We start from the raw sequence: 57671 nt of genomic DNA on the forward strand, positions 1-57671 counted from the left end.
GGAAGAGTAAGACCCCTCAGAGATGATGAGGTAGATAGGTTGGAAGTGGAAGTGCAGTGATGCATGGAGCGGACCAATACTAATCGGTCGAGGACTTAACCACAAAGTGGTGTCCGGTTAAGAAAAAAGATGATACTGTTTAGTTTTGAGAGCGCAAGTTCTCAGCGTACTATCTATGATAGAATAGTGCTAGTGCGATTGGAACTCACGGTTTTCGTGGTAGTTCCATCGACAACGAAGCACAGAGTGCGTAGTGTGGCGGCGATGGCGAGAAGGATACACCTGTTCCCATGCCGAACACAGAAGTTAAGCTTCTGAGCGCCGAGAGTAGTTGGGGGATCGCTCCCTGCGAGGGTAGGACGTTGCCATGCAATTGGAGCGTATGACTTAAGTTATGTGAACGTAACATAGATTCATGCGATTCTAAAAATACAAATCGTTTGCGCGATTTGTATTTTTTTTACACTCAAATCTACATTTGTGGATGAAAAATTGCATTTACTGATTACGTCATTTATACTAATACATACAGTACTTTTTGCCGTCTTAGCTCAGCCAGGTAGAGCGTTTCCATGGTAAGGAAGAGGTCGTCGGTTCAAGCCCGATAGACGGCTTATAAAATTTTACAAGAATAAAAAGGACAAGAAAGCTGAACAAAACTAATGCAAACGTTGATTACAACATTACTGCAAAAGAAGACAGATTTATTTCAGGCCCTTCTTCAACATTTAGGGATTTCGATTACTTCATTACTGATTGCAATGATCATTGCAATTCCACTAGCAATTTGGGCCCAAAAACATACTAAAATTGCCGCTTTTTTATTACAAGTTGCCGGGGTATTACAGACAATTCCATCACTTGCATTACTGGGATTACTAATCCCACTCGTAGGAATTGGTACTGTTCCTGCAATTATCGCATTAGTAGTATATGCGCTACTTCCAATTTATCAAAATACCTATATCGGAATTAATGAAATTGATAGTTCTATTGAAGAGGCAGCGGAAGCATTTGGGATGTCCCGAATGCGAAAGTTAATTAAGGTTGAACTACCAATTGCCATGCCCGTTATTATTTCGGGAATTAATACCGCGTTAGTTTTGATTATTGGAACAGCTACCCTTGCAGCATTAATTGGTGCAGGTGGTCTGGGCTCATTTATTTTGCTTGGCATTAATCGCGATAATAACGCATTAGTGCTGATTGGAGCGATTGCGTCTGCCATCTTAGCGATTGCATTAAGCTCATTCATTAAGTTTCTGCAACACGTTAAAATCCGATATTCATTAATGACTTTGGCAGTGGTTTTACTATCAATGGGTGGTTATGGCGTGCATGCGACAATGAACCAGAAAAACGAACAAATTGTGATTGCCGGTAAACTAGGATCCGAACCCGACGTTTTAATCAATATGTATGAGGAACTGATTGAACAAGATGATCCCAAAGCACAGGTCACATTGAAAACAGATTTTGGTCAAACCAGTTTTCTATTTAACGCACTGAGAAATAATGAAGTTGATATTTACCCTGAATTTACAGGAACTGTATTAGAAACTTTGGTTAAAACGCCAGCAGAACAGAGAAAAAATCTTTCGAGTTCAGCAACTTATCAACTTGCTAAACAAAAATTAGCTCAACAGTATCATCTGAAATACTTGAAACCAATGAAATATAATAATACCTACGCGTTGGCAACAACCAAACAGTTTGCTGATGAAAATCATCTGCACACAATCAGTGATTTATTAACGGCTCAAAATAAAGTACGTGCCGGGATGACTCTTGAATTTATTGATCGTGATGACGGACTTAAAGGAATGAAAAAGTTATACGGTCTAACATTTAGCGCCAAGTCAATGCAGCCGGATTTGCGCTATGAGGCGTTAAAAAAAGGTAATGTTAATTTGGTTGATGCTTATTCAACCGACAGTCAGATTCGTCAATACCATCTTGTATTATTAAAAGATGACAAACAGATGTTTCCTGCCTACCAAGGTGCCCCGCTAATGAGTGAAAAATTTGCGCGTGCTCATCCTCAAGTCGTTAAGTCATTGAATAAATTGAGCGGCAAAATTACCAATAGTGAAATGCAAGAAATGAACTATGAAGTTAATGTTTTGAAAAAGTCACCTAAAACAGTGGCACATCATTACCTAGAAACACACCATTTATTAACAAAGGAGGGTCATTAATGGCAGAGACGTTACTTAAATTTGATCATGTTGAAAAAAACTTTGATGATAAAACGGTTATTAATGACTTTAATTTACAAATTAAAGCAGGTGAGCTTTTAGTTTTGGTGGGCGTTTCCGGTTCAGGTAAAACGACAACACTTAAAATGATAAACCGATTGGAGCAACCAACTGGGGGTCAGATTTATTATCATGATCAACCAATTGAAGATTATAATTTAAAACAAATTCGATGGAATATGGGCTATGTATTACAAGAAATTGCCTTGTTTCCAACTATGACGGTTGCTCAAAATATAGCGGTTATTCCGGAAATGAAAAAAATGCCGAAAGAAAAAATAGACCATGTGATTGACGCGTTGTTAGAGGAAGTTGGCCTCAATCCTAAAGAATATAAAAAGGCGATGCCAAACGAACTATCTGGTGGTGAACAGCAACGCGTGGGAATTTTACGCGCTATAGCTTCAAGCCCTGAGATTGTACTCATGGATGAACCATTTAGTGCGTTAGATCCGATTTCGCGAACGGCGCTGCAGGATTTAGTGTTAAAACTGCATGAAAAACTTAAAACAACCATTGTATTTGTGACTCACGATATGGGTGAGGCACTGAAAATGGGTGATCGAATTGCCGTTATGAAAGAAGGTAAGTTACTTCAGGTTGATACGCCGACCGAAATTGCCCAGCATCCGAAAAATCAATTTGTAGCTGATTTTTTTGATGCTGCGCGAGCTAAGAATATTTATGATGTGTATCTCGGTAGAATTGGTGTTGCAGGGTATTATCATGAAACAGCCCAAACAACTGATGCGGTTAAGCTAGACGTTGAAGCCACTCTGCGAGACGGGTTATATCAACTGAAAACACATTCCGAATTACAAATTGTGACCGCTGATGATCAAACTAAAGGATTTTTAGACCAAGCGGCAATTATTAATTATTTAAGTGATCACGAAAAAGCTTAAATGGTTAGTTATTATTAATTTTAATGGTAAGCTATGAGTAACATATTTCTTAAGGGGGCACATTCATGGCAACACAAAAGTTTGACGTCGTAATTATTGGTGCTGGCCCTGGGGGCATTGCAGCAGCCTATGGATTAAAACAGCAGGGTAAAAGTGTCGCAATTGTTGAAGAAAACTTATGGGGTGGAACTTGTCCCAATCGTGGATGCGATCCAAAAAAGATTTTATATGCAGCTGTTGAGGCTAAAGAAAGAGTCGATTTCTTAAAAAATGATGGTATCAATGGCCAAATGACGGTTGATTGGCATCAATTAATGGATCATAAACGCCAATATACGCAAAAAATCCCAACTGGAACTCAAAGCGGTTTAGAAAATGCTGATATTGCAACCTTTTATGGCCATGCGCATTTTCAAGCAGATGAAACATTACTAGTGGATGATGAAGTAGTGGCCGGTACTGATTACATTATTGCAACTGGTCAACGACCAACCATTCCAGCTATTAGTGGCAGTCAATATTTACAAACGAGTACGCAGTTCTTAGATATGGACGACATGCCAAAATCAGTAACCTTTATTGGTGGTGGGTATGTGGCCTTTGAATTGGCCACGATTGCCAATGCCGCGGGAGCCGATGTTCACATCATTCATCATAATCAACGTCCTTTAAAAGAATTTGATCAAGATCTAGTTCGTGATTTGATGGATCAAATGAAGAAAAATGGGATTAAGTTTGATTTAGATATTGATGTTACGACGATTTTAAAACACGATCAACAATTAGAAGTCGCTAACGACGGGGACTTTTCAATTATGACCGATGCTGTTTTTGCCACCACTGGACGAGTTCCCAATGTTGATACGTTGGGATTGGAACAAGTCGGCGTCATTGCCCTTAAAAAGGGAATTCGCGTTAATCAGTTTTTGAAAACTGATAATCCACACATTTACGCCCTGGGGGATGTTTTAACTCGCGTTGGTAAAGAACCTAAGTTGACACCAGTTGCGACCTTTGAGGGACGCTATTTAGCGGCTTATCTCAGTGATGAAACACATCGGCCAATTAGTTATCCAACTGTGCCAACAGTTGTTTATTCAACACCGAAATTAGCTAAAATTGGTTTGGACCCTGATATTATCACTGGTGATGATGGTAAGGTAGTTGATTTAAATGTTAGCCAGTGGTTTACGTATTTCCGTCTCGGTGAACCAGTTGCCAAAGTCAAAGTTGTCATCGATAAACAAAGTAAAACCATGGCTGGCGCTCAAATACTCAGCAGTAGTGCCGATGAATTAATTAATTACCTGACACAAGCAATCAATCAACGGCAAACGCTCGACGATATTAAACAAACTATTTTTGCTTATCCAAGTGTGGCTAGTGACATTCAGTATATGTATTAGACAAAAAATTTATTGAGAAAATTTCAAGTTAATTTAAAAATACTGTCATATCAATGATTTCAAGAGTTTGTTTAATTCTTGAAATCATTTTTTTGTTTTTCACATGATAAGTTAAAACAAAATTAGGATCCATTTTGTTTGATGCAAGTGACCGTAAACATCTAAATAATGGCCTTTTTAGAAGCTTAATTCTGATAAGCAAAACGTTAACAAAAATATCATAAGAATAATAGAATATTAATCATAATAAGACGTATAAAATAATTGTTTTAAATTATACTTTTACGTTTTGAATTATGTAATTAGTATCATTTAAAATACAAATAAAGAAAAAATGTATATGATATAGCATAACACCTTAATTTGCCAAGTAAAGTAATTTGCGATAATATAATTAATATAAACGATAAGAAGAAAGAAAGGCCGTGATCGAAAATGAAACAAATAATGAAAAACACTCCCAAATTATGGATAGGATTTTTGATTCTGTTTTCATTTTTGATTGGCATGACAATGATTGATAAAAGTTCGCAATCTAGTGTGGAAATGAACCACGCAAAGACGATTCGCGTGGTTGACAAGCACAAAAGTAACGCTCAAGACGTTGCCAAAATGGAGAAAACAGATACAACGGGTGAAAGCCAATCCATCAAAACAATTAATCACAGTCCACAGCAAGTTATTGAAGTAAATTAATGACACATTGAAACCATGATATAAAGCGATTTTGACAACCTAACAAAATCGTTTTTTTTTATTTAATTAAAATTAAATGAGAAAAAAGTGTTGACAATCTGAATGGTTGGTTGTATCTTATTTACAACATTAAAAATACATTAGAAACGTTGAAGAGAAGAGTACAATCATTGGTGACTTAAGAGACCTCTAGTTTGGTGGGAATGAGGAGCATGAATGGTTCGAAAGTAGTCTCTGAGAATCGAGTACGAACAAGAGTATTCGATGGGTGCACCCATTATAGTGCCAGGGTATCGCAAGATAATTGCCGTACCTGGTGAGGTATATTTCGTGAGAGATATACAAAATGAGGTGGTAACACGTGCAAACGTCCTTATTAGACAATCGTCTAATAGGGGCGTTTTTATTTTTAATGAAAATGACGTAGAAAGAAGGGACATCAATGAATATGAGAAATGCGTGTAGTAACGGTGGGCTTGTATACGTCAGTGCTTTCGAGTAGTCAGTAACTTTGGATTACGGAAGGAAGTCACACTTATGGACAAAACAAACTTAACTTTTAAACACTATATCTTTATTGCATCAATGTTATTTGGAATGTTTTTTGGCGCTGGAAACTTAATTTTTCCGATTCACTTAGGTCAGTTGGCTGGTAGTCACTGGTTTAGTGCCGGAATCGGATTCTTAATTACAGGAACCATTTTGCCACTCTTAGCAATTATTTCGATTAGTATTACACGATCAAACGGCATTTATGATTTGGCTAAACCAATCGGTGAAAAATATGCTACGTTCTTCATGATCCTTACTTGCTTCACACTTGGACCATTATTTGCAACACCAAGAACGGCAACCACACCATTTCAAATTGCCTTTGGATCACACTTAACCAGCGCACAGATGCCAATTGCTTTGTTTATTTACTCATTAATTTTCTTTGGCATTACCTTTTGGGGTTCAAGAAAACCTACAGGTATTATCGACTCAATCGGTAAGTTATTAAATCCAGCGTTCTTGATTTTATTGGCCATCATTTTCGGCTTTGCGTTTACCCGCCCAATGGGTGCTGCAACGAGTCAACCAGCAACCACGATCTATCAACATGGTGCTTTTCTAAACGGCTTTTTGCAAGGCTACAACACGATGGACGCAATTGCCGGTTTGCTCTTTGGAATTGCGGTTGTTACCACAATTCGTAGTTTAGGGGCTAAAAAGCCTGGTGATATTGCTAAGATTGCCGCTAAATCAAGTTTAATGAGTATTTCCCTAGAAGCTTTGATTTATATGATTCTGATTTGGATCGGGGCAACCAGCCTTGAATTCTTCAAAATCTCAGCTGATGGCGGTATTGGTTTTAGTCAAATTGCTTCACACTTTATGGGACTTCCTGGTCAAATCATTTTAGCCATCATGGCAACATTGACCTGCTTAACGACTTCCATTGGACTTTCAACTTCATTTTCAGAAGCAATGCACACTAAATTCCCTAAGATTAAATATTCCACATGGAATGCAATGACATGTCTCTTTTCATTCTTGTTCGCAAACATTGGCTTAGATCAAATTATTGCATGGTCAACGCCAATGCTCATGTTCTTATATCCACTTGCAATTACTTTAATTGCTTTATCAATCTTGTCACCATTATTTAAACGCGCTAGAATTGTTTACATTATGACAACGATTTTCACAATTATTCCAGCGATTATTGACGCGATTGCTTCAGCACCAAAAATTATTTCAGCCAGTGGCTGGGCCAAATCGATTTTAAGCTTTGACAAGATTTTACCATTTGCAGGCTTTGGAATGGATTGGGTTATTCCAGCAACGATTGGCTTAATTCTTGGTTTGGCAATTTATGGAATTGAAACAATGACTTCAAAAAATTCAATTGCTCAAGAAAGCTAACATTACACACATAGATTAGAGCACACATAGTAATTCACACATAAACACATAGATGAAGTACAATTCAAAGATTTAACACATAAAAAAACATAGATTAGGTTTACCGTATTTATTAAAGTAGAAAGGAGTTGTTTCCATGACGTTTATTGCTATTTTAGCTGGTCTCTTGCTAGCCACCCAAATGGTCGCACATTTGTGCCACCGCATTGGAATTCCTGGCGTGATTGGTGAAATTATGGTTGGTATTTTAGTGGGCCCAGCAATTTTAAATTGGATTCATTTAACGCAAATGATGAATGAATTTCAAAACATCGGTGTCATTTTATTAATGTTCATTGGTGGCTTGGAAAGTGATTTAGGCTTGTTGAGAAAATACCTGAAACCGGCAATTATCGTGGCCATTATCGGCGTTATATTTCCAGTGGTCATCATGGGAGCAACCAGCTATTTGTTTCATTTTACGATGATGGAATCCCTATTTATTGGTGTTATCTTTTCGGCCACCTCAGTTAGTATTTCAGTGGCCGTGTTAAAAGAATTTCACTTTTTAAACACTAAAGAAGGTGCCACGATTCTTGGCGCCGCAGTAGCAGATGACATTATTGGTGTTATTTTACTCAGTATCATGATTAGTGTGATGAGAAATGCCGGCATCAGCACCGGCACGACAACTTCCACTAATTTACTGCTGATTTTTATTGAACAAATCCTCTTTTTTGGTGGGGTGTATGCCTTTGTTAAATGGCTGGCACCTTACTTAATGAAACTCAGTCAAAAACTACTGACAGTGGCGGCACCCACGGTTATGTCAATGGTAATCTGCATGAGCATGGCAGCAGCTGCAGATTTTGTTGGTCTGAGTGGCGCTGTTGGCGCATTCTTTGCTGGCATTGCCATTGCACATACCAATCAACGAGAAATTGTTGACCAAAGTGTTGAACCATTAGGATATGCGATCTTTATTCCTTTGTTTTTCGTCAGTGTTGGCTTGAATATGACGTTTGCTCATTTAGGCCAATCGTTATTATTTGTAACTGTCATGACGATTTTGGCTTGTGTGACTAAGCTGATTGGTTGTGGCCTTGGCGCTGCGATTAATGGCTTTAGTCTTAATAGTGACTATATTGTTGGGGCGGGGATGATTTCTAGAGGTGAAATGGCGTTAATTACAGCTCAAATTGGGTTTAATGCCCATTTACTTTCAGGGACATACTATTCTGATATCATTCTAGTCATTATTTTAGCCACTATGATTGCACCGTTCTTGCTGAAACATTCAATCAAACATTATCAAACTCAGCGGGCCACTAGAACCAAGGCCCGCAAACAAACCCAAATGGCATAAATTCACTCCTCCAAGATTTATTCCATGTAAAAAAGCGATGACTATGAAATGTATTCATAGTCATCGTTTTTTATAGTTGATGATTAATTTCAATAAGTGGTTCTTCATTTTGAATTAACAGGGGACTAGCTGGGCCCATACTGAGTAAAGTTAATTCATGCATGGCCCGCGAAGCAATGGTATACAAGATGCCAGCTGCAGTATCCCGGTGATAGTTGTCTTCTGAGACATCATAAGCAATCACAGAATCAAATTCTAATCCTTTCGCCAAATAGATAGGTAAGATAATCACACCTGCCGGTAAAACACGGTCAGCGTCTTTTAAAAGTGTCACCGGTTCATTTTTAAAATGACGCAAGCGATGTTTCGCTGAAAATGCTTGCTTGGCATTTTTTGTCAGAATGGCAACCGTTTTATATTTTTTAGTCTGTTCTTCAACAATGCCTTGGAATGTATCCTGAAATTCTTCAGGTGTATAACGAATTACCAGATTAGGTCGTTCACCATGACGATTGAATGCTGAAATTTCATCACCATCTGGTAATAATGATTTAGCAAAGTTAGTAATTTCAGCAGTTGATCGATAACTTCTGTTTAGCGAAATTAAAGTTGATTTTTTAAAATTCAAATTTTCTTTCAGGGATGCCATCAATACTTGCGGTAGTTGCATTGGATTAAACAATGACTGTTCACTATCACCTAAAATAGTAAATTTAGCTTTGACAAAAACGTGTTTCAAATAAATTAAGGTAGCCATTGAATAATCTTGCATTTCATCGATAAAGACATATTCTAAAGCGCGATTTTGACCAGAACCAGTAATTAGATCACGCATGTACAGTAATGGCGCACAATGCATTAGATCAATTTGGTGAAATTCAATCTGATGATTAAAACCATCGCGCGTGGCTTGCCAATCAGACTCAGACACATTTTCGGGCACAAAAGATGATAAAAAGGCATCATATTGTCGATAGAAATCAATAAAGTAGTTATTATAAATGGCATCGTAAACGACGCGCAGCCGACTTTTAGCAATTTGTTGGGCAACGAAAGCAAACATTTCGTCTTCTGTTTGAAAAGAATCCGCAGCATGATCCATCAATAAATCATTGAATTGTTCATTACTGAGTTGATCAACTTCATCAGCCACCCATTTTTCTTTGGTCTGTTCGTCAATTTGGTGCTTTAACAGTTTAATTAAAGCATTTTTAGTGGCGAGAATTTTGTCGGCAATATGCATTTTCAGTGGTAAGTTATCAAAAATTTGTTGAATCAATTGAGCACTGAAGATGACTGATCCATTAAATAGGATATTATTAAACTTAATTTCATCAGCACCAAGCGTGCGGACGTAACGATCAACCTCGGTCATCGCTAGTTGGCTTTCCAAAAAGTTTTGTACAGCAAGATTGTTGTCCTTATTTTGCTGCTGGTCTTCGTAGCGTTCAAATAAGGTTTGAACCGTTAACCCTTCAAAGCGGCGTTCGAGAAATTCAGCCAAAGTGACCTGCCGCATATTACGTTCACCTAAACTAGGGAGCACTTCTGAAATATAGTGGCTAAATAACCGATTGGGTGAAAATAACACAATTTGATCAGCATTGAGTGATGCCCGACTATGATAGAGTAAATAAGCAATTCGTTGTAAAATGGCGGATGTTTTACCACTACCAGCCACCCCTTGTACTAACAATAAATCACTTGAAGTATTGCGAATAATATCATTTTGTTCTTTTTGGATCGTGGTGACGATGTTTTGCATATACTGGTCATTTTGTTGACCTAATGCAGTTTGCAACATTTCATCACCGACAGTTTCGTTGGTGTCAAAAACGTTTACGATTTGACCATCTTCAATGGTGAATTGCCGTTTTTTAACCAGGTTGGTTGTTTGCTTGCCAGCAGGACTGTCATATGACACTTGTCCCAAAGTACCATTGTAATAGATACCAGACACTGGTGCGCGCCAATCATAGACGAGAAAGTCATCTTTAGTCTTATTCATTAATGAAGCAATGCCAATGTACAGCGGTTCACTCGGCTCGCTTTGATTGTCTTGAATATCAATACGACCAAAATAAGGTGCTTGTTTTTGAGCTTTTAACGTTTCCAATTGGCGCTTTAAAATGGTTTCACTTTCAACAGCTCGAGCCACCAACTGCCGTTGTTGTTCAATCATGGCATTGGTTTCCATGGCGTCATCAACTTCATATAAGTTAACGGAAGCATTATCCGCGTAATTTTTTTCAACAGCGCGTGTTTCATGATGGGCCTTGTCTGCAACTTGACTTGCAGTTTCAATTTGGTCATCAATTTGTGCAATAACATCTGTCACACGTTGTTGTTCTTGTTGTTCTTCTTGTGGATCTATCAAGAGAAGACCTCCTAGCGAAAAATACTAACTTCGAAAAATATCATACCATTGTAAAACGTTCTCATGCTAATAACAAGTAAATTGATGCTACGTCTTTACTTTTTGGCGAATGCTCGGTAAACTATTAGTGTTTGAAGTAGTACGAGTACAGCGAGAAATCGATTGGTGAAAGGATTTCCAAAATACGAAATGGTTTAATGGAGTCACCCGCCGTAAGGGTAAAGTGGTGACAAATTGTCACAAGCTAGGTGGTACCGCGCAAAGTCGTCCTATTGCATTATTTGCAATGGGGCTTTTTATTTTTTGGAGGAGATAATATGACAAAAAAAGTAATTTTAACAGGAGATCGGCCAACCGGAAAACTACATATTGGCCATTATGTTGGGTCATTAAAAAATCGCGTTGACTTACAAAACTCGGGTAACTATGATACGTATATTATGATTGCGGATCAACAAGCGCTCACCGATAATGCACGTGATCCACAAAAAATTCGGGATAGTCTATTACAAGTTGCACTTGATTATTTGGCAGTCGGTATTGATCCCAAAAAATCAACGATTTTAGTACAATCACAAATTCCAGCTTTAAGTGAATTAACTATGCATTACTTAAATCTGGTTTCTGTTTCACGGCTGAATCGCAATCCAACCGTCAAGTCTGAAATTAAGCAAAAGAAATTCGGTGAAAGTGTACCGGCCGGTTTCTTTATATATCCCGTTAGTCAGGCTGCTGATATTACTGCATTTAAAGCAGATACTGTGCCCGTTGGGGATGATCAAGAACCAATGCTTGAACAAACCAGAGAAATCGTACGTTCATTTAATGGCATTTATCAACAAGATATTTTGGTTGAACCAGAAGGCTATTTTCCACCAAAAGGAGAAGGTCGAATTCCTGGATTAGACGGGAATGCCAAAATGAGTAAGTCACTAAATAACGCTATTTATTTATCCGATGACGCTGACACAGTGACTAAGAAAGTCATGTCAATGTATACGGATCCTGAACATATCAAAGTGAGTGATCCGGGACATGTTGAAGGTAACACCGTCTTTACTTATCTTGACATTTTTGATGAAGATACCTCTAAGGTAGATGAATTAAAACAACAGTATCAAGCTGGTGGTTTAGGCGACGTTAAAATTAAACGCTATCTCAATGAAGTATTGGAAAACGTATTAGGACCAATTAGAAATCGACGTGCAGAATACGAAAAGAATATTGATTACGTCTACCAGATCTTAAAGGATGGGTCAAATAAGGCAAATGAAGTGGCTGAACAAACGCTCAGTGAAGTAACTCATGCCATGGGTCTTAACTATTTTGATTAACAAGATGAAACAAGGATTGTGTTCAAATCGCAATCCTTTTTTTATGCAAAAAATTGACTAAAAAATGTTATGATATAAAAGAGTATTTTTACAATTAAAATAAAAATAAAATTAAACGTAACGGAGGTGAAGTAATGGAGAACTTGGCAATTGTTGATTTGGGTTCCAACTCCGTAAGAATGGCGATTACACAAATCAAAGATGACGGTAGTTATCAAGAAGTCAAACGCGTCAAAGAAGATTCACGCATCTCGGAAGGGATGGGTAAAGAAAAGATTTTACAAGAAGTGGCGATGGCGCGCACAATTGCTGCCTTAAAAAAATTCAAGAAACTATACGTGGGGCTACCCAACCTAAAAATTAAGGCGATTACAACAGCTGCCGTGCGCCAAGCACGCAATCAGAGTGAATTTCTGCAACGGGTTAAACAGGAAGTGGGAATTGATTTAAATGTCTTGTCAGGTGTGAAAGAAGCTTATTATGATTATTTAGGCGTGATGCAGACACTGAAACTCGACCACTGTCTCATTTTAGATACTGGTGGCGCGAGTTGTGAATTAATTTTGGTGCAACATAAAAAAGCGCGCAACTTAATTAGTATCCCTGTGGGAGCAGTTACTATTTCAGAACAGTATCATTTGGGTGGCTTTGTCAAATCGGTTGATTTGTTTAAGGCCCAATTGGCAATGAATGAGCGATTGACAAAAATTCCATGGATGAAATACACCACCCATATGCCTGTTGTCTTGCTTGGCGGAGCAAATCGAACCCTCGCCCGAATGAGCCGCAATTTTCGCCATCAAAAACGCGGAAGCATTCACGGCTACCATTTATCATCACGTGCCGTGTATGCGACGTTTAGAGAGCTACTCAGCCGTAATTTAAACCAGCGCAAAAAAATGTCTGGTTTGGAACCAGAACGGGCAGACATTATTATTGGTGGTATGTTGCCGCTAGTATCGATTTTGCAACGGACTACAGATGGACGGGTGATTTTTTCTGAAAGTGGCGTTCGTGAAGGTATTATTGCCGAATATATTCAACGACGGAATCAATCTAAATAAAGGAGGCAATTGAATGACTGATTGGCAAGCTGGATTTTATCGTTTAAATCAAGCAGATCGGCAAAAGCAAATTGCTTCTTTTTTTAAGTTGTCCGATCAACAACAAGATTTTATTACCCAACACAATGAACCAACGCAAACCAATATGATCGAAAATTACCTGACTAGTTATCCGTTAGCACAAGGCCTAAGCGTTAATTTAACCGTTAACCATCAGCAATACGTGGTGCCAATGGCGATTGAAGAGCCATCCGTGATTGCAGCGGCAAGTAACGGCGCCAAAATTGTGGCCCAAAGTGGTGGTTTTACTGCATCAAAACAACCACGATTAGCCACTGGACAAGTGATTTTAGACGATCAAAGCCATTTAGACCAGATTAAAACTTGGCTCCAAAGGCAAACAGCGACGATTACTGCTGTTGCTAATCAGGCTCGACCATCATTAGTGAAGCGCGGTGGTGGTGTCAAACAGGTTAACATCCGGTTGATTGATGACCAATTTATCTCGCTTGATTTGCTGATTGATGTTGGTGAATCAATGGGTGCTAACAGTGTGAACACGATGTGTGAAGCTGTTAAACAGTGGTTAGAAGAGCAAGGACAGAGCGTGTTAACAGCCATTTTATCCAATTTAGATGATCAACGGTTGCAAACTAGTTCTTGTCAGATTACAGTCAAGCAATTGGCAACCAAGCAAATGACTGGAGAACAGGTAGCCGCTAAAATTGCGGAACTAAGTCAATTGGCGCAACTCGATGCGTACCGTGCTGCAACCCATAATAAGGGGATTATGAATGGTATTGATGCGGCAGTGCTTGCTTTAGGAAATGATTGGCGGGCTGTGGAAGCAGCCGTACACAGTTACGCAGCCACCGATGGACATTACCGCGGAGTCAGTCGTTGGTGGGTTGAAGCGGATCAATTGAAAGGCCAGATTACTGTCCCCATGCCAATTGGCGTGGTGGGTGGTAGTATGGATGTATTACCCATGGTAAAAATCAATCGGCAAATTAGTAATGTGGCAGATGCTGCCGAACTTGCCCAAGTCATTACTAGTTTAGGATTAGCGCAAAACCTAGCAGCTCTCAAAGCCCTCGCAACAAAAGGTATTCAAGCAGGGCACATGAAACTACAATATAAATCATGGGCCCTTGCATTGGGAGCGACAACCGCTGAATTACCACAAATTATGTGCAAGTTAGTATCGGCTAACAAAGTTGATCGTCAGCTGGTCGCAAAGGTGATTACACAAATTAGAGGAGAACAACATGACAGAAGTTAAATTAAATTCAACAACCCAAAATCTATTAGATCAGGTTCAAAAATTATATCCGGGTCCAGTGATTGTGCGTTTTGGTGATCAAAAAGCCGGGTTTATTCGCCATGATCAAGCCCAGCAAGAAGCACTTGCTGATGGCTTGCAGATTACGATTACAGATATCACAGCACCAGATTACACAGCATCACATGAATTACTTCATTTACTAATGCTCTTACAAGGTTTTCCTCAGATATTTTTTCAAGTGTCATTTGCAAATGATCCTCAATTAGATGAACAGTTGATGATTATGTCAACCGATCTTTACGATATCGCAATGCACTTAGTAGTCGTTAAAGAACAACGTTCGCATGAGCTAATTGATGATCAAATTGAGCAACTTTATTTAAAGGGTATTCTAGAAACGCTTACTAGAGAAACTGGGCAAAAAGATAATGAACGAACGTTGCGGCTAATTACATTGCTAGATGCCTTGGTATTTTATGGCGATCATATTGATCAATATGAATCGGATTTGATCGATAATTATCCAGTGGCCTATGAAGCTGCTAAAGATTTATATCAACAGTTAACTGCCAAGGAAATTGATTCACCATTTGCGATGCGTAGAGCGATTGTTAAGTTATACAAACAATTTGATACGCAACTTGCAAAATGGGGCCTCCCAGCATTACATAATAACGAATTTGTGACGTTATCAAGTGTGTTAAGCGAACGTCAATTACGCTTGGAAGTTCGTCAACTTTTTGAAATTTTCCATTCAGACATGATTGATAAGCAAAACAAAAAACAAGCATATATAGGCTTAAATAAAACCGATCAACAAAATAGTTTTGTGATTGCCCCAGAAACTGACGACACCGCAGCATTTTTCAAGAAATATTATACTAAAACAGTGCAAGAATTATTTGAAGACTTGGAAATGCCATACATCATTAGGAAGTGATTAACTTGAATCCTGAAATTCAAACGCAATTTGATCAAGCAAAACATATCGTGTTTTTAACTGGTGCTGGTGTATCTACAGCCTCTGGCATTCCAGATTTTCGCTCAGCTAACGGGTTGTACACCAAAAATAAAAATGCGGAATACTATTTGAGTCATGCTTATTTTGCCTCTGATCCAGATGGCTTCTATTCATTTTGTAAAGAGAACCTCTATTTTCCAGATGCCAAACCCAACGTTATTCACGAGCGCCAAGCAGCATTAACGCAACAAAATCGTGCGGCTGTCATTACCCAAAACATTGATAATTTGTATGAATTTGCGGGGACGCAGCATTTAGTTGATTTTCATGGTAATCTGTTCAATGTCTACTGTACGAAGTGCCATCAAAATGTTGATTGGCATGATTATTTGAAGAGTCGCATTCACGAAAATTGTGGTGGTGCTTTGCGACCTGACGTCGTATTGTATGACGAGGGTATTGCCCAAGATTCAATTTCACGGTCCATTGACTATATGCAACATGCTGATTTGGTGGTTATCGTCGGCACATCCATGCGTGTCTACCCATTTGCAGGGTTATTGAATTATCGTAACTCACAAGCCCCAGTGTTAGCAGTCAATGAGCAGCGATTGGATCTACCAGTCAAATTTGAAATGATTCAAGAAGATGCGAGCCAATTTTTCACAGAATTAACGGTCTAAAATAGTACCATTTAAGCTCTAAATCAACTATAATTGAGCTAAGAGGTGGTAGCCATGACCCGTGAAGAAATAGTTAATGAATTGATGCAAACAGTTCGAACAATGCAACGCCTCCGGTTTGTGCAAATTTTCTCTGATTTCGCGATGATTTATGGTGTGATTCGAATCCTATCCAGTGGTACCACAGTCGAATTATTTAATGTTACGTTTACACAAGACAATGCGATGATTGTTGTCTTCTTGATTAGTTTGGTTGATCTTAGTTTTGCTTTTATCCGCAGGAATTATCGTCGAGAAGGATTACGATTAACTGCGGCGTTAACTGGTCAATTAAGTGATCAAGAGTTACGACTCGTGCAAATTTTAAAAAGATTTTAGGGGCAAGCAAGTTTGATTACGATTGGATTAACAACTTGGAAGGAACATCCCAGTTTAATTAAAGAAAAGCGGCCGGTTCAGTTAACTGAATACGCCGCTTTTTTTCCGTTGGTTGAAATTGACAACACTTTTTATGGTATTCCAACCAAAAAGACTGTTCGTAGTTGGCTGAGTCAGGTACCATCTGAGTTTCAATTTATTTTAAAAGCTAATCGAGATATGACTAAGCATCCACGGGAACCTGAACAAGCCCCGATTACCGAAACACAACGCGATGCAGTATTTAACGACTTTCAGCAGGCGGTTCGACCAATGATTGCTAGGCAGCAGTTAAAAACCGTTTTGTTTCAATTCCCCCCATTTTTTAATGCCATTCTAGAAAATATTGAGTATTTGCGGCACGTGCGGCAATTACTACCCACACTGCCAATTGCTGTCGAATTTCGCAATCAGACCTGGTATGATCCGGCCATTTATTCGCAGGTCATCGCTTTTTTACAGGAATTAAACATGACTTTGGTTGCGGCAGACGAACCTGATCAAACCAGCACCTCGGTACCATTTGATATTCAAGTGACGAACCCCAAACTAGTCATGTTACGGTTACACGGCCAAAATACGGTTGCCTGGGCACATCCAGGTCGAAACTGGCGGACGACCAGAACCAAGTACCGTTATAATCCGTCCGAATTAAATCAGTTTAAAAACGCGATTGAACAAATTAGTAGTAAGGTTGATGAAGTCGTTGTTGTTTTTAACAATAATGCCGGTAAAGACGCGGCTGATAATGCTTTGCAATTCAAAGATTTATTGGGACTAACCTTTACGGGGTTAAATGATTTGCCGCCAGAACAGTTAGATCTATTTTAAAAATAATGATGAGCAAAAACACGTTGAGTTAGGTTCGCACGAATTGTGTTTTTTTGCTATACTGTCAGGTAATGTTTCGACAATTTTAAGTTAGAAGGGAAGGCCTCATATGGCTGATCAAAAACCAACATTTTATATTACAACACCCATTTACTATCCATCAGGAAAATTACATATTGGTAATTCATATACCACAATTGCATGTGATGCAATGGCACGCTTCAAGCGGCTGACGGGTTATGATGTATTTTACCTAACTGGAACCGATGAACACGGTTTAAAAATTGAAGAAAAAGCTGAAAAATTAAATATGCAACCAAAAGAATACGTTGACCAAATGGCTGACGGTATCAAAAAATTGTGGCAAACTTTGGACATTTCTAACAACAAGTTCATTCGTACTACGGATGATTATCACGTTAAAGCGGTCCAACAAATCTTCCAACAATTACTAGATCAAGGCGATATTTACCTTGGTGAATATGAAGGTTGGTACTCAGTTTCTGATGAAGAATACTTTACAGAAACACAACTGGCTGAAGTTTATCGTGATGACAATGGTAAAGTGATTGGTGGTAAGGCGCCTTCTGGTCACGATGTAGAACTTGTTAAAGAACAATCGTATTTCTTTAAGATGAGTAAATATGCTGACTGGTTGCTTGATTACTACAAGAATCACCCAGAATTTATTCAACCAGCGAGTCGCATGAACGAAATGATTAATAACTTTATTAAACCAGGCCTTGAAGATCTAGCGGTCACTCGAACAACCTTTAATTGGGGTGTGCCAGTGAAAAGCGATCCAAAACACGTGGTTTATGTGTGGATTGACGCATTATCCAACTATATTACAGCTTTGGGTTACGATGGCGCTGATCCAAGTAATTTTGAAAAATATTGGCCTGCTAATGTGCAAATGGTCGGAAAAGAAATTGTGCGTTTCCATACCATTTATTGGCCAATCATGTTACATGCTTTGGGTCTCCCATTGCCAAAACAAGTTTTTGGTCACGGCTGGTTATTGATGAAAGACGGTAAAATGTCGAAATCAAAAGGCAACGTTATTTATCCAGAAACACTCGTTGAGCGTTATGGACTAGATGCATTGCGGTATTATTTAGTGCGCGCAATGCCATATGGCAATGACGGTATTTTTACACCCGAAGACTTTGTTGATAAAGTTAACTTTGATTTAGCTAACGATTTAGGGAATCTCTTAAACCGAACCATTGCGATGATTAATAAGTATCAGGGCGGAAAAATCGAACTGACAACAGCAACCACCACGTTCGATGTAGATTTGAAACAAACAGCTACTGATGTGATCGCTGAATACACTGATTTAATGAATCAGATGCACTTTAGCGATGCGCTCAAGGCAATTTGGAAACTGGTTGCCCGTGCGAACAAGTATATTGACGAAACAGAACCATGGGTTCTGGCAAAAGACGACGCGCAAAAAGAAGCCTTAGCTGATGTCATGTTGAATCTCGCTAAGAGTTTAAAGGTCATTGCAACATTACTACAGCCAGTTATGACCCGCGCACCAAAACAAATTTTTGCTCAATTAGGGTTAGGCGAAGAAGAACGTGCGATTGATAGCCTAACGTTTGATGACTTTCCTGAAAATATTCAAGTTGTTGAAAAAGGGACGCCTATTTTCCCACGTCTAGATGTGGAACAAGAAGTTAACTTTATTCAAGATAAAATGACCAAAGACGAAAAGAAAAAGGGCCGAGCAGCTATGGAAGAAGCTAAAAAGCAAGCACAAGAAGAACCAACTGATGGCAAGAAGCCAATCAGGATTGAAGTATTTGACAAGGTAGAACTTAAAGTGGCGCAAATTAAAGCAGCCGACCATGTCGAAGGTGCAGATAAACTACTCAAATTCCAATTAGATGATGGTAGTGAAACTGGTCGTCAAATTTTATCAGGAATTGCTCAGTGGTACCCAGAACCAAGTGAATTAGTTGGCAAAAAAGTATTAATTGTGGCTAATTTGAAGCCACGAAAAATGCGCGGTGAAATGAGTGAAGGCATGCTTTTATCAGCAGAACATGATGGCAAGGTGCAACTTGTAATTGTACCTGATGAACTTGTCAACGGCTCAGGTGTCGAATAGTTAGATCGGAGAAAAAAAGTGGCAATTTATACACACGAAGAACAGTTAAATATCTATGATTCACACACGCACCTAAATGATGATGCATTTTTCACGGAAGTGCCCGCGTATATGGCGCGTGCCAAACATTTTGGTGTGAATCAGATGAATATTGTCGGCTCAAACACAATTTTAAACGATCGTGCTATTCAGTTAGCACATGACTACGACAATTTGCATGCAATTGTGGGTTGGCACCCAGAAGATGCTAAAGATTACACACCAGCCATTGAAAAACAATTGATCGAGCAACTTGCTGATGATCAGGTGGTAGCCATGGGTGAAGTGGGCCTTGACTACCACTGGGATAGTTCAACGCCGGAAGATCAAAAAAAGGTTTTTGCACGCCAAGTAGCGATTGCTAAAGACCTTCATTTACCAATTTCTATTCATGATCGGGATGCTTTTGAGGATACGTATCAAATCTTAAAAGATGGCGATGTGCGTGATATTGGTGGTGTGATGCACAGTTTTAATGGCGATGTCGAATGGTTAAAGAAATTTCTTGATTTGGGGATGCATATTTCATACAGCGGTGTGGCTAGCTTTAAAAATGCTAAGGATGTTCATGAGTCTGTTAAACAAACACCAATGGATATGTTGTTAGTAGAAACTGATGCACCTTATCTGACGCCAGCGCCATACCGCGGCCAACAAAACGAGCCAGGGTTCACTAAATTTGTGGTCGACGCGGTGGCAGATTTGAAAGAAGTTAATCCGAAAGTTATTGCCGACCAAACATTTGAGAATGCAACCAAGTTATTTGGAATTCAAGATGCAAAAAATTAAAGAAATCATTGTTGTGGAAGGTAAAGATGATACCTATCGCATCAAAAAAGCAGTGGATGCAGACACATTTGAAACTAATGGGTCTGCTTTGTCATCTCAAGATATTGACTATTTGAAAAAGCTACAGAAGACGCGAGGCTTAATCGTTTTTACTGATCCAGATTTTAACGGTGAACGAATTCGTAAAATGATTCAAGCCCAGATTCCAGAAGCAAAACACGCCTTCATTAAACGTGAACAAGGTGTGCCAAAGAATGCGGGTGGTAGCTTAGGAGTTGAACATGCCAGTGTAGAAGATATTAAACAAGCACTAACGCATTTATCAACACCACGACAAGAATCAGATTCGCAAGATATTACGGTGAACATTTTACGAGCGGCGCAGCTGATCAATGGTCCCAGAGCTGCCAAACGGCGGCAACGGTTAGGTGAAATTTTAAATATTGGCTACAGTAACGGTAAACAGCTAATCAAACGACTGCAGCTGTTTCAAATCGATGAAGCCACGTTTGCAGCAGCAATCAAGCAAATTAATCAGGAGGAAAATGATGAGTAACAACCCAGAAATTGGTAGTTTAGTGCGCACCAAAGCCATTATGGAACGGTACGGACTACATGCCAAAAAAAGTTTAGGACAAAATTTTCTGACTGATTTGAATGTGCTTCAAAATATTGTCACAGCGGCTGACATTTCTGCGACTGATAATGTTATTGAAATTGGACCAGGAATTGGGTCGCTCACGCAACAGCTAGCCAAAAAGGCCAAACAGGTTGTAGCACTTGAAATTGATGATGCCTTAATTGGTGTGTTGGATGAAGTTTTGTTTGATTATGACAACGTGCGCGTCTTGAATCGTGATGTCTTGCAGACTAACTTAGAAGAATTAGTGCAAACAGAGTTTGATGATCCACAAAGCCCGATCAAAGTTGTGGCTAATTTGCCATATTACATTACGACCCCAATCTTATTGCAGTTATTACAATCAAACGTGAATTGGACTAATATCGTGGTCATGATGCAAAAAGAAGTGGCGCAACGACTTGCTGCTAAACCAGGCATTAAAGCATATGGTTCGCTATCGTTAGGCATTCAGTACAAAATGGACGTTGCGGTGGCATTTGAGGTACCAAGAACAGTCTTTGTACCGGCACCAAACGTTGACTCAACGATTGTTAAACTGACACCGCGTAAAGCACCGTTAAGTGTGCAACCTTTTGACGAGAAAGCATTGTTTCGGTTAATCAAGGGGTGCTTTAGTCATCGCCGTAAGAATTTGTGGAATAATATGCAATCTGTTTTTGGTAAAACACCTGAAATTAAAGCAGAAATTCAATCAGTCCTGACTGAAAATAACATTGATCCGCAAGATCGACCAGAAAAATTATCACTAGAACAGTTTATAATTTTGTTAAATAGCTGCCATGAACACGGCCTAATCTAAGATAAGACTTGTCTTTTGGATAACATTGTGGTAAAATTTGAAATTTTTGTGAAACAAGCGTATAATAGTTTCACAGTGAGGTGAATTAGATGCCAGTAACATTAGCTAGCATCAAGGCGAAACTTGATCAAAGAATCGGCGAGAGCCTATTAGTCATTGCGCAGGCAGGGCGCAAGAAAATCACAAAACGCCACGGCGTATTAAGTGAAACCTACCCAGCCGTCTTCGTGGTTGAGCTCAACCAAGACGAAAATTCTTTTGAACGCGTTTCGTATAGTTATACCGACGTACTCACAAAGAATATCGAAATTGATTTCGAAGACGAACAATAATAATACTAAAAAAGCTGATGACTAAAGTGCCATGAGCTTTTTTAGTATAAAGAATTGATTGCCGTTAGCGCGCTAAATTAGTATAATTACATTAATAAAATTTAAAAAAGAGGGGGATTTAATTGCAAGTTGTCAAAAAAGCACCGGCTAAAATAAACTTAGGATTAGATACCCCCAAAAGATATCCAGATGGGTCGCCTCAATGGGATATGGTGATGACATCCATTGATTTAGCTGACTACGTTAAAATTACGACGCATCAGCATACAAATGATATCAAGGTCTACACTGACAGTGGCTTTTTACCCAACGATCAGCGTAATTTGGCTTATCAAGCTGTACATATATTAAAAAATCGGTTCCATCAAACTGATGGTGTAACCGTTGAAATCAAAAAACAAATTCCGGTTGCTGCTGGCTTAGGTGGTGGCTCAGCTGACGCGGCTGCTGTTTTGCGTGCTTTAAATGAAATTTGGTCACTAGATTTATCTAATGCGGAGTTAGCTAAACTATCGTTAACCATTGATTCAGATGTTCCGTATTGCATTTATAATCAAACAGCTCGCGTGACAGGACATGGCGAGCAAATAGAAATATTACCGGACTTTTATCATTTTCCAATTGTGATTGCAAAACCAAAAATCAGTGTTTCCACACCTGTGATATTACGCCAAATTAACTACGATCAGTTGGATCATCTAGACATTGACGAACTTGTTGCGGGCATTAAAGCCCGAGACCAAGAACAAGTTTTTCAAAATATGGGTAATGTTTTGGAATCCGTGACAGGTCATGTCTATCCGGAAATCAGTCAGTTGAAGCAAAAAATGATTGAACTGGGGGCTGATGTGGCTCAGATGAGTGGCACTGGTCCAACTGTTTTTGCGATTTGTAAAAAAATGTCACGTGCTAAGCGACTACAAAACAGTTTGAAGGGTTTTTGTCACGAAGTTTATCTAGTTCGGTCACTCTAATTCTTAAATTTAGTTTGACAATCCTTTGGTAACTGATGTATTCTATGTTCAATCAAATGGAGGTAACTAAATGTTTTTAAATCACCTAACAACATTACAAAGCGTTTGTTGTTGTGGATCGCGTCTGATGCGACCCACTAATTGGTGTGCCTAAAAATAGTTACCAGCCACCATTTTAATAGTCGGGATAAGTGTTAGACGCAGATTCAATTCATTTTGAACCTGTGTCTTTTTTTATCCATTTTTACTGAAAGGAAGTTGTCCATCGTGCGAGTTAATAGTGTTTATGAGTTAATCGGCCATACGCCGTTACTGCAATTAGATATTCCCGTTCCGCATCAAAGTCAAATTTTTGCCAAACTAGAGATGTTTAATCCGGGCGGCAGTGTTAAAGATCGGTTGGGAGTTGCTTTAATTGAGGATGGGATCAATAAAGGATTGATTCATTCTGGGACCACCATTATTGAACCAACCGCTGGTAATACGGGAATTGGCGTTGCCTTAGCCACGCAAAAACATCATCTACCCGCAATTCTAGTGGTACCGGAAAAATTTAGTTTTGAAAAACAAACCCTAATGAAAGCTTTAGGTGCGCAATTGGTCAATACGCCAGCGGCAGATGGTATTTTGGGCGCTATTGATAAAGCTAAGACAATGGCAACTCAGATGGACGATGCATACGTCCCATTGCAGTTTGAAAACAAGGCCAATCCTAGTATTTATGAAACAACACTAGCGCCAGAAATTTTAGCAGATTTGGACAATCAAAAAATTGATGCTTTTGTGGCTGGGGCTGGTAGCGGCGGTACGTTTGCGGGGACAGCAAAAACATTGAAAGCTGTTTATCCAGATATTCAAACAGTGGTAGTCGAACCTGAAGGCTCCATTTTAAATGGTGGTCAGCCACATCCGCACCGAACAGAGGGCATTGGCGTCGAATTTCGGCCTCCATTTTTTGCAGATGCACCGATTTCAGACATTAAAACAATTAGCGATCAAGATGCGTTTGCAAATGTTGCATTACTGGCCCAAAAACAAGGTCTATTTGCAGGCAGTTCGAGTGGTGCTGCATTAGCTGCCGCGCTCCAAGTTGCCGAACAGTTACCTGAAAAATCGACAATTGTCACTATTTTTCCAGATTCAAGTGAACGCTATTTAAGCGAAAATATTTACGATTAAAAAAATTGGAGGAATCAAAAAATGAAATTTAATACGAAACTCATTCACGGTGGTATCAGCGAAGATCCAACAACAGGAGCCGTTTCAATTCCTATTTATCGCGCATCAACTTTTCATCAAAAAACATTGGGTGGGGATCCTGATTGGGAATACTCTCGTACAGGTAATCCAACTAGATTAGCACTGGAAAAATTAATTGCAGATTTGGAACAGGGAAGTGCAGGATTCGCATTTGCTTCAGGATCTGCTGCTATTCATACTGTCTTATCGCTATTTTCTGCCGGTGATCACATTGTCGTCGGTAATGATGTTTACGGTGGGACTTTCCGGCTCATGAATAAAGTCATGAAACGGTTTGGTTTAACATTCACAGCTGTTGACACCACGGATTTAACGGCGGTCGAAGATGCAATTTCAACTAATACGAAAGCCATCTATTTTGAAACACCGACCAATCCGTTGATGAAAATTACAGATATCAGTGCTTTGGTCAAAATTGCTAAAAATCATGACATAAAAACGATTGTCGATAATACATTTGCCACACCATATAATCAAAATCCACTGACACTCGGCGTCGATATTGTTGTCCATTCTGCAACTAAGTACTTAGGTGGCCATAGTGATTTAGTTGCTGGCTTGGCCGTGACCAACGATGACCAAATTGCTGAACAATTAGCGTTTCTTCAAAATTCAATTGGTGGTGTTTTAGCACCAGATGATAGTTGGCTTTTACAACGCGGTATTAAAACTTTAGGTGCGCGGATGCGTGTCCATGAAGAAAATGCGCAGGCCATTGTTCAGGTTTTAAAAGATGATTCACGAGTCAGCAAGATTTACTATCCTGGCGATCCAGATTTTGCCGGTTACGATATTGCCAAGCAACAAATGAAACATTTCGGTGCCATGATTTCGTTTGAATTACAACCAGGACTGAATCCTAAGACGTTTGTAGAAGGACTGCACTTGATTGATTTGGCAGAAAGTTTAGGTGGCGTTGAAAGTTTAATTGAAGTGCCAGCCGTCATGACACACGGTTCCATTCCACGCGAAATTCGTCTGCAAAATGGTATTTCAGATGAATTGATTCGTTTCTCGGTTGGCATTGAAGATGAAGCAGATTTAGTTGCTGACATTAAGCAGGGACTAGATCAACTAGGATAAGACAAAGGAGGGGCAAAAAAATGTTTGCAGCTGCTAAATACATTAAAAAAATTGATCCTGCTGCACACAGCATCTGGGAAGTTATTTTAACTTATTCCGGGTTTCATGCCCTGATGTTTCATCGATTGAGTCATCGTCTCTATTTAAAACGTCATTATTTATTGGCCAGTTTGATTGCTCATATCAGTAAACAACTCACTCATGTCGAAATTCACCCAGGCGCCGAAATTGGGCGCCATGTCTTTATCGATCATGGCACTGGAGTTGTGATTGGTGAAACTGCGATTGTTGGTGATTACGTGACGATTTTGCACGGTGCGACACTTGGTTCACGTCATATTGAGAAAGGGCGTCGTCATCCAATTATTCACGACCATGTTTTGATTGGAGCCAATGCATTATTGCTCGGCGCGATTACAATTGGTCAACATGCAAAAATTGGTGCAGGAACAGTAGTTTTAACTGATGTAGCAGCAAATAAAACCATTGTGGGTAATCCAGGACATATTGTGGCTAGTCATAAAATCGAAGTGACATTTAATCAAGAAAAAATATGAAATATTACTTAACAGAAGCCTGAGTGGGCTTCTTTTTTTTGAAAATTGTTGCAGTTCAATTTAATATTTAGTAAACTAAATAGTAATCATTACAATTTAAACGTGTGTCAGGGGATGTAAGTATTACAACTATTTTAGAAGCCAAACACTTAAACTTGGCCTATGGACAAAAAGAAGTTATTCAAGACCTCAGTTTTCAAGTTGAGCAGGGTTCTTTTTTTTGTGTTCTCGGTGAAAATGGTGTTGGTAAAACAACGCTCGTCCGCGCCATTTTAGGGCAACTAAAACCCAAGAGCGGTGAAATCATTGTCGGGTCGACTCAAACCAAAATTAAGATTGGCTATGTGCCACAATTTCGTAATTTAGATGAAGAATATCCATTATCAATCGAAGAATTTGTAGGGCTCAACGTCAAAAAAAACGGACTACCATGGTTAACCAAAGAAGAAAAAGAAAAAGTACAACGTGTGATTGAACAAACCAATCTGACACAAATTGCGAATCGCCCATTGGGACAAGCCTCTGGCGGTGAAAAACAACGAGCTTATTTAGCGCAGGCTTTATTACAGGATCCATCCTTACTAATTTTAGACGAATCGACGGCCAGTCTCGATGTCGATAAAAAATATGAACTATTGAATTTGGTTGCGCAACTAAAAGTGAGTGTTGTGTTTATTACACATGATTTGGCACTAGCGCAACAGTTTGCAGATCATTTTTTATTAATCAAACACGATGGATTTCAAACAGGGCCCATTACGCAATTAAAAGATGATATCGAGGTCGGCACAAATGTTTAGCTATGAATTTATGCAGCATGCTTTTTTGGCCTCAACGTTGATTGCGATTATTTCGGGTATTGTGGGGGTCTTTGTGATTGCACGGAGCATGTCATTTTTGACCCATACGTTATCAGAAATTGGTTTTGCGGGAGCAGCCTTTGGCGTGTTTGCTGGTTGGTCGGCCTTGAATGGCATGCTCGTGTTTACAATTGTCAGCTCCATGATAGTGGGACAAATGAGTGTTAAACCAGCTCGTCGTGAGTCGGCCATTACCGCTGTATCTGCACTTTTTATTGGCCTGGGTATTTTATTTTTGGCATTATCCAATCAAAATTCAACATCAGCCACCAGTATTTTATTTGGAAGTGTCATTGGAATAGACAGTCAAGAAGTGCTGCAAATGGCACTGTTATGCTTAATTGTGCTGATTGTCGTATTTTTCAGTTATCGTCAATTAAAGTTTGATTCTTTTGATGAGGTGGGTGCCCGGGTTAATGGGGTGAACAGCACTTTAATATCGATTATTTTTCTTGTCTTACTGGCATTGAGTGTCAGTGTGGCTGCGCAAATTGTTGGCGCCCTTTTGATTTTTATTTTGCTCACCTTACCAGCAGCGAGTGCAAAATATTTTGTGCATAGCGTCTTTCAAATGATGTTATTAGCAATTGGATTCGCATTGGTCGGAACTTGGCTCGGCTTATATCTAGGCTATGTGACGAATTGGCCGGTTAGTTTCTTTATTGCCTTTATTGAAGTGGCCATCTATTGTGGTAGCTTAATCAAAGCACGATTAACAAATAATTAAATGATCAATCACCTGAGACGAAAGTGCTCAGGTTTTTTTGTGGGAAAAACATCATTTTTTAAGCCGGTTTTAATAAATTAATTCAATTATAATGGTGTCAAACACGCAAAATCCGAACAATATGTGGTATTATTTTTAGGGATAACTTTAAATAAATAGATGAAGAGGGAAATGCAATGAAGATCAGACGTAGTGATCGCTTAGTTGATATGACGCGATTTTTACTGGAAAGGCCACGGACGTTAGTATCACTCAAGTTTTTTGCACAACGTTATGATTCCGCAAAATCATCAATCAGTGAGGATTTAGGAATCTTAAAGCGAACATTTCAAGATCGCGGTACCGGTATTTTAGAAACTTTACCTGGTGCGACAGGTGGTGCGCGTTTTATTCCGTATATTTTAAGAGAAGAAGCGCAAACCTTTATCGAAGAAACGATTAAAGAAATTAGTGATCCAACGCGACTACTTCCGGGTGGTTATGTTTATTTGTCTGATTTGTTAAGCCGACCAGATATTTTGCGTCAAGTCGGTCGCTTGATTGCAACGCAATATTTAAATCAACATATTGATGTCGTCATGACTGTGGCCACTAAAGGCATTCCAATTGCGCAAAGTGTGGCGACCTATTTAAATGTACCATTTGTGATTGTGAGAAATGATTCGCATATCACAGAAGGTTCCACGGTGAGCGTTAACTACGTTTCTGGTTCATCAAAACGAATTCAAAAGATGGAACTATCACGCCGGAGTCTAAAAAAAGATGCCAATGTGTTAGTTGTCGATGATTTTATGAAGGGTGGCGGAACACTCAATGGGATGAAGTCACTGATTGCTGAATTTGAAGCCAACCTGGTTGGCATGACTGTTTTTGCCCAAGGCGTTTTTGAAGGCCATCGTCTCATTAACGATTTCACTTCGCTCATTAGTGTGGCAACCAAGGACGAAGCAGATGCAACCATTGAGGTGCAACCCGGTAATTATTTATCAACAGTTTTTGGAACAGAAATGGAGAATCAATAATCATGAAAACAAAAAACACCATTATTTTAGCTGCCGGTAAAGGAACTAGAATGAAATCTAAACTATATAAAGTACTACATGAAGTGTGTGGTAAAGCGATGGTGGATCATGTGTTGACCCAGATCGAAAAAAATAAAATGGACAATATCGTGACAGTTGTTGGTTTTGGTGCGCAGGATGTTGAAAAAACTTTGGGTGACCGCACTAAATATGTACTTCAAAAACAACAACTTGGTACCGGTCATGCCGTCATGCAAACCGAAGATTTATTGGGCAATTTAGATGGTCAGACCCTAATCGTCAGTGGAGATACACCGTTATTTCGAGCAGAAACCTTCAAGAAATTATTTGAATATCATGAAGCTAAACATGCTGCGGCCACTGTCTTGACATCAGTTGCACCAGATCCAACCGGTTATGGTCGAATTGTTAGAAATGATATTGGCATTGTTGAAAAAATTGTAGAGCAAAAAGATGCCAGTCGTGATGAACAAGACATTCACGAAATCAATACGGGTGTGTATTGCTTCGATAACAAGCAACTATTTGATTCTTTAAAACTCTTGACCAATGACAATGCGCAGGGTGAATACTATTTGACAGATGTCATTAGTATTTTGAAAAAGCGTGGTGAAATTGTTGCGGCCTACCAAATGGCTGATTTTGATGAATCGATGGGTGTTAACGACCGGATTGCATTGGCGCGTGCTAATCAAGTGATGAGAGATCGCATCAACACTTATCACATGCAAAACGGTGTAACGTTGTTAAATCCGGCCACGACATATATTGATGCAGATGTTCAAATTGGCCCTGACACAGTTATCGAAGGCGGAGTTTCTTTAAAAGGTACCACAAAAATTGGATCAGATTGTTTAATTGGTGGTGGGTCAACAATTATTGATTCAACGCTCCATGATGAAGTAAAAGTCACCTCCTCCACAATTGAAGAATCACAAATGCATACGGGTAGTGATATTGGCCCAAATAGTCACTTACGCCCAGAATCTGAAATTGGTGAAAATGCCCATATTGGTAACTTTGTGGAAGTTAAAAAAACCACCATTGGTAAAGGGACGAAGGTTGGTCATTTAACTTATATTGGGGATGCCACGTTGGGCGATAATATCAATGTTGGTTGTGGGGTGGTCTTTGTCAATTACGACGGGACGTCAAAACATCACACTAATGTGGGTGACCATGCCTTTATTGGCAGCAATTCTAATTTAATTGCGCCACTAGAAATTGCCGCTGACTCCTTTGTTGCCGCTGGTTCAACAATTACCAACGATACAGAAAAATTTGATATGGCGATTGCGCGCAGCCGCCAAGTGAATAAACCTGGCTATGCAAAAAAATTACCTTGGTAATTTGTTAGGTAAGACGCTTGCTTTTTAAGCCTGAAATTCATATGATTGAGTTGTAAATTAACATTTTGGAGGATCTAATGGAACAACAATATTTTGACCCAAAGTTAAAGATTTTTGCGTTAAATTCAAACCGGCCATTGGCGCAAAAAATTGCCAAAACGGTGGGGGTTGAGTTAGGAAAGCTATCTGTTGATCGTTTTAGCGACGGAGAAATTCGGATTAACATTGAAGAAAGCATTCGCGGTGACAATGTTTACGTGATCCAGTCAACCTCTTCGCCAGTCAACGATAACTTAATGGAGTTATTGATTATGATTGACGCACTTAGACGAGCAAGTGCGAATACCATAAATGTTGTTATTCCTTACTACGGTTATGCAAGACAAGATCGGAAGGCACGTTCCAGAGAACCAATTACGGCCAAGCTAGTGGCTAATATGTTGGAAAGAGCAGGTGCTTCACGCATCGTTGCGCTCGATTTACATGCGGCTCAAATTCAAGGATTCTTTGATATTCCATTAGACCATTTAATGGGCGCACCATTAATAGCTGACTACTTCATTGACAATGGCATTGCAGAAAATGCGGTTGTGGTTTCTCCAGATCACGGTGGTGTGACCAGAGCAAGAGCGTTAGCTGAATTCCTGAAAGCGCCGATTGCTATTATTGATAAACGACGACCTCGTGCAAATGTTGCGGAAGTCATGAACATTATTGGAACAGTGCAGGGAAAGCGTTGCATCCTCATTGACGATATGATCGATACAGCAGGGACGATCACATTAGGCGCTAAAGCGTTGATGAAAGCAGGTGCACAAGAAGTGTATGTATCGTGTACACATCCCGTGCTCTCCTCACCTGCTATTGAACGATTAGAAGAAGCACCAATTAAACAAGTGGTGGTCACTGATTCTATTGATCTGCCAGATGAAAAACGTATCGATAAACTGGTTCAAGTATCTGTCGGACCTTTGATTGGTTCCGCTATTCGCAGAATTAATGAAAACAAGCCAGTTAGTCCACTCTTCAAAAATCGATTTGAATCTGAGGAAAAATGGAATTAAGATTTTTTAAATATTACAATAATATTACAAAAAATAACCCGATTCGGGTTATTTTTATTCTATCCGTGATACAATGAAATTCAAAAGGGAGGAACACAATATGCAAATTAAAACCATCCTTAAAAAAAGTCTATTAGGAGTTATGTCCGTTCTTTTGGCTGTCACAATGGCAGCCTGTGGTAACACAAGTAAAAGCGCTAAAAGTGATCAAACCAGTCAGGCGACCAGCAGTAAAGTCAGTCCTGCAACTAAAGCATACAAGAAAGCCAATCAGTTGATTGATCAGGGCAAGTATGACCAAGCATTGCAAAAACTCAAGGATGCGCCTCAAACCAGTAAAATCAAAGGATTATTAGCTAACTTGAAGACTTACATGCAAGCTAGTGACGATTACAAGGCACAAGACTATGATAGTGCGCAAACTGGAATTGATACCCTTAAAAGTAATGCAGATGCTTCGAGCTCAGAATTGAAGCAAAAAGTTTCTTCGCTAGCTGACAAAGTTCAAAATCGTGGTACCAAAACAACAGCCAGCACACAAGTAACTAGTAGCAGTCAAGCCTCAACACCAACGGACAAGAATACAATTGTGTCTAATTTTGCCAAATCTATTGGGTTATATGGAAAATCTGATTATGCGTTTAGTGTAACGAATCAATCCGGCAATGTTTACACGATTGAAGTTCGCCAAAATAATGCTACTAACGATGTGGCTAGTCTAATTGGCATTTATCAATACAATGCATCGACAAACGTTGCGACAAAGACAAATTAAATAGTAAAAAAGGATTTCCGTGAGGAAGTCCTTTTTTAATTATTAACGTATTGATTAATGGCAGCCGCGACGCCATCTTCACTATTTGGTAGTGTGACTTCTTGAGCAGCCTGCTTAATTTCTTTAATGGCATTGCCCATCGCAACACCTAAGCCAGCAAACTTGATCATGGTTAAATCATTGCCTTGATCGCCAAGCGCCATGACTTCGGAACGTTGAATATCTAATTTGGTACAAAGTTCCTTTAGTGCACTACCTTTGCTTGCATTTCGATTCATAAATTCAATGAAAAATGGTTCGCTTTGAACGATATAAAAACGATCATTAAATTCAACTGGAATTTCATTATCTGTCATGACGCGGTTGATAACCGCAGGATCATCAATCATCATACACTTGGAAATTGATAAACTTGAATCCATTTCGCCGACGTCACGATAACGAATTGGCATCCGCACGAGATAGGCTTCTGCAATGGAATATGGGCTAATATTTTTGTTAGCAGTGTAAATGTACTGATCTGTTTCGCAGTGGAAATGAATTCCTAATTTACGACTCAGTGCCTCAATATCAATATAATCGTCAAACGACAATGTGTGGCGTAATAAAACGTCGCCGTTGGTTGTTTGAACTAAGGAACCGTTGAAAGTGATGACATATTGATTATCTGCTAAATCAAGACCCAGTTTTTTTAAATAAGGTTTAACCCCAACTAGTGGGCGACCAGTACATAAAACAATTTTCACACCTTTTTCAGAAGCAGTATTAATGGCTTCAATAGTCGCCTGGGCCAACTGATTTTTTTCGTTTAATAAAGTGCCATCAATATCAATGGCGATGAGTTTAATAGACATTACCGTGATCCTTTCTGCGGGTTGATCAATTCATTATTTGAAATATATTGTTGAAAATCTTGGTAGATGGGGTCAAAAATTTCGATGTCTTCAGTATGAGATAACATTTCCTTTGGGAAAAAGAAACGTTGATCACCAGCAACTTTGCCTGCAATTGCGGCAACCAAATCACTGACCTGAGATAATTCAATTAATTGACCGTCCGGTTGCATAAGTTCAATTTGTGTTTTGGAATTTGAAACCTGTGGATCATAGGTATCATAGGGCAGATTATAACTGTCATTAATCGCAGTGTAATAATCACTGTTAAATCCGGCTGTTTCGATTAATTTTTTCAATTTAGGCAACAATTTTTCCGTATCTTTGGAGTACAGCACCGATTTCAGGGGTTGTCGATCTAAAAAGCGATTTGCAAGGTCTGACAAGGTTCGATCAGGGAAGTGACGCCAGTGGGCAAAATAAGTGGTTAAAACGCCATCATCTAATGCTAAGTAATCGCTTAGTTTAAAGCGATTATTGAAAAACGGCATCAGCATGTGCGGGGTAAACGTGCCATCGTCAGCACCGTTTTTGTAGAGAAAGTCCGCCCGCTGTAAGAGATGATTCAAAATGGATTCCATGGATCTTGATACTGGATGGAAGTAAACTTGCATGTACATTTGAAAGCGACTTAAAATGTAGTCTTCAACCGCGTGCATACCAGCAATTTCAAACGTAATGCCATCTTCATAAGGTCGCATAACCCGTAAGATGCGTTCCAAATCAAAATTACCGTAGTTAGTTCCTGTATAATAAGCGTCTCGGAGTAAATAATCCATGCGATCCGCATCAATTTGGCTAGAAATTAGTTGGATGACTTGTTGATTTTCATACGTGTGGTCGATTACTGAGGCAACTTGTTTCGGAAATTCAGGGGACACTCGTGCCAGAACTTTGTAAATATTTGTCTCTGGCGAGGTGATAATTTGCGTCGTAATTTGTTCATGATTAGTTTTGAAAATGTGTTCAAATGTGTGCGAATAAGGGCCATGGCCAATATCGTGTAGTAATGCGGCGCACAGTGCGACTGGCCGTTGTGAGTCATCCCACAGGCCATCATGGGCTTCCTTAGTAGGATAGTTTCGTTGAAAAAGATTGCAAATGCGTCGGGTGATTTCGTAAACACCCAGACAATGGCCAAACCGCGTATGTTCTGCACCATGAAAAATTAATGAGGCTGTTCCCAGTTGCTTAATGCGGCGGAGACGCTGAAATTCGGGGGTATTGATGAGATCTAAGATGATTTGATTATCGACATAGATGTAGTTATGAATTGGATCACGGAACACCTTTTCTTTGGTTAATTGTTCATCATTAAAACTCATTATTTTTGTCCTCCAATTTTGGACTGGCGAGTCATCATTTGTGTACGTTCTTGTGATAAATCTGATAAAAATTGCGGCTGTTGCATCAAGGTATTTAACTGTTGATCACCAATGGTGAGTTGCTGATGCTGTAAAGCCTCAATAAAGCGATTTTTTACTTCAGCAATCGATAATGGAGCCGTTAGTAGTGATTGAATGTTAATCATTGAAGCGGGGTCAACATCTGGGAAATGCCATTTATTTTCGTGATCTGCTAAACCTAATTTGTAGGCTGTTTGAACAATTTCACCACGTTGTTGTTGATCCCCGTTGATACTTAAGTAGGCCATGATAACAGTGCCATCTGGATTGCGACGTTGCGCCATTCCACCAATTTTTTGACCATTGACACTAAGATCAAACGTCCCTGGACAATAGGAATGAACGATTTCGCCAGTCTCAATGGTTAATTCAGGAAAGGCGAAACGTACTAGATCAGTCATCTTTTGGTAAGCATCATCGACACTCATAGAAGCGAGATGATCAGGAATAAATAAGGAGACGTTTAAAACACCACTATCACTAATAACGCCCAGGCCACCGGAATTACGGACAAAATAATGGTAATCATGGTCAGATAAAAATGATAATGCATTTGATAATTCAGGTAAGCGCTGATCTTTTAAGCCGAGAATCATGGTTTGATCAAGCATCCAAAAATTTAAGATCTCATAGTCAATGGTTGATTGGATTTTTAGTAAAGCATTGGTGGTCGCAAATGACATGAGGTTGTCTTTGGGTGCAAAATGTTGATCTAACACTTCAATGTGGTTACTAGGCAAAAACATATTTTTCCTTCTTTAAATGGGATTTAATGATTACTATTATACAAAAAACGCAGTATAAAGTCATATACGGAAATTAAAGCAAAAAATACCAATTAAGTCATGAAAATGGGTATACTATCAATAGCAGAATTATTTGGTGGGGAAGTGACAATGATTAAAGAACAATTGCCTGTAAAAATCCAGTTAGAAACGCAAATTGAACAAGATGGTCAAGTGGAGACCTTTAAATTTGATGAAGAGGGTGCTTTGGTTGATTTAGGCGCCAAAAAATATCTACGTTATAAAGAAACTAAAGAACAACTCAAAGTGCCAGTGACGTTTAGTATTGCAGAAACTGGTGAGGTTTTTTTAACACGGCAAGGCCAAACGCATTTACGGTTGCCCTTTGCCAAACAGCAGGTTTTACCAACCCATTATCAAACAGAGTATGGGTTAATGAAACTAGATGTGAAAACAACGTTACTTGAGACGGATATCAGTTTTGAAAACGCTGAAGGCAAAATTAATGTTGACTATGAACTTTATGCGGGTAATCAACTTCTAGGAAAGTATCAAATTCGATTGCAATTTAGCGCATAACATTGTATTATGTAGTTTAGACTTTTTGAAGGGATGTGCACCAATTTGGATTTAAAAATTTTTGACGGCCAAGACAAATCTGAGCTTTCAATGATTGAAGTGGCACACGCCATTTTAGCTCAACACGGTGATGCGATGGCTTTTGTGGATTTAGCAAATGAGGTCCAACAATATCTTGGTAAGAGCGATGAGGAAATCAGAGCACGGCTATCACAATTTTATACAGATTTGAATATTGACGGCAGTTTTATTTCCCTTGGTGACAATACATGGGGTCTTCGTGCATGGTACCCATTCGAATCAATCGATGAGGCCACGATTCGTGAAGAAGACGACGATCAACCAAAACGCAAAAAGCGTAAGAAAGTTAACGCATTCTTGGTTGATGCTGGGGATGACGATGACGTCATTGATTACGATGATGATGATCCAGAAGATGAAGATCTCACCGGTGACGAAGACGATGACGATTTTGATGATAAAAATGACGCAGATTACGACGATGACGACGACACCGAAAATGTTGACGAAGATGAAGACATTCCGGAAGATGGGATCGAAGGTCAATTGGCTGAATTAAAAGACGACGAAGACTTCGGTGATGATGACGCCGAAGACGACGATGATAACGATCTTTAATCAGCAATTAGGCACCAAGTAAATTTTAAAATTTAAGTGAGCAAAGCTGAATCAGTGATATAACTTGATTCAGTTTTTATATTGGTCATACAATTTATACGCGTTGTCCTTGACTCGACATCATGAACCTTGTATTATTCTATTTGGGCTCCCATTTATCCGTTTGGATAATGAGAAAAACGAACGAAATGCTCCCTATTCAGTTGAATAGGGAGTTCTTTTTATTTTTTTTAACAGTGGTCACCCTCAAAATTTTCCCAAAGGAGCATAAGAATGACAAAGTATATTTTTGTAACAGGCGGGGTTGTTTCGTCACTTGGTAAGGGAATTGTGGCAGCGTCACTTGGTCGACTATTAAAAAATCGGGGATTGAAGATTACTATTCAGAAATTCGATCCTTATATTAATGTCGATCCGGGGACGATGAGTCCCTACCAACATGGTGAAGTCTTTGTGACTGATGACGGCACCGAAACAGATCTTGATTTAGGGCACTACGAACGATTTATTGATATCAATTTAAATAAATACTCTAACGTAACAACCGGGAAAATTTATTCAGAAGTTTTACAAAAGGAACGGCATGGCGATTATTTGGGCGCAACTGTCCAAGTAATTCCACATATTACTAACGCAATCAAAGATAAAATTATGCGTGCCGGAACGAGTACTGATTCTGATGTTGTGATTACTGAAATTGGTGGAACTGTTGGTGATATTGAATCGTTACCATTCATGGAAGCATTACGCCAAATGAAAAGTGATGTTGGGGCGGAAAACGTCTTGTATATTCATACCACGCTCATTCCATATTTACGAGCTGCTGGCGAAATGAAAACTAAGCCAACTCAACACAGTGTGAAAGAATTACGTGGTTTAGGAATTCAACCAAACATCTTGGTGGTTCGGACTGAAGAAGCGATTACTGACGATATGCGCAAAAAGATTGCACTGTTTTGTGATGTGCAACCAGAAGCCGTGATCGAATCGCGCGATGTGGATACTTTGTATCAAATTCCTTTGAATTTACAAAAACAAAACATGGATCAAATTGTTTGTGATCATTTAGGGATTGATGCGCCAGCGGCAGATATGGCTGATTGGCAAGCAATGACTGAAAAGGTGATGCATTTACAAAATACCATCAAAATTGCGATGGTTGGGAAATATACTGATTTACAAGATGCCTATATTTCAGTTAATGAAGCACTAAAACATGCAGGATACCCTGTGAACGCCAACGTTGAAATTAAGCATTTTAATTCAGAAGATGTTAATGAACAAAACGTGGCAGAATTGTTAGGAGACTTTGCTGGGATTCTCGTGCCTGGTGGTTTTGGTACTCGTGGTATTGAAGGAAAAATTGCCGCCATTAAATACGCTCGGGAAAACGATGTGCCATATTTGGGAATTTGTTTAGGCATGCAAATGGCCTGTGTCGAATTTGCCCGTAACGTTGTCGGCTTAAAAGACGCCAATTCGACTGAAATCAATACTCACACGCCACATAACATCATTGACTTAATGCCGGATCAAGAAGATGTTGAAAATATGGGTGGCACACAACGCTTGGGCGCTTATCCTTGTAAGTTGACGCCAGGTTCCGTAGCTGCCAAGGCTTATGACAATCAGGAACAAATCAGCGAACGTCATCGTCACCGTTATGAATTTAATAATGAGTATCGGGAAGAATTTACGAAACATGGGATGGTCTTTTCTGGAACATCACCAGATAATCGGTTAGTCGAAGTTGTGGAATTACCACAAAAGAAGTTTTTCGTGGCTGCACAATACCATCCTGAATTTTTATCACGACCTAATCGTCCAGAAGGACTATTTAAAGCGTTTGTCAAAGCTGCAAGCGAAATGTAATCAACAGTATAAAAAAACTGCGAATAAATCGCAGTTTTTTTGTGCCTTTAGAGATAACTTCAAAAGTAATAATTATCAGAATTTAATAAATGAATTCGCTCAAACGGTTGTAATTTGTAGTGGCTTTCTTTATCATTACAGATGATTGTTTTTTAAACAACGGACTAGTTTTAGAGTGGAGAAATGTAACAATGAAAAAGATGATCATTCAAGGAGGAAAACGGCTATCAGGCGAAATTACGATTGGCGGAGCCAAAAATAGTACCGTCGCTTTGATACCAGCAGCCATTTTGGCAGATACCCCTGTACAGTTTGATACCGTACCAGACATTTTGGATGTTCATAATTTGATGATTATTTTAAAATCTATGAATGTCACATCACAATTTAATCATGGCAATTTAACAATTGATCCTACTCAAATTGAAGAAGCAGAATTACCAAGTAAGGCGATTAAAAGTTTAAGAGCATCGTATTATTTCATGGGTGCACTTTTGGGACGGTTCCACCGGGCCAAATTAACATTTCCTGGTGGGGATAATATCGGCCCACGTCCAATTGATCAACATATTAAGGCCTTCAAAGCATTAGGCGCCCACATCGATGATCGGAAAGGGACAGTTAACATCACCGCACCAGATGGGTTACACGGTGCACGAGTATTTTTGGATGTTGTTTCAGTTGGGGCAACCATTAATAGTATTTTGGCTGCCGTCCGTGCAGAAGGCACTACCGTGATTGAAAATGCAGCCAAAGAACCCGAAATCATTGATCTTGCTACTTTTTTGAATAATATGGGTGCAAAAATTCGTGGTGCAGGAACAGATGTCATCAGAATCGAGGGTGTAGACTCTCTCCGCTCAATGAACACGCACACAATTATTCCAGATCGGATTGAAGCTGGCACATACTTATCACTTTCTGCTGCAATGGGCGATGGTGTGATGTTACACAATATTATTCCCGAACATCTGGAGTCTTTCACCAGCAAGTTAATTGAAATGGGCATTAATTTACAGATTGATGAAGATAGTATATATGTACCAAAAAGTGACCAATTAAAAGGAATCAATATTAAAACAATGCCATTTCCGGGATTTGCAACTGATTTACAGCAACCAATTACACCACTTCTATCACGAGCCGAAGGTGTAAGTGTGATTGTGGACACCATTTATCCACAACGGATTAAACATGTTCCAGAATTACAAAGAATGGGACTGGATATTCGTGTTGAAAATGACGTGATTTTGGTTGATCATACAAGTGCGCTACATGGCGCAATTGTGGATGCTGGTGAAATTAGAGCGGGTGCATCCTTAATGATTGCTGGTTTAATTGCAGAGGGTAAAACGGTTATACGTAATGCTGATAACATCTTACGCGGTTATGACCGCATTGTTTGGAAGTTGGGCCGGTTAAATGCCGACGTCAGCATTGAAGACGATGCCGAAGTAGAAGCCTGATAAAGGTATTGCTAAAATAAATGATTCGTGTTAACCTAATATGGTTAATGATTTTAATAACTATGTCTCAGGCAATGATTCATGGCAAAGGAGCGAAATACTAATGAAACAAGGAATTCATCCAGATTACCACCAAGTTGTTTTTGAAGATTCAGCAACTGGGTTTAAGTTTATCTCTGGTTCAACCGCAACTTCTGAAGATACAGTTAAATGGGAAGACGGTAACGAATACCCATTGATCCGTGTTGAAATTACTTCAGATTCACATCCATTCTACACTGGTAAACAAAAGTTTACTCAAGCAGATGGTGCTGTCGATCGTTTCAACAAGAAGTATGGCTTGAAATAATAAATAATAAAAACAGGATTGAGCATTGGCTCAATCCTGTTTTTATTTGGCTGCTTTTTGAGTGTGTAAAACATTCATTCTAAATAACATGAAATTCAAGAAAACCAACACCGCAGTGGATAGGAAAACGGCACCATAATTGAAAAATCCAGAAACGGCTGCGCCAATCATTGGCCCTAAAACATTACCAATGGCTTGAAAGCTTTGATTCCAACTAAAGACACGCCCCGTCACCATTGTCGGGGTATTTTTTGTCAGTAATGTTTGAACTTGTGGAATCATGGTGGCATCTGAAATACCAACTAAAAAGCGTAAAATACCAAGTTCCCAAACGTTTTTAACGAAGGCCGTCGGAATAAAGAAACAAATTGCTAAAATAAAACCAATGGTTAAAATACGTTCCGTACCGACCCGATCTCCTAAATCACCAAGTCGCGGTGCTGCCAGCATGGTTGCAATTCCTGGGACGGCAGCAATGATGCCACTGACAAAAGTGACGTTACCGCTATGATGCATCAACTGACGAACATATAAAGAAATAATAGGTGTAATCGAATTATTAGAAGCTTGAATAATCAGAGTCGTGAGCAACATCCCAAAAATCATTTGTGGATTTTTTAAGGATTTCAAAACACCACTAGTAGTAAAAAGGCCCTTGTTAGCAGTTTGTGGCTGAAAATTAGTTTCTTTCACAAATAACAGACTCAGGATGAATACGATTCCTAATAAAGCACCCGTAATAAAAAAAGTAACGCGGTAACTAAAAATAGAGGCTAGCGTACCACCGAGCAATGGTCCTAACAAATTACCACCTGTAATTCCGGCCATCAGAGTTCCCAGCGCGCGGCCACTTTTTTCTTTAGGCGTTTGCGTTGCAATCAAGGCATTAGAATTACTAATGTAACCAGAAAAAATACCTTGAATAAACCTTAGGGCAATTAACTGCCAAACATTTGTTACTAGGCCCATGAGTGCCAATACAACTGCCATTCCGGCAGAAGCACGTAAAATCATGACTTTTCGACCATACTTGTCAGCTAACTTACCCCAAAAGGGTGAAACCACTGCCGTAACTAAATAGGTGACAGAAAAGACCAAGCCCGAGTAAAAATTAAGCTGTGTTTTACTAAAATGGCCGAGGGTATCCACATAAAGGGACATGAACGGCATAATTTCTGAAAAGGCCATGCCCGCCATAAAAACGGAAAACCACAGAACGATTAAGTTCTTTTCCCAGATGGCCCGAGGACGAAAAATTTTATGTTTGAGTGACTGCACTTTGAGCACGGATCCTTTCATTTTTTTGGATTTAAGGTATACTCACTTATGAATAAATTAATATTGATATGTTACCACTGTTTTCATTTGATATTAATTAAACTTGGAGGATGTTATGAAAAAAGGACGTTCAACTGTAAAAAAATGGGTTTGGCGAATCGTATTTACTCTTTTGGTCTTAGTGTCGATTGGTCTCATCTTTAATGAACAGATTAAAAATTATCTAGTCGATAGCTATGCACCTAAAGTGAGCCAAAGTACGATACAAAAAAATAAAAAAAAGGCGGGTAATTATGATTTTAGCAAGGTTAAGTCATTAGATTTTCAAACAGTAGCAAAAGCACGGATGAGTAAACAAAAGTTAAATGTTATTGGCGTTATATCAATTCCTTCTATTAAACTAAACTTGCCAATTGCCAAGGGAGTTTCAAATGTTGTGTTAGCTCTTGCAGCAGGGACGATGCGAGAAGATATGAAAATGGGTCAAGGTAATTATGCACTTGCCGGTCACCATATGGTGGATAAAAAAGTATTATTTTCACCACTTTATGAAAAAGCAAAGATTGGGCAAAAAATTTATGTATCAGATATGAAACACGTTTATCAATATAAGCTTACGCAGCGTAAATTTATCAAGGCAACAAGAGTAGACGTTGTTAAAGATACCCCAACAAAAAAAATCATTACTTTAATTACTTGTGATGCAACAGGAACAAATCGTCTGATGATCAGAGGAAAATTAGCCAAGGTGATGAGTTTTAAAGAGGCACCTAAAAAAGTGCAACATGATTTAAGTGCTAAATATAATAATTAATCTGAGAGTTGTTGTTTAAAAAATGATAACCATGATGGTAATGCTACGGACAATGAGTCATAGGTTTCTTGAAAACGATGGGTGTACCAAGGGTCAGGGATTGCCTGGCCTTTTTTGCTGGGCACTAAATCAAAAATGGCGCAAATTTTGGCATGTGCATTTTCAGGGGCCATCCGTTTTACATCAGCCATGTTCATATCATCCATTGTGATGATGTAGTCAGCGGTAGCGAAGTCATGTTGGTGAATTGGTCTTGAGATTAGCCCTGTATCAGACAAGTTGTGGGCGCGAAGTATTTCACGCGTTCCAGGATGTGCACGATGCCCTTCTTCTTCATTGCTCGTTCCAGCTGAGTCAACAGTAATTTGAGTTGATAAACCAGCATCTGCAATCATTTGACGAAACATCGCTTCAGCCATTGGTGAACGGCAAATATTTCCTAAACAAACAAATAAAATTTTCATGTGGAGATAACAACCTTTCATAAGTTAATTATTAATAAAGTAAATAAGGAGTCCTTTTCAATTGTAGGACAATGCGATACCATAATATTAACTATAACAGAAATGAGGAACTGAAATGATTACAATCATTATTGTTGTCTTGATTATCGTTTTATTAATTGCAGTCTACGCCGGGATTTATAACGGCTTGATCCGGGCACGAACTCACACACAAGAATCTTGGAGCCAAATTGATGTTCAATTGAAGCGGCGAAATGATTTAATCCCTAATCTGGTTGAAACAGTAAAGGGTTATGGTAAGTACGAATCATCAACACTGGAAAAAGTGGTTGAATTGCGGAATCAATTGACGCAAGTGCCCGCTGATGACCATGAACAAACGATGAAGGTTTCAAATCAAATTTCTGACTCATTAAAAACGATTTTTGCCCTATCAGAAAATTACCCTGATTTGAAAGCTAGTCAAGAATATACAAAATTGATGGAAGAATTGACGAATACAGAAAATAAGATTGCCTATTCACGTCAATTATTTAACTCAACAGCTGCTAACTTGAATATGAAAATTCAATCATTTCCAACTAACATTGTAGCTGGTATTCACCATTTTACACAGGTCAATTATTTACAGGTACCAGAAGAAGAAAAGGCAACACCAAAGGTTTCATTCGATAATTAATTTTAGATTTGAGGAACATGTTCATGCTATATCAGCAAATTGCACAAAATAAACGAAGAACAATTTATGTGATGGTCGGTTTCATTTTGCTGGTCGTTTTAATTGGCGCGGCAATTGGCTATGTCTTTTTTAATAGTATGGCTGCTGGAGTTATTATGGCGGCAATCATCGGTGGCATTTATATGACGATGATGATTTCACAGTCCACAAGTGTTGTGATGAGTATGAATCATGCCAGAGAAATTACAGATGCTAACCAGGCACCGGAACTCTTTCACGTGGTTGAAGATATGGCACTAGCTGCCAATGTCCCAATGCCCAAAGTTTACATTATTGATGATCCAAGTCCAAACGCTTTTGCGACGGGGAATGATCCTAAACATGCTGCAGTAGCGGCGACTACAGGAATTTTATCGCAATTAAATCGTGAGGAGCTGGAAGGCGTGATGGGCCACGAAATGTCGCATGTGCGTAATTATGATATTCGCCTGCAAACCATTGCCCTAGCACTTTCGGCTGTGATCGCTATGTTAGTCAATATTGGAATGCACTCCTTTTGGTGGGGTGGCGGTCGTGGCCGTGATCGTGATAACCAAGGTGGTGGCTATCTGCAAATTATTATGATGGTTTTGTCGTTGTTGATTGTCATTTTGGGACCATTAGCCGCGTCAATCGCCCAAATGGCCCTATCTAGAAATCGTGAGTATTTAGCGGATGCTAGTAGCGTCGAGCTCACTCGTGATCCGCAAGGTTTGATTTCAGCGCTAGAAAAAATTTCCAATGCGCAACCAATGAAACGGCCTGATGCAAGTAGTGCTGCACTTTATATTTCAGACCCATTAAAAAAGAAAAAATCATTCGCTCATTTATTCGATACGCATCCACCGATGGATGAACGCATCAAACGACTACAAGCAATGTAAGAAGAAATTCGTTAACTAACGGATTTCTTTTTTTTAATAACAAGATAAACATGCTATAATGTCTTAGTTAGTCCGACTTGGACAGTGAACGAAGGAGTAAATTAGTATATGAAAATGAAATTAGCAGAAATTGCTAAAGCGGTAAATGTTGAAAATGATATTAGCGCATTTGCTGATGTGGAAGTGACCAGTGTTGCATTTGATAGTCGTCAAGTTGAACCGGGCGCTTTATTTGTCCCACTAGTTGGTCAACAAGATGGCCATCGATTTGTGGATAGTGCCTTTCAAAATGGTGCCACGGCTAGCTTTTGGAGTAAAGACCATCCTTTAGATACAAATAACCAATCGGTGTTAGTTGTTGATGATCCGCTAACAGCTCTTCAAGAATTGGGAAAATATTACCTCAGTAAAATTAATCCGTTAGTGATTGCAGTTACAGGTAGTAACGGTAAAACTACAACGAAAGACATGATTGCTTCAATTTTAGCTACACAAATGAACGTGACAAAAACCTATGAGAATTTTAACAATCAGATTGGGGTACCAGTTACACTATTGAACATGGATGCCAATACAGAGGCAGTCGTAGTTGAAATGGGTATGGATCATTTTGGTGAGCTCGATTTTCTCAGTAAAATGGTGCAACCCAATGTTGCAGTAATCACGATGATTGGTGAGGCCCATATTGAGTTCTTCGGATCGCGCGATAAAATTGCCGATGCGAAGATGGAAATTACGCACGGGCTACAAGAAGATGGGACCTTTATTTTTGATGGGGATGAACCATTACTTCAAGAACGCGCACAGACAATTACTCAAGATAAATTAAGTTTTGGAAGACAGTTGGAAAATGACTTATACGCAACCAGTGTTCAATTAAACGATCATAGTATTACATTTAGTGTGAATGAATGGCCGGATCGTGAATTCACATTACCAATGATTGGTGAATATAATGTCAACAATGCTTTAGCAGCGCTTAGCGCAGGCAAACTTCTCCATATTTCCGCGGACAATATGCAATCGGCCCTAAAAAATGTGGAATTAACTGAAAATCGTGCTCAATGGGTAAGTGGTGCTAACGGTGGTAAAATTTTAAGTGACGTTTATAATTCAAACCCTACCGCAGCAAAACAAGTATTGCATGCATTTGCAGCTACAACCACAACAGGCAAACGAATCGCAGTACTGGGAGATATGCTGGAACTAGGACAACAAGCAGATGAGATGCATGCGTCACTGGCTAGTGAGTTGAATCCAAAAAAAATACAGAGTGTGTATTTAATTGGTTCTCATATGTTGGCTTTAAAAAAAGTTTTAGAAAAGTCTTACGCAGATGCGGCTATTCATTACTATAGCGTTGAAGAAAAAGGCCAGTTAATCATGGATTTAAAAGAAGAAGTAACGAAAGATGATATTGTCATGATTAAGGCAAGTCATGGCTTACATTTAGAAGATGTTTTAACTGGTTTACAAACCAATTAAAATTTCTTTTTTCTTGTGTTGTCTTCAAACAAAGGATATACTAGCAAGGTTGTAGATTTTATTTTTCACGAAATTAACCGGTATGGACAACGGATTTTGTCTTGATTAATTTTTCGCAATTACAGGAGGAAATATATTTGAAGTTTAGCGAATTAGGCCTCTCAGAAGACCTATTAAAAGCAATTAAGCGCAGTGGTTATGAAGAAGCCACACCCATTCAAGAACAAACGATTCCAATGGTTCTTGATGGCCAAGATGTGATTGGTCAAGCTCAAACAGGGACAGGAAAAACCGCTGCCTTTGGGTTACCAATTATTGAACACGTGGATACCAATAATCCCGCGATTCAAGCGCTGATCATTTCACCAACCCGAGAATTAGCAATTCAAACTCAAGAAGAATTGTATCGGTTGGGAAAAGATAAGAAAATTAAAGTACAAGTTGTGTATGGTGGTGCTGATATTCGCCGTCAAATTAACAACTTGAAAAATCATCCACAAATTTTAGTCGGGACACCTGGTCGATTACTCGATCATATTAATCGGCGAACCGTTAAATTAGAAGAAACACAAACGTTAGTGTTAGATGAAGCTGACGAAATGTTGAACATGGGCTTTTTAGAAGATATTGAATCAATTATTAAAAAGACACCATCAAGTCGGCAAACATTACTATTTTCAGCCACAATGCCACCTGAAATCAAACGAATTGGAATCCAATTTATGACGGATCCTAAACAAGTTAAGATTAAGGCCAAGGAATTAACGACTGAATTGATTGATCAGTATTATGTTCGGGCTCGTGAATTCGAAAAATTTGATATTATGACGCGTTTAATTGATGTGCAAGATCCAGATCTAACTATCGTATTTGGTCGCACAAAACGTCGTGTTGATGAATTATCAAAAGGTCTCATCGCTCGTGGCTATAACGCTGCGGGAATTCATGGTGATCTAACACAACAACGTCGTAGTCAAATCATGCGTCGTTTTAAAGCTGGAAAGCTAGACATTTTGGTGGCAACAGACGTGGCTGCCCGTGGTTTGGATATTTCGGGTGTTACGCATGTTTATAACTATGATATTCCACAGGATCCAGACAGTTATGTTCACCGAATTGGGAGAACTGGTCGTGCCGGACACCACGGTGTTTCATTGACCTTTGTCACACCAAATGAGATGGATTATCTTCGTGAAATTGAAAAACTAACGAAGGTTAGAATGTTACCATTGAAGCCACCAACGCAAGAAGAAGCCTTTAAAGGGCAAATTGCGGCGGCTTTAGGTGATATTGAAGGCTTAGTCCAAAAAACAGATACTGATAAATACGCTGCAGAAGCCGAAGAATTACTCAATCGCTTTGAAGCAATTGATTTAGTAGCAGCATTATTGAATGATGTGACTAAAGATGATGCTAGTTCTGTTCCTGTTAAGATTACACCAGAACGCCCATTACCTCATCGCAAACAACATTCAAACGGTGGCGGACATTATTCAAGACACCGTAGTGGCGGTTCAGGTCATGGCCGTGGCAATGGTGGCGGTTACCGCGGTAACTCTAATCACCGTCGTAGTAGTCGGCGAAATGATAACCATGGTAGCAGTCATTCGACGCGACATGGCTACAATATTCATAAAAAACAAAGTTAAGGTTTGATAACCTGACTATCCGATAGATCCGTGTGTTTAACAAAGCGCATGGATTTTTCATTACATAAAAACATTGGCGTTTTCTTGTCACTAATAGTGTGTTTTGCTATAATTTAGGGCATTCGAAACGTTAAAATAATTGTCAAAGGACTTAATAAAATGATCGCAGGAATTGGAATTGATTTAACTGAAATGAAACGAGTGGAAGAGTTAGTGGCTAACCATCTTCAGTTTCCTGCGCGCATTTTAACTGAGGTCGAATTGTCACAGTATCAAGCCTTAACAGGCCGGCGTCAACTTGAATATTTAGCTGGACGCTATGCGACCAAAGAGGCATTTAGTAAGGCACTTGGGACGGGAATTGGCAGCCAATTTTCATTTCAAGATCTAGCGGTTCTTGATGATGAAAATGGCAAACCCGTTGCGCAAACAGCGGTTTTTGATGGTAATATTCATCTGTCGATTACGCATACTAATGAGTATGCTTTAGCACAAGTTACCTTGGAAAGGGAGTCATTGTAGAAAAATGGTCATCGGAAAGAATCGAGCAACTAAGTTAGTCGTGGATTTATCAGCAATTAAGCATAATATTGCTGAAGAAAGAAAACTCTTGGACGACCAAACACAAATCTTTGCGGTTGTAAAAGCTAATGCCTATGGACATGGGCTTTTGCGTGTTGCGCAAACAGTTATTGAAGCAGGAGTGACGGGATTATGTGTGGCCATTTTGGACGAAGCTCTTTATTTACGTCAATCTGGAATAACGGTTCCTATTTTAGTGCTGGGGATTACGGAACCAGAAAAAGCGGTTTTGGCCAGTCAGAATGATATCTCACTAACGGTAGGCAGCGTGTCATGGATGATGGCGTATCAATCCGTTATACAAGCACAAAGTAGTTTACCACCACTGAAAGTGCATCTGGCGCTTGACACAGGAATGGGACGGATTGGGTTTACAGAGGTCGCTGAATTTCAACAAGCTCTGACAATGATTAAACAACCTGAATTCATTTTTGAGGGTCTTTTTACCCATTTTGCTACTGCGGATGAAAAAGACAGGCATCATTTTGATGTACAGGTAAATCGCTGGCAGAACTTTATGCAGGTTGTTGAGACAAGGCCCAAGTATGTGCATGTTGCTAATTCGGCTACTAGCTTATGGCATCTTAAAGCAGATGGAAATATGATTCGTTTTGGAGCAGCAATGTATGGTATGAATCCATCAGGAAGTAGTTTGCCATCTCCATATGAACTCCAGCAAGCTGCTAGCTTAGAAACTAAACTAAGTTTTGTTAAGCAAATTCACACTGGGGATAAAGTGAGCTATGGGGCAACCTATACTGCAAAGCAGGATGAATGGGTGGGCTCACTAGCGTTAGGATATGCCGATGGCTACCCGCGACGAATGCAAGGATTCTATGTCCTGGTGGATGGTCAAAAATGTGAAATCATTGGCCGCGTCTGCATGGATCAGTTGATGATCCGGTTGCCAAAAAAATATCCAATTGGAACAAAGGTGACTGTCATGGGAAAAAATGGTCAGCAACAAATTACAAGTACAGATATTGCTGAATATGCAGGTACAATTAATTATGAAATTATGACGCAGATGGCTGAACGGGTTGACCGTCAGTATCTTTAATTACTAGATTAGTGTTGCTAAGACAGTTACTAAAACGTGTTATTGTGGTATAATCAACGAAATTAATTTTGTTTCACAGCAAAACAAAGGCAATTAGCTTGATGAGTTGGGAGGTGTTGTGATGGCAAAAGTTGAAATTTTACGGGGCGATGTCTTCTATGCCGATCTGTCGCCAGTCATTGGGTCAGAACAAGGTGGCATGCGACCAGTTCTCATTATTCAAAATGATATTGGAAATCATTATAGTCCGACTGTGATTGTAGCTGCCATCACAGCCCGGATGCAAAAGCCAAAAATGCCGACACATGTGCTGATTGACTCAGAGCATGCTGGTATTGAACGTGATTCTGTGATTTTATTGGAACAAATTAGAACGATTGATAAGCAACGATTAAGAGATCGCGTCACCCATCTTGAAGATAGCATTATGAAGCGTGTTGATCATTCCCTTCAAGTCAGTATCGGCTTACTTAGTCAAAAATCTGAAAATTCACCGCAAAAAGCGGCGAGTAGTACATACCGTTAAAAAGGAAAACAAGTAAAAAGAGTTGTGACTGATTAAAGTCGCAACTCTTTTTATAATGTTGAATGTAAATCTTCTATCTCAGGAACATCAAAGCCTTTACGTTTCAGGGATTTCACTATTTTTTTAAGTTTAGCTTCATCAACATTGGCAGGTAAAGTGAACAAAATACGGCGCATCACATTTGGTTCTTGCAGATCTAATGAAATACAATTTGCAATCGGGCTAAATTTTGTGATGGCTTTAGCCATGGTTACTAATGATCCGCGTTCATCGGGTGTGGTGACAGTTAACACATAACTACCAGCGTGAACATTCCAGCCTTCAGCCAGCATGTTCAATAATTTAGTATGGGTTAAAATACCATAAAATTTGCTTTGTTCGTCTAAGACTGCAATATAGGGAAGGTCTCGAATTGAGAAAAAGACATTGAAAAAAGCGGCATTGACTGAAATAAACTTGGTGGAATTTTTTAAAAGGGTGGTCACTGGTAGTTGCATATCACCGCCACGAGACTTATGGCGATAAATATGCATTTTATAAATATTACCGCGAAAAATTTGACTACTCTGGTCCAGAACAGGGACACAGCGAAAGTCGGATTCTTCTAGTATATTTAGAGCTTGTTCAAGAGTGACATCTTCGTGGAGTGTCGTTAATTGGTCTTTTGTTTTGACCAACGATTTAATTAACATGCAAAAAACCTCGAAATCTTGTTATTAATTTAGTCTACCCATTATCATAGCATACTATCCGTCTTTTTATTAGAAAAAGATGAGAAAAAATCATGAGAAAAAAGCGGAATTTTTTCAGAAAAAAAGCCACAACCAAGCGGTTGTAGCTTTTAAAAATAACTTTACAATTAAAATTATTTGTTAAGGTTAGCCATACCATCTGCAGTAATTTGACGCAATGTAGCAGCTGATTTAGCCATTAAATCTTTTTCACGGTCATCAAGTGGTACTTCAATAACACGATCGAGACCTGAAGCATTGATAACAGCTGGTGTACCAATGAAAATGTCATTTAAACCATATTCGCCTTCAAGTGAAGCACCAACAGGCAATACAGCATTTTCATCACGTAAGATTGCTTTAGTAATACGCATCAATGATGTAGCAACACCATAGAAAGTAGCGCCCTTACGATTGATGATTTCATAAGCTTTATTTCTAGTTTCGTCTTCAATCTTCAATAGATCATCGAATGAAACGCCTGCTTGTTTAGCCAATTCAATGATTGATTTTCCACCAGCATTAGCTGCAGAGTATGCAGCAAATGCTGAATCACCATGTTCACCCATGATATAGGCGTTAACATCACGAGGATCTAAATCAAGCTTCTTAGCCAAAGCAACACGAAGGCGTGATGAATCTAAGGAAGTACCTGAACCGATAACTCTGTTCTTTGGAAATCCTGATAATTTCCAAGTAGCATAAGTTAAGATGTCAACTGGATTAGCAGCGACAAGGAAGATACCATTGAAACCAGAATCAACAACTGGTTGAACAATACTTGATAGAATTTTCAAGTTTTTGTCAACTAAATCAAGACGTGTTTCACCAGGCTTTTGTGGGGCACCAGCAGTAATGACAACTAGGTCAGCATCGCCGCAATCTGAATATTCACCTGAGTAGATTTTCTTTGGGGCAGTAAATACGGTTGCGTCTTCGAGATCAAGCGCATCTCCAACTGTCCGTTCTTTAATCACGTCCACGATGACAAATTCTTCTGCTAAACCTTGTTGTGCCATTGCAAATGCGTAACTAGAACCAACGGCTCCGTCACCGACAAGCACGACTTTTTGATGTTTGTTGTTAGTCACTATAATTCATCCTTTCAAATAACAAATTTCGAACGATACCATTATATCATGAACCACTATAAATTAAGTGAAATATTCAAAAAAATCTGCAAACATAGGGACTATACCATTCACATGGTGTTAAACTAATATATTTCGTTTTCAGACAATCTAGTTTATAATGGTCACCGAATATATGCTGGACGGTTATGTATCCCGTTCGGCTTTTTGGTCGTTTAAAAAATGGCATGAAAGTTAAAAAAATTAGGAGAAAAAAGTAATGAAATTAATTGCAGGTTTGGGTAACATTGGACCACAGTATGACAAAACGAGACATAATACAGGTTTTATGGTAGTTGATGCACTGGCAGATAAGCATAGCTTAACTTTTAAAAGAACCAAGTTTGAGGGCATGGTGGCTGATGGTATGATTAATGGAGAAAAAACTTTAATTGTTAAACCATCCACCTATATGAATGATTCAGGGCGTTGCGTGCAACCATTGATGGATTATTACGACATCGAGCCCACCGATTTGACAGTGGTTCATGATGATATGGATCTACCAATTGGCGCAATTCGGTTGAAGACCCATGGTTCAGCTGGTGGTCATAATGGTATTAAAAGTATTATTAATGCATTAGGAAATCAATATTTTAATCGCGTTAAGGTTGGTATTGATCACCCAGATCGCAGTAAAGTGATTGACTACGTGCTTGGTAAATTTACTACTGCACAGCAAAAACAATTTGCGAATGGTGAAATTGCCGCCGTTAGTGCATTAGAAGATTGGTTAGCAGGGGAAACATTTGATCAATTAATGAATAAGTACAATTAAAAGGGGTAAACCAGTGGAATTAGAAGATTTAATTCGCAATATTCCGGAATATTCACAAATTAAACAAGCGCTGCTGCCCGGCAAACGGCAGTTAATTACGACAATTGTCGGCTCAGCAAGAACCTTACTATTAAGCAGTTTGGCAGAAGAACTAGACGGACCACAGATTGTGATTACGGATAGTTTATTTCACATGCAACAATTAGCTGGTGATTTACTGAATCGACTGCCCGAAGATCAAGTGTATGAGTTCCCTGCAGAAGAACTAGTGGCCGCTGAAGTAGCGACTAGTTCTCCAGATTTTCGGCTGCAACGGGTGGAGGCATTAAATGCACTGCAACAACAGCAAAATTGTATCGTGATTACGTCTGCTTCCGGTCTTAAAAAATTATTACCACAACCAGAAACGTTTGCTCAAGCAGCTTTTAGTATTAATTTAGATAGTGAAATTGATCCACAGCAGATCAGATTGCGTTTAAATGCAATGGGATATGCTTACGAAAAGATGGTAGTTCGACCAGGTGATTTTGCCATTCGCGGGTCAATTATTGACATTTATCCACTCAATATGGATGATCCGGTCAGAATTGATTTATTTGATACTGAAGTGGATTCATTGCGAACATTTGAAGTTAGTTCACAAAAGAGTATTGAAAATATTGAACAGGTCACGGTATTGCCGGCCACTGATTTCATTGCTGATGTGAGTGATTTTGAAGCTATTAGTCAGCAAATGAGTCAACAATTGACTAAAGCCTTAAAAAAGATTGATGACGAAAAAAATCAAGCGAAGCTGCAAAGTACGATTTCACCATTAATCAAACAATTAGACAACCATCATTTAGCTCCAGAAATGATGGAATTTGCTAATCTTGTGTATTCAAAACCGGCATCGTTAATTGACTATTTGCCAGACAATGGCGTGTTATATGTTGACGATTATCAACGGTTATTGGAAACACAAAAACAATTAGATGAAGACGAAGCCCACTGGTTAACCGACCAAGTGGAGACCTATCAGTTATTTTCAACTGCAACCTTAGGGCACGATTTGGAAGCACTCATCAAGGGTGATCATCACGCCCAGGCTTTTTTTGCGATGTTCCAAAAGGGAATGGGACAACTGCGTTTTTCACAGTTAACCGAAATCCCGATGCGCGAAATGCAACAATTTTTCGGTCAAATGCCACTGATGAAAACCGAAATGCAACGGTTTAAAAAACAACAGCAAACGGTTGTGTTAATGATTGCCGATCCCAAACGAGTGGATAAAATTGAAAACACATTGCTCGACTTTGATATTGATGTGACGATTGTCAAAGAAACAGAAATTCAACCAAACATTACCCAAATTATCAATGCCGGGTTACAAAATGGATTTGAATTACCGAGTGCTAATTTGGTTGTGATTACAGAAGCAGAAATGTTCAAACGGGTCACAAAGCGTAAGGTCCGTCATCAAACACTAGCCAATGCCGAACGAATTAAGAGCTACACTGATCTAAAGCCAGGTGATTACGTTGTGCACGTTAACCATGGGATCGGACAATTTAAAGGAATTCAAACCATGGAAGTGGATGGTGTCCATCAAGACTACATGGTGATTGATTATCAAAAAAATGCCCAAATCTTTGTGCCGGTATCACAACTTAACTTAGTGCAAAAATATGTTTCATCTGAATCTAAAACACCACATATTAATAAATTAGGTGGTAATGAATGGGCTAAAACTAAACGACGCGTTGCCGAAAAAATTGAAGACATCGCCGACGAGTTGGTTGATTTATATGCGCAACGAGCAGCTCAGACAGGCTATGCGTTTCCTAAAGATGATGACTATCAATTAGAATTTGAAAATGATTTTCCATATACGGAAACGCCCGATCAACTGCGCAGTAGTGAAGAAATTAAACATGATATGGAAAAAAGCAAACCAATGGATCGGCTATTAGTCGGGGATGTGGGATATGGTAAAACCGAGGTGGCGCTCCGTGCTGCATTTAAAGCAGTTGAAGCAGGAAAACAAGTGGCATTTTTAGTGCCAACCACGATTTTGGCTCAACAACATTTTGATACAATGTCTGCGCGCTTTGAAGGATATCCCGTCACCATTGGCTTAATGTCACGTTTTAAAACAGCTAAACAGGTTCGTGAAACAGAACGCGAATTGGAAAATGGTCAGTGTGATATCGTGGTCGGGACACATAAAATTTTGTCTAAAAACATTAAATTTCATGATTTGGGTCTGTTGATTATTGACGAAGAACAACGGTTTGGCGTTAAACACAAGGAAAGATTGAAGCAATTAAAATCAAATGTAGATGTTTTAACATTGACAGCAACCCCAATTCCGCGAACGCTCCACATGTCAATGCTAGGCGTGCGTGATTTGTCAGTCATTGAAACGCCGCCAGCAGGACGATTTCCAATTCAGACATATGTCATGGAACAAAATGCTGGGGCCTTGCGCGATGGCGTGATGCGCGAAATGCAACGCGGTGGTCAAGTGTATTACTTGCATAATCGCGTCGCCGATATTGAAAAAACGGTGAGCCAAATTTCAGCCCTCATCCCAGAAGCGCGCGTGGGTTATATTCATGGTCAAATGTCAGAAGCTCAACTAGAGGGTATTTTATATGACTTTATTCGTGGCGAATACGATGTGTTGGTCACAACATCAATCATTGAAACTGGGGTTGATATCTCTAACGTGAATACCCTATTTGTGGAAGATGCTGATCGAATGGGATTAGCACAACTTTACCAGATTCGTGGACGCATTGGCCGGAGTAACCGTGTCGCATATGCCTACTTTATGTATCAAGCGAATAAAGTGTTGACCGAAGTTAGTGAAAAACGATTAGCTGCGATTCGTGACTTTACCGAACTAGGATCCGGTTTTAAAATTGCGATGCGTGATTTATCAATTCGCGGTGCGGGTAATTTATTAGGAAAACAACAGCACGGTTTTATTGATTCTGTCGGATACGATCTGTATTCACAAATGTTAGCTGACGCGGTGAAGAAAAAGCGCGGCGAACATGTGGTTAACAAGTCGGATACCGAAATTGAAATTGGTGTGGAAGCATACTTACCAAGTGACTACATTGAAGATCAACGTCAAAAAATTGAAATGTATAAAGAAATTCGGCGCATTGATAATGCTGACGAACTCATGCAAATTCAAGGTGACCTGATTGATCGATATGGAGAATATCCACAACAAGTCGCTAATTTACTCGAGATCGGGAAACTAAAATTCTATGCTGACTTAGCATTATTGACGCGCATTCGTCGTCAAAAAGACAATATTTTTGTGACGATGTCAGCACAAGGCAGTGAGCAGATTAATTCCCGTGAAGTATTAAAGAATCTGTCGTTGACTAAATTTAGAGCGGCAGTTAATCAAGAAGAAGACCATTTAGTGGTCAAATTAGTGATTCAACCAAAAATGACGCAACAAGATTGGTTAGATCAATTAATTACCTTTGTGGCGGCTTTAGCCGACCAACTGCAAGCAGGAGAAACTAATGAAAAAGACACCACGACTGCATAAAATTTTAAATGGCGCCCTTATTTTGTCATTAGCTTCATTGATCGCCAAACTATTAAGTGCGGTTTACCGCATTCCCTTACAAAATTTGGTGGGCAACACGGGTTTTTATGTGTATCAGCAAGTGTACCCGCTATATGGCATTGGCGTTAGTCTGGCACTCAGTGGCTTGCCAGTTTATATTTCCAAAGTGATTGCTCAATCACGGCCAGAAAATCAAATGGCACTAGCTAAACAGTTGTTCAAATGTTTAGCGGTAATTGGAATTATTTTAATGATTGGCTGTTGGCTCTTTGCACCACAATTGGCGCTAGCAATGGGCGATGAAAACTTAAAGCTCCCCATTCGAGCAGTGGCACTGATGTTTGTCTGGTTGCCATTTTTAGCTGTCGGACGTGGATTAGAACAGGGCCGTTATCAAATGGCGCCCACGGCCATTTCTCAACTGGTTGAACAAGTATTTCGCGTCTCAATTGTGATTGCCGTGGCTGTTTTATTTGTGCCCATGAAGTGGTCTATTTACCAAATGGGTTTTTATGCCATGTTAAGTGCGTTTGTGGCCCAAGCTGCGGCTAGTATTAGCCTAAGAAAAGCTTGGTTACCAATTTTAAGAACGCATACCCGCTCAGACATTAAGTGGACGACTGTCTTACAAAAATTACTGACGCAAGGGATGATTGTCTGTTTATTTGCGGCGATGATGGTGTTACTACAACTGGTGGATTCGTTTACAGTTTATCGTGGCTTGTTGAACCAAGGCCTATCTGATGAAGTTGCTAGACAACTTAAGGGAATTTATGACCGTAATCAACCGCTCTTACAACTGGGACTAGTCATTGCAACATCGTTTAGTGCGGCCATTTTACCGGCACTTAGTCAGACTTTTGTCAGAGGTCAGATGCTTCAATTTAAGCGCATCTTGCAAGCTTTAGTTCATGTATCGGTGACCATTGCGAGTTTGGCAACTTGCGGTTTAATTGTTTTAATGCCGCAAATTAATCAACTATTATTTGTCGACCGCAGTCAAGTATTAACATTACAGGTGAGCGTTATTAGCATTTTGTTAGCGTCGATGGTCAATGTGTACAGTGCGGTATTGCAAAGTATCAATTACTTTAATCTCACCGTCTATGCTTTAGTTGCAGGGATCATTGCCAAAGTAGGCTTGAATTATATTTTAGTGACAAAGTTAGGCATTATTGGTGCGAGCACGACGACGGTCATCAGCCTCATGGTGATGTTGATTATTGTGCTTGGTGCAATCCTAAAGCAACAGTTGCCAACAGGGTTAAAAGTTGGATTTATTAGTAAACTGATTGCTGTCAATGTTGTCATGATGATAGTGGCAGCAGTTGTTAAATATTTCCTAGAACAACTATTGGGAGTATCACGGCCGGCAATGCTTGGCGTGGTGTTTGGTACCATTTTGGTTGCCATTGTGGTAGTGGGTTTGACAGCTTGGCAATTACATTTATTTACAATTGCAGAATTAGTGACCATTCCGGGTGGTAAACACGTGTTAAAATTAATTAAACGAGTGGAAAATAGGAGAACATCATGAGACTAGATAAATTTTTAAAAGTATCACGCATTATTAAACGACGCTCCGTAGCTAAGGAAATTTCAGATCAAGGTCGGATTATGGTCAATGACCGAGTTGCCAAATCATCCAGCAACGTTAGCGTTGGTGATCAATTGATCATTAAATTTGGTAATAAGACAGAAACCATTGAAATTTTGAACATTTTTGAAACAACTAAAAAAGATGAAGCACAACAAATGTACCGGATTGTCGACGAGCAGTACGAACAAGATTTTCGCCACAAATAAAATTAGTTATAAACAGGGTAAAGTTCCGATAAGAACGCAAATTGTTATAGACAAATAATCGGGTGATTGCTATAATCGAACTATTATGAAAGGTTAAGGGGAGTAATCACTATTATGCAAAATCGTGGCAAGGTTTCACAACTGCATACAACATATTCGCAACAAGTGTTTGAAGAAGAGCAATCTAAAGATGCGCTTCGCAAGCAATTGATGACGATTCGCAAAAAAAGATTCTATGGCATTATTAGTGTCTTTTTGGTCTTTGTGCTGTTCTTTGGTATTCAAATTATCCAGAGTAAGGCCAGTTTGCATCATGTGAATACTCAGATTACCCAGAGCCAAACGAAGTTAAA

54 protein-coding genes, 1 tRNA gene, 2 rRNA genes and 1 other annotated feature (1 of these 58 running past the window's edge) are annotated in these 57671 nt (G+C 39.3%); of the genes, 49 read left to right on the top strand and 8 right to left on the bottom strand.

Going from position 1 to position 57671, the window contains the following annotated elements; genetic code table 11:
- The 9 genes from ACYVQZ_RS06910 to ACYVQZ_RS06950 form a co-directional block, all read left to right on the top strand.
- Positions 1-103 (top strand): 23S ribosomal RNA (locus ACYVQZ_RS06910); the annotation flags it as partial.
- A gap of 151 nt (positions 104-254) precedes the next feature.
- Positions 255-371: ribosomal RNA gene (rrf, locus tag ACYVQZ_RS06915) — 5S ribosomal RNA — on the top strand.
- A 169-nt stretch (positions 372-540) separates the two neighbouring features.
- Positions 541-614: transfer RNA gene (locus ACYVQZ_RS06920), tRNA-Thr, on the top strand.
- Between the two features lie 48 nt (positions 615-662).
- Positions 663-2198: an ABC transporter permease/substrate-binding protein gene (locus tag ACYVQZ_RS06925; RefSeq protein ID WP_461240678.1), complete on the top strand. Its 1536-nt coding sequence runs from the start codon at positions 663-665 to the stop codon at positions 2196-2198.
- Positions 2198-3163: an ABC transporter ATP-binding protein gene (locus tag ACYVQZ_RS06930; protein WP_461240679.1), complete on the top strand. Its 966-nt coding sequence runs from the start codon at positions 2198-2200 to the stop codon at positions 3161-3163. The genes ACYVQZ_RS06925 and ACYVQZ_RS06930 overlap by 1 nt, the downstream gene beginning before the upstream one ends.
- Positions 3164-3228: 65 nt before the next feature.
- Positions 3229-4569 (top strand): dihydrolipoyl dehydrogenase family protein, encoded by a 1341-nt coding sequence (locus tag ACYVQZ_RS06935; RefSeq protein ID WP_461240680.1) that lies wholly within the window; start codon positions 3229-3231, stop codon positions 4567-4569.
- 435 nt (positions 4570-5004) lie between these two features.
- A complete protein-coding gene (locus ACYVQZ_RS06940) occupies positions 5005-5265 on the top strand; it encodes a hypothetical protein (protein ID WP_461240681.1) in 261 nt (86 codons plus the stop codon).
- A 140-nt stretch (positions 5266-5405) separates the two neighbouring features.
- Positions 5406-5643, top strand: a binding site (T-box leader).
- A gap of 159 nt (positions 5644-5802) precedes the next feature.
- A complete protein-coding gene (brnQ, locus tag ACYVQZ_RS06945; RefSeq protein WP_461240682.1) occupies positions 5803-7173 on the top strand; it encodes a branched-chain amino acid transport system II carrier protein in 1371 nt (456 codons plus the stop codon).
- Positions 7174-7309: 136 nt separating this feature from the next.
- Entirely contained in the window at positions 7310-8518 is a 1209-nt protein-coding gene (locus ACYVQZ_RS06950; protein WP_461240683.1) for a cation:proton antiporter, read from the top strand.
- Between the two features lie 70 nt (positions 8519-8588).
- Here ACYVQZ_RS06950 and helD read toward each other — a convergent pair whose 3' ends face one another.
- Complete coding sequence (helD, locus tag ACYVQZ_RS06955; protein WP_461240736.1) at positions 8589-10892, bottom strand: RNA polymerase recycling motor HelD; 2304 nt, start codon at positions 10890-10892, stop codon at positions 8589-8591.
- A 320-nt stretch (positions 10893-11212) separates the two neighbouring features.
- On the opposite strand from helD, the gene trpS reads away from it, so the two are divergent.
- From trpS to ACYVQZ_RS07065, 22 genes are all read left to right on the top strand, one after another.
- On the top strand, positions 11213-12229 hold the full coding sequence (gene trpS, locus ACYVQZ_RS06960; protein ID WP_461240684.1) for a tryptophan--tRNA ligase: 1017 nt from the start codon (positions 11213-11215) through the stop codon (positions 12227-12229).
- A gap of 134 nt (positions 12230-12363) precedes the next feature.
- On the top strand, positions 12364-13293 hold the full coding sequence (locus ACYVQZ_RS06965) for a Ppx/GppA phosphatase family protein (RefSeq protein WP_461240685.1): 930 nt from the start codon (positions 12364-12366) through the stop codon (positions 13291-13293).
- A 13-nt stretch (positions 13294-13306) separates the two neighbouring features.
- On the top strand, positions 13307-14575 hold the full coding sequence (locus ACYVQZ_RS06970) for a hydroxymethylglutaryl-CoA reductase, degradative (RefSeq protein WP_461240686.1): 1269 nt from the start codon (positions 13307-13309) through the stop codon (positions 14573-14575).
- Positions 14562-15518: an IpaB/EvcA family protein gene (locus ACYVQZ_RS06975; protein WP_461240687.1), complete on the top strand. Its 957-nt coding sequence runs from the start codon at positions 14562-14564 to the stop codon at positions 15516-15518. Before ACYVQZ_RS06970 ends, ACYVQZ_RS06975 begins: the two co-directional genes overlap by 14 nt.
- Before the next feature lie 5 nt (positions 15519-15523).
- A complete protein-coding gene (locus ACYVQZ_RS06980) occupies positions 15524-16222 on the top strand; it encodes an NAD-dependent protein deacylase (RefSeq protein ID WP_461240688.1) in 699 nt (232 codons plus the stop codon).
- A gap of 54 nt (positions 16223-16276) precedes the next feature.
- Positions 16277-16600: a hypothetical protein gene (locus tag ACYVQZ_RS06985; protein WP_461240689.1), complete on the top strand. Its 324-nt coding sequence runs from the start codon at positions 16277-16279 to the stop codon at positions 16598-16600.
- A gap of 12 nt (positions 16601-16612) precedes the next feature.
- Positions 16613-17470 (top strand): DUF72 domain-containing protein, encoded by an 858-nt coding sequence (locus tag ACYVQZ_RS06990; RefSeq protein ID WP_461240690.1) that lies wholly within the window; start codon positions 16613-16615, stop codon positions 17468-17470.
- Positions 17471-17579: 109 nt separating this feature from the next.
- On the top strand, positions 17580-19592 hold the full coding sequence (gene metG / locus ACYVQZ_RS06995) for a methionine--tRNA ligase (protein WP_461240691.1): 2013 nt from the start codon (positions 17580-17582) through the stop codon (positions 19590-19592).
- A gap of 24 nt (positions 19593-19616) precedes the next feature.
- On the top strand, positions 19617-20420 hold the full coding sequence (locus tag ACYVQZ_RS07000) for a TatD family hydrolase (RefSeq protein WP_461240737.1): 804 nt from the start codon (positions 19617-19619) through the stop codon (positions 20418-20420).
- Entirely contained in the window at positions 20407-20976 is a 570-nt protein-coding gene (gene rnmV, locus ACYVQZ_RS07005; RefSeq protein WP_461240692.1) for a ribonuclease M5, read from the top strand. The genes ACYVQZ_RS07000 and rnmV overlap by 14 nt, the downstream gene beginning before the upstream one ends.
- Positions 20969-21862 (top strand): 16S rRNA (adenine(1518)-N(6)/adenine(1519)-N(6))-dimethyltransferase RsmA, encoded by an 894-nt coding sequence (gene rsmA / locus ACYVQZ_RS07010; protein WP_461240693.1) that lies wholly within the window; start codon positions 20969-20971, stop codon positions 21860-21862. Before rnmV ends, rsmA begins: the two co-directional genes overlap by 8 nt.
- Before the next feature lie 89 nt (positions 21863-21951).
- Positions 21952-22194, top strand: a complete 243-nt coding sequence (locus tag ACYVQZ_RS07015) for a Veg family protein (protein WP_461240694.1) — start codon at positions 21952-21954, stop codon at positions 22192-22194.
- Positions 22195-22316: 122 nt separating this feature from the next.
- A complete protein-coding gene (ispE, locus tag ACYVQZ_RS07020) occupies positions 22317-23168 on the top strand; it encodes a 4-(cytidine 5'-diphospho)-2-C-methyl-D-erythritol kinase (protein ID WP_461240695.1) in 852 nt (283 codons plus the stop codon).
- Positions 23169-23435: 267 nt separating this feature from the next.
- Positions 23436-24347 carry a PLP-dependent cysteine synthase family protein gene (locus ACYVQZ_RS07025; protein WP_461240696.1) on the top strand — a complete coding sequence of 304 codons (912 nt, stop codon included), beginning with the start codon at positions 23436-23438 and terminating at the stop codon, positions 24345-24347.
- A gap of 21 nt (positions 24348-24368) precedes the next feature.
- Entirely contained in the window at positions 24369-25511 is a 1143-nt protein-coding gene (locus ACYVQZ_RS07030) for a trans-sulfuration enzyme family protein (protein WP_461240697.1), read from the top strand.
- A gap of 20 nt (positions 25512-25531) precedes the next feature.
- A complete protein-coding gene (epsC, locus tag ACYVQZ_RS07035) occupies positions 25532-26068 on the top strand; it encodes a serine O-acetyltransferase EpsC (RefSeq protein WP_461240698.1) in 537 nt (178 codons plus the stop codon).
- 155 nt (positions 26069-26223) lie between these two features.
- A complete protein-coding gene (locus ACYVQZ_RS07040; protein WP_461240699.1) occupies positions 26224-26868 on the top strand; it encodes an ABC transporter ATP-binding protein in 645 nt (214 codons plus the stop codon).
- Positions 26861-27655, top strand: coding sequence for a metal ABC transporter permease (locus tag ACYVQZ_RS07045; RefSeq protein WP_461240700.1), 795 nt, complete (start codon positions 26861-26863; stop codon positions 27653-27655). The genes ACYVQZ_RS07040 and ACYVQZ_RS07045 overlap by 8 nt, the downstream gene beginning before the upstream one ends.
- 176 nt (positions 27656-27831) lie before the next feature.
- On the top strand, positions 27832-28677 hold the full coding sequence (gene purR / locus ACYVQZ_RS07050; protein ID WP_461240701.1) for a pur operon repressor: 846 nt from the start codon (positions 27832-27834) through the stop codon (positions 28675-28677).
- 2 nt (positions 28678-28679) lie between these two features.
- Entirely contained in the window at positions 28680-30047 is a 1368-nt protein-coding gene (glmU, locus tag ACYVQZ_RS07055) for a bifunctional UDP-N-acetylglucosamine diphosphorylase/glucosamine-1-phosphate N-acetyltransferase GlmU (RefSeq protein WP_461240702.1), read from the top strand.
- Between the two features lie 77 nt (positions 30048-30124).
- A complete protein-coding gene (locus tag ACYVQZ_RS07060; protein WP_461240703.1) occupies positions 30125-31111 on the top strand; it encodes a ribose-phosphate diphosphokinase in 987 nt (328 codons plus the stop codon).
- 100 nt (positions 31112-31211) lie between these two features.
- Complete coding sequence (locus ACYVQZ_RS07065) at positions 31212-31886, top strand: outer membrane protein assembly factor BamD (RefSeq protein ID WP_461240704.1); 675 nt, start codon at positions 31212-31214, stop codon at positions 31884-31886.
- A 35-nt stretch (positions 31887-31921) separates the two neighbouring features.
- Here ACYVQZ_RS07065 and yidA read toward each other — a convergent pair whose 3' ends face one another.
- From yidA to ACYVQZ_RS07080, 3 genes are read right to left on the bottom strand one after another with little or no spacing between them, the layout of a single operon-like run.
- Positions 31922-32740 (bottom strand): sugar-phosphatase, encoded by an 819-nt coding sequence (gene yidA, locus ACYVQZ_RS07070; protein ID WP_461240705.1) that lies wholly within the window; start codon positions 32738-32740, stop codon positions 31922-31924.
- On the bottom strand, positions 32740-34104 hold the full coding sequence (locus ACYVQZ_RS07075; RefSeq protein ID WP_461240706.1) for an HD domain-containing protein: 1365 nt from the start codon (positions 34102-34104) through the stop codon (positions 32740-32742). Before ACYVQZ_RS07075 ends, yidA begins: the two co-directional genes overlap by 1 nt.
- Positions 34104-34931 carry a lipoate--protein ligase family protein gene (locus ACYVQZ_RS07080; protein ID WP_461240707.1) on the bottom strand — a complete coding sequence of 276 codons (828 nt, stop codon included), beginning with the start codon at positions 34929-34931 and terminating at the stop codon, positions 34104-34106. The genes ACYVQZ_RS07075 and ACYVQZ_RS07080 overlap by 1 nt, the downstream gene beginning before the upstream one ends.
- Before the next feature lie 150 nt (positions 34932-35081).
- Between ACYVQZ_RS07080 and ACYVQZ_RS07085 the strand changes: the two genes are divergently transcribed.
- The 5 genes from ACYVQZ_RS07085 to ACYVQZ_RS07105 all read left to right on the top strand — a co-directional run bounded on the left by ACYVQZ_RS07085 (position 35082) and on the right by ACYVQZ_RS07105 (position 39836).
- Complete coding sequence (locus tag ACYVQZ_RS07085) at positions 35082-35510, top strand: YwiB family protein (RefSeq protein WP_461240708.1); 429 nt, start codon at positions 35082-35084, stop codon at positions 35508-35510.
- A 45-nt stretch (positions 35511-35555) separates the two neighbouring features.
- A complete protein-coding gene (gene rpoE, locus ACYVQZ_RS07090; protein WP_461240709.1) occupies positions 35556-36149 on the top strand; it encodes a DNA-directed RNA polymerase subunit delta in 594 nt (197 codons plus the stop codon).
- A gap of 273 nt (positions 36150-36422) precedes the next feature.
- A complete protein-coding gene (gene pyrG / locus ACYVQZ_RS07095) occupies positions 36423-38021 on the top strand; it encodes a CTP synthase (RefSeq protein ID WP_461240710.1) in 1599 nt (532 codons plus the stop codon).
- A gap of 191 nt (positions 38022-38212) precedes the next feature.
- On the top strand, positions 38213-39487 hold the full coding sequence (murA, locus tag ACYVQZ_RS07100) for a UDP-N-acetylglucosamine 1-carboxyvinyltransferase (protein ID WP_461240711.1): 1275 nt from the start codon (positions 38213-38215) through the stop codon (positions 39485-39487).
- 103 nt (positions 39488-39590) lie between these two features.
- Positions 39591-39836: a type B 50S ribosomal protein L31 gene (locus tag ACYVQZ_RS07105; RefSeq protein ID WP_461240712.1), complete on the top strand. Its 246-nt coding sequence runs from the start codon at positions 39591-39593 to the stop codon at positions 39834-39836.
- 42 nt (positions 39837-39878) lie between these two features.
- Here ACYVQZ_RS07105 and ACYVQZ_RS07110 read toward each other — a convergent pair whose 3' ends face one another.
- The gene (locus ACYVQZ_RS07110; protein ID WP_461240738.1) at positions 39879-41033 is read right to left on the bottom strand and encodes an MFS transporter; all 1155 of its coding nucleotides are present in this window, start codon (positions 41031-41033) and stop codon (positions 39879-39881) included.
- A gap of 196 nt (positions 41034-41229) precedes the next feature.
- On the opposite strand from ACYVQZ_RS07110, the gene ACYVQZ_RS07115 reads away from it, so the two are divergent.
- Entirely contained in the window at positions 41230-41928 is a 699-nt protein-coding gene (locus tag ACYVQZ_RS07115) for a class A sortase (protein ID WP_461240713.1), read from the top strand.
- Here the strand turns inward: ACYVQZ_RS07115 and ACYVQZ_RS07120 are convergent.
- The gene (locus tag ACYVQZ_RS07120; RefSeq protein ID WP_461240714.1) at positions 41925-42392 is read right to left on the bottom strand and encodes a low molecular weight protein-tyrosine-phosphatase; all 468 of its coding nucleotides are present in this window, start codon (positions 42390-42392) and stop codon (positions 41925-41927) included. The genes ACYVQZ_RS07115 and ACYVQZ_RS07120 overlap by 4 nt on opposite strands.
- Positions 42393-42507: 115 nt before the next feature.
- Here ACYVQZ_RS07120 and ACYVQZ_RS07125 point away from each other — a divergent pair, with 115 nt between their 5' ends.
- From ACYVQZ_RS07125 to ACYVQZ_RS07155, 7 genes are all read left to right on the top strand, one after another.
- Positions 42508-43071, top strand: coding sequence for a LemA family protein (locus ACYVQZ_RS07125; protein ID WP_461240715.1), 564 nt, complete (start codon positions 42508-42510; stop codon positions 43069-43071).
- 23 nt (positions 43072-43094) lie between these two features.
- Entirely contained in the window at positions 43095-43994 is a 900-nt protein-coding gene (gene htpX / locus ACYVQZ_RS07130) for a zinc metalloprotease HtpX (RefSeq protein ID WP_461240716.1), read from the top strand.
- 108 nt (positions 43995-44102) lie between these two features.
- On the top strand, positions 44103-45479 hold the full coding sequence (locus ACYVQZ_RS07135; protein ID WP_461240717.1) for a UDP-N-acetylmuramoyl-tripeptide--D-alanyl-D-alanine ligase: 1377 nt from the start codon (positions 44103-44105) through the stop codon (positions 45477-45479).
- A gap of 137 nt (positions 45480-45616) precedes the next feature.
- Positions 45617-47128, top strand: a complete 1512-nt coding sequence (gene cshA, locus ACYVQZ_RS07140; RefSeq protein WP_461240718.1) for a degradosome RNA helicase CshA — start codon at positions 45617-45619, stop codon at positions 47126-47128.
- Between the two features lie 159 nt (positions 47129-47287).
- The gene (acpS, locus tag ACYVQZ_RS07145; RefSeq protein WP_461240719.1) at positions 47288-47650 is read left to right on the top strand and encodes a holo-ACP synthase; all 363 of its coding nucleotides are present in this window, start codon (positions 47288-47290) and stop codon (positions 47648-47650) included.
- A gap of 4 nt (positions 47651-47654) precedes the next feature.
- Positions 47655-48770, top strand: a complete 1116-nt coding sequence (gene alr, locus ACYVQZ_RS07150; protein WP_461240720.1) for an alanine racemase — start codon at positions 47655-47657, stop codon at positions 48768-48770.
- Between the two features lie 121 nt (positions 48771-48891).
- Positions 48892-49296 carry a type II toxin-antitoxin system PemK/MazF family toxin gene (locus ACYVQZ_RS07155; protein WP_461240721.1) on the top strand — a complete coding sequence of 135 codons (405 nt, stop codon included), beginning with the start codon at positions 48892-48894 and terminating at the stop codon, positions 49294-49296.
- Positions 49297-49346: 50 nt separating this feature from the next.
- Here the strand turns inward: ACYVQZ_RS07155 and cbpA are convergent, their stop codons facing one another.
- Both cbpA and ACYVQZ_RS07165 read right to left on the bottom strand, forming a co-directional pair.
- A complete protein-coding gene (gene cbpA / locus ACYVQZ_RS07160) occupies positions 49347-49988 on the bottom strand; it encodes a cyclic di-AMP binding protein CbpA (RefSeq protein ID WP_461240722.1) in 642 nt (213 codons plus the stop codon).
- A gap of 173 nt (positions 49989-50161) precedes the next feature.
- Positions 50162-51118 carry an L-lactate dehydrogenase gene (locus ACYVQZ_RS07165; RefSeq protein WP_461240723.1) on the bottom strand — a complete coding sequence of 319 codons (957 nt, stop codon included), beginning with the start codon at positions 51116-51118 and terminating at the stop codon, positions 50162-50164.
- A gap of 259 nt (positions 51119-51377) precedes the next feature.
- Here ACYVQZ_RS07165 and pth point away from each other — a divergent pair, with 259 nt between their 5' ends.
- From pth to ACYVQZ_RS07190, 5 genes are all read left to right on the top strand, one after another.
- Positions 51378-51935, top strand: a complete 558-nt coding sequence (gene pth / locus ACYVQZ_RS07170) for an aminoacyl-tRNA hydrolase (protein ID WP_461240724.1) — start codon at positions 51378-51380, stop codon at positions 51933-51935.
- A 13-nt stretch (positions 51936-51948) separates the two neighbouring features.
- Complete coding sequence (mfd, locus tag ACYVQZ_RS07175; protein ID WP_461240725.1) at positions 51949-55491, top strand: transcription-repair coupling factor; 3543 nt, start codon at positions 51949-51951, stop codon at positions 55489-55491.
- A complete protein-coding gene (locus ACYVQZ_RS07180; RefSeq protein ID WP_461240726.1) occupies positions 55466-57049 on the top strand; it encodes a polysaccharide biosynthesis protein in 1584 nt (527 codons plus the stop codon). The genes mfd and ACYVQZ_RS07180 overlap by 26 nt, the downstream gene beginning before the upstream one ends.
- The gene (locus tag ACYVQZ_RS07185; RefSeq protein WP_461240727.1) at positions 57046-57318 is read left to right on the top strand and encodes an RNA-binding S4 domain-containing protein; all 273 of its coding nucleotides are present in this window, start codon (positions 57046-57048) and stop codon (positions 57316-57318) included. Before ACYVQZ_RS07180 ends, ACYVQZ_RS07185 begins: the two co-directional genes overlap by 4 nt.
- Positions 57319-57432: 114 nt before the next feature.
- A protein-coding gene (locus ACYVQZ_RS07190; protein WP_461240728.1) for an FtsB family cell division protein crosses the window boundary here: on the top strand, positions 57433-57671 show its 5' portion. The gene runs 169 nt beyond the window's last position; the window shows 239 of its 408 coding nt (coding positions 1-239); the start codon lies at positions 57433-57435; the stop codon falls past the right edge of the window.

The organism is Paucilactobacillus salsurae (assembly GCF_054784995.1).

Excerpts from the sequence above, each read along its gene's own strand:
- ACYVQZ_RS07125 (WP_461240715.1), top strand. The coding sequence starts at position 42,508 with ATGATTACAATCATTATTGTTGTCTTGATTATCGTTTTATTAATTGCA.
- glmU (WP_461240702.1), top strand. The coding sequence starts at position 28,680 with ATGAAAACAAAAAACACCATTATTTTAGCTGCCGGTAAAGGAACTAGA.
- htpX (WP_461240716.1), top strand. The coding sequence starts at position 43,095 with ATGCTATATCAGCAAATTGCACAAAATAAACGAAGAACAATTTATGTG.
- ACYVQZ_RS07030 (WP_461240697.1), top strand. The coding sequence starts at position 24,369 with ATGAAATTTAATACGAAACTCATTCACGGTGGTATCAGCGAAGATCCA.
- ACYVQZ_RS07180 (WP_461240726.1), top strand. The coding sequence starts at position 55,466 with ATGAAAAAGACACCACGACTGCATAAAATTTTAAATGGCGCCCTTATT.
- ACYVQZ_RS06975 (WP_461240687.1), top strand. The coding sequence starts at position 14,562 with ATGACAGAAGTTAAATTAAATTCAACAACCCAAAATCTATTAGATCAG.
- ACYVQZ_RS07115 (WP_461240713.1), top strand. The coding sequence starts at position 41,230 with ATGAAAAAAGGACGTTCAACTGTAAAAAAATGGGTTTGGCGAATCGTA.
- ACYVQZ_RS07120 (WP_461240714.1), bottom strand. The coding sequence starts at position 42,392 with ATGAAAATTTTATTTGTTTGTTTAGGAAATATTTGCCGTTCACCAATG.
- metG (WP_461240691.1), top strand. The coding sequence starts at position 17,580 with ATGGCTGATCAAAAACCAACATTTTATATTACAACACCCATTTACTAT.
- ACYVQZ_RS07015 (WP_461240694.1), top strand. The coding sequence starts at position 21,952 with ATGCCAGTAACATTAGCTAGCATCAAGGCGAAACTTGATCAAAGAATC.
- yidA (WP_461240705.1), bottom strand. The coding sequence starts at position 32,740 with ATGTCTATTAAACTCATCGCCATTGATATTGATGGCACTTTATTAAAC.
- ACYVQZ_RS06930 (WP_461240679.1), top strand. The coding sequence starts at position 2,198 with ATGGCAGAGACGTTACTTAAATTTGATCATGTTGAAAAAAACTTTGAT.
- alr (WP_461240720.1), top strand. The coding sequence starts at position 47,655 with ATGGTCATCGGAAAGAATCGAGCAACTAAGTTAGTCGTGGATTTATCA.
- ACYVQZ_RS07105 (WP_461240712.1), top strand. The coding sequence starts at position 39,591 with ATGAAACAAGGAATTCATCCAGATTACCACCAAGTTGTTTTTGAAGAT.
- ACYVQZ_RS07060 (WP_461240703.1), top strand. The coding sequence starts at position 30,125 with ATGGAACAACAATATTTTGACCCAAAGTTAAAGATTTTTGCGTTAAAT.
- rnmV (WP_461240692.1), top strand. The coding sequence starts at position 20,407 with ATGCAAAAAATTAAAGAAATCATTGTTGTGGAAGGTAAAGATGATACC.
- murA (WP_461240711.1), top strand. The coding sequence starts at position 38,213 with ATGAAAAAGATGATCATTCAAGGAGGAAAACGGCTATCAGGCGAAATT.
- ACYVQZ_RS07085 (WP_461240708.1), top strand. The coding sequence starts at position 35,082 with ATGATTAAAGAACAATTGCCTGTAAAAATCCAGTTAGAAACGCAAATT.
- ACYVQZ_RS06935 (WP_461240680.1), top strand. The coding sequence starts at position 3,229 with ATGGCAACACAAAAGTTTGACGTCGTAATTATTGGTGCTGGCCCTGGG.
- ACYVQZ_RS07185 (WP_461240727.1), top strand. The coding sequence starts at position 57,046 with ATGAGACTAGATAAATTTTTAAAAGTATCACGCATTATTAAACGACGC.
- ACYVQZ_RS06985 (WP_461240689.1), top strand. The coding sequence starts at position 16,277 with ATGACCCGTGAAGAAATAGTTAATGAATTGATGCAAACAGTTCGAACA.
- brnQ (WP_461240682.1), top strand. The coding sequence starts at position 5,803 with ATGGACAAAACAAACTTAACTTTTAAACACTATATCTTTATTGCATCA.
- ACYVQZ_RS07135 (WP_461240717.1), top strand. The coding sequence starts at position 44,103 with ATGAAAATGAAATTAGCAGAAATTGCTAAAGCGGTAAATGTTGAAAAT.
- acpS (WP_461240719.1), top strand. The coding sequence starts at position 47,288 with ATGATCGCAGGAATTGGAATTGATTTAACTGAAATGAAACGAGTGGAA.
- trpS (WP_461240684.1), top strand. The coding sequence starts at position 11,213 with ATGACAAAAAAAGTAATTTTAACAGGAGATCGGCCAACCGGAAAACTA.
- rsmA (WP_461240693.1), top strand. The coding sequence starts at position 20,969 with ATGAGTAACAACCCAGAAATTGGTAGTTTAGTGCGCACCAAAGCCATT.
- pth (WP_461240724.1), top strand. The coding sequence starts at position 51,378 with ATGAAATTAATTGCAGGTTTGGGTAACATTGGACCACAGTATGACAAA.
- purR (WP_461240701.1), top strand. The coding sequence starts at position 27,832 with ATGAAGATCAGACGTAGTGATCGCTTAGTTGATATGACGCGATTTTTA.
- ACYVQZ_RS07045 (WP_461240700.1), top strand. The coding sequence starts at position 26,861 with ATGTTTAGCTATGAATTTATGCAGCATGCTTTTTTGGCCTCAACGTTG.
- ACYVQZ_RS06940 (WP_461240681.1), top strand. The coding sequence starts at position 5,005 with ATGAAACAAATAATGAAAAACACTCCCAAATTATGGATAGGATTTTTG.
- ACYVQZ_RS07110 (WP_461240738.1), bottom strand. The coding sequence starts at position 41,033 with ATGGCGGGCATGGCCTTTTCAGAAATTATGCCGTTCATGTCCCTTTAT.
- epsC (WP_461240698.1), top strand. The coding sequence starts at position 25,532 with ATGTTTGCAGCTGCTAAATACATTAAAAAAATTGATCCTGCTGCACAC.
- ACYVQZ_RS06925 (WP_461240678.1), top strand. The coding sequence starts at position 663 with ATGCAAACGTTGATTACAACATTACTGCAAAAGAAGACAGATTTATTT.
- ACYVQZ_RS06965 (WP_461240685.1), top strand. The coding sequence starts at position 12,364 with ATGGAGAACTTGGCAATTGTTGATTTGGGTTCCAACTCCGTAAGAATG.
- ACYVQZ_RS06970 (WP_461240686.1), top strand. The coding sequence starts at position 13,307 with ATGACTGATTGGCAAGCTGGATTTTATCGTTTAAATCAAGCAGATCGG.
- ACYVQZ_RS07155 (WP_461240721.1), top strand. The coding sequence starts at position 48,892 with ATGGCAAAAGTTGAAATTTTACGGGGCGATGTCTTCTATGCCGATCTG.
- ACYVQZ_RS07065 (WP_461240704.1), top strand. The coding sequence starts at position 31,212 with ATGCAAATTAAAACCATCCTTAAAAAAAGTCTATTAGGAGTTATGTCC.
- pyrG (WP_461240710.1), top strand. The coding sequence starts at position 36,423 with ATGACAAAGTATATTTTTGTAACAGGCGGGGTTGTTTCGTCACTTGGT.
- ACYVQZ_RS07080 (WP_461240707.1), bottom strand. The coding sequence starts at position 34,931 with ATGTTTTTGCCTAGTAACCACATTGAAGTGTTAGATCAACATTTTGCA.
- ACYVQZ_RS07075 (WP_461240706.1), bottom strand. The coding sequence starts at position 34,104 with ATGAGTTTTAATGATGAACAATTAACCAAAGAAAAGGTGTTCCGTGAT.
- cbpA (WP_461240722.1), bottom strand. The coding sequence starts at position 49,988 with ATGTTAATTAAATCGTTGGTCAAAACAAAAGACCAATTAACGACACTC.
- ACYVQZ_RS06950 (WP_461240683.1), top strand. The coding sequence starts at position 7,310 with ATGACGTTTATTGCTATTTTAGCTGGTCTCTTGCTAGCCACCCAAATG.